The organism is Azospira sp. (assembly GCF_030247495.1).
GTDB classification, from domain to species: Bacteria; Pseudomonadota; Gammaproteobacteria; order Burkholderiales; family Rhodocyclaceae; genus Azospira; species Azospira oryzae.
The window spans coordinates 677,231-734,265 of sequence record NZ_JAOTRW010000002.1; the positions used below are offsets into that span (position 1 = coordinate 677,231).

The 57,035-nt window shown below is 60.7% G+C and carries 53 protein-coding genes and 1 tRNA gene (2 of these 54 running past the window's edge); 8 read left to right on the top strand and 46 right to left on the bottom strand.

The features are described 5' to 3' along the window. The 33 genes from OEL49_RS03105 to OEL49_RS03265 form a co-directional block, all read right to left on the bottom strand. Positions 1-1,007, bottom strand: partial view of a glycosyltransferase family 4 protein gene (locus OEL49_RS03105; protein ID WP_287873977.1) — the 5' portion only. Its footprint begins 184 nt before the window's first position; 1,007 of the gene's 1,191 nt are visible here — the first part of the coding sequence; its start codon is at positions 1,005-1,007; its stop codon lies beyond the left edge, outside the window. A 7-nt stretch (positions 1,008-1,014) separates the two neighbouring features. Continuing rightward, entirely contained in the window at positions 1,015-1,896 is an 882-nt protein-coding gene (locus OEL49_RS03110) for an alpha-1,2-fucosyltransferase (protein ID WP_287873978.1), read from the bottom strand. After that, positions 1,889-2,623, bottom strand: a complete 735-nt coding sequence (locus OEL49_RS03115; RefSeq protein ID WP_287873979.1) for a glycosyltransferase family 2 protein — start codon at positions 2,621-2,623, stop codon at positions 1,889-1,891. The genes OEL49_RS03110 and OEL49_RS03115 overlap by 8 nt, the downstream gene beginning before the upstream one ends. A gap of 3 nt (positions 2,624-2,626) precedes the next feature. Next, positions 2,627-3,601, bottom strand: coding sequence for a GDP-mannose 4,6-dehydratase (locus OEL49_RS03120; protein ID WP_287873980.1), 975 nt, complete (start codon positions 3,599-3,601; stop codon positions 2,627-2,629). After that, positions 3,598-4,701 carry a glycosyltransferase family 4 protein gene (locus OEL49_RS03125; protein ID WP_287873981.1) on the bottom strand — a complete coding sequence of 368 codons (1,104 nt, stop codon included), beginning with the start codon at positions 4,699-4,701 and terminating at the stop codon, positions 3,598-3,600. Before OEL49_RS03125 ends, OEL49_RS03120 begins: the two co-directional genes overlap by 4 nt. A gap of 372 nt (positions 4,702-5,073) precedes the next feature. Next, complete coding sequence (locus OEL49_RS03130) at positions 5,074-6,816, bottom strand: DUF6311 domain-containing protein (RefSeq protein ID WP_287873982.1); 1,743 nt, start codon at positions 6,814-6,816, stop codon at positions 5,074-5,076. Positions 6,817-7,083: 267 nt separating this feature from the next. Next, entirely contained in the window at positions 7,084-7,533 is a 450-nt protein-coding gene (locus tag OEL49_RS03135) for a GtrA family protein (RefSeq protein ID WP_287873983.1), read from the bottom strand. Beyond that, entirely contained in the window at positions 7,530-8,246 is a 717-nt protein-coding gene (locus OEL49_RS03140; protein WP_287873984.1) for a class I SAM-dependent methyltransferase, read from the bottom strand. Before OEL49_RS03140 ends, OEL49_RS03135 begins: the two co-directional genes overlap by 4 nt. A gap of 2 nt (positions 8,247-8,248) precedes the next feature. Beyond that, positions 8,249-9,286, bottom strand: coding sequence for a glycosyltransferase family 2 protein (locus tag OEL49_RS03145; protein WP_287873985.1), 1,038 nt, complete (start codon positions 9,284-9,286; stop codon positions 8,249-8,251). Positions 9,287-9,445: 159 nt separating this feature from the next. Further along, positions 9,446-10,048 carry a class I SAM-dependent methyltransferase gene (locus OEL49_RS03150; RefSeq protein WP_287873986.1) on the bottom strand — a complete coding sequence of 201 codons (603 nt, stop codon included), beginning with the start codon at positions 10,046-10,048 and terminating at the stop codon, positions 9,446-9,448. Positions 10,049-10,076: 28 nt separating this feature from the next. Next, positions 10,077-11,261 (bottom strand): glycosyltransferase family 4 protein, encoded by a 1,185-nt coding sequence (locus tag OEL49_RS03155; RefSeq protein WP_287873987.1) that lies wholly within the window; start codon positions 11,259-11,261, stop codon positions 10,077-10,079. A 181-nt stretch (positions 11,262-11,442) separates the two neighbouring features. Next, positions 11,443-12,534 (bottom strand): FkbM family methyltransferase, encoded by a 1,092-nt coding sequence (locus tag OEL49_RS03160; RefSeq protein ID WP_287873988.1) that lies wholly within the window; start codon positions 12,532-12,534, stop codon positions 11,443-11,445. A 9-nt stretch (positions 12,535-12,543) separates the two neighbouring features. Beyond that, complete coding sequence (locus tag OEL49_RS03165) at positions 12,544-14,175, bottom strand: hypothetical protein (protein WP_287873989.1); 1,632 nt, start codon at positions 14,173-14,175, stop codon at positions 12,544-12,546. A 1,002-nt stretch (positions 14,176-15,177) separates the two neighbouring features. Further along, complete coding sequence (locus OEL49_RS03170; RefSeq protein ID WP_287873990.1) at positions 15,178-16,074, bottom strand: CatB-related O-acetyltransferase; 897 nt, start codon at positions 16,072-16,074, stop codon at positions 15,178-15,180. Positions 16,075-16,219: 145 nt separating this feature from the next. Next, positions 16,220-17,275, bottom strand: coding sequence for a pseudaminic acid synthase (gene pseI, locus OEL49_RS03175; protein ID WP_287873991.1), 1,056 nt, complete (start codon positions 17,273-17,275; stop codon positions 16,220-16,222). After that, a complete protein-coding gene (gene pseH, locus OEL49_RS03180; protein WP_308806122.1) occupies positions 17,268-17,798 on the bottom strand; it encodes a UDP-4-amino-4,6-dideoxy-N-acetyl-beta-L-altrosamine N-acetyltransferase in 531 nt (176 codons plus the stop codon). Before pseH ends, pseI begins: the two co-directional genes overlap by 8 nt. Continuing rightward, entirely contained in the window at positions 17,791-18,930 is a 1,140-nt protein-coding gene (pseG, locus tag OEL49_RS03185; RefSeq protein ID WP_287873992.1) for a UDP-2,4-diacetamido-2,4,6-trideoxy-beta-L-altropyranose hydrolase, read from the bottom strand. Before pseG ends, pseH begins: the two co-directional genes overlap by 8 nt. Further along, entirely contained in the window at positions 18,891-19,589 is a 699-nt protein-coding gene (gene pseF / locus OEL49_RS03190; protein ID WP_287873993.1) for a pseudaminic acid cytidylyltransferase, read from the bottom strand. The genes pseG and pseF overlap by 40 nt, the downstream gene beginning before the upstream one ends. Before the next feature lie 52 nt (positions 19,590-19,641). Then, positions 19,642-20,802, bottom strand: a complete 1,161-nt coding sequence (gene pseC / locus OEL49_RS03195) for a UDP-4-amino-4,6-dideoxy-N-acetyl-beta-L-altrosamine transaminase (protein ID WP_287873994.1) — start codon at positions 20,800-20,802, stop codon at positions 19,642-19,644. Between the two features lie 2 nt (positions 20,803-20,804). Next, positions 20,805-21,803: a UDP-N-acetylglucosamine 4,6-dehydratase (inverting) gene (gene pseB, locus OEL49_RS03200; RefSeq protein WP_287873995.1), complete on the bottom strand. Its 999-nt coding sequence runs from the start codon at positions 21,801-21,803 to the stop codon at positions 20,805-20,807. Between the two features lie 10 nt (positions 21,804-21,813). Continuing rightward, positions 21,814-23,589, bottom strand: coding sequence for an ABC transporter ATP-binding protein (locus OEL49_RS03205; RefSeq protein WP_287873996.1), 1,776 nt, complete (start codon positions 23,587-23,589; stop codon positions 21,814-21,816). Positions 23,590-23,653: 64 nt separating this feature from the next. Then, a complete protein-coding gene (locus OEL49_RS03210) occupies positions 23,654-24,625 on the bottom strand; it encodes a UDP-glucuronic acid decarboxylase family protein (RefSeq protein WP_130459311.1) in 972 nt (323 codons plus the stop codon). 218 nt (positions 24,626-24,843) lie between these two features. Further along, positions 24,844-25,935: a GDP-mannose 4,6-dehydratase gene (gmd, locus tag OEL49_RS03215; RefSeq protein ID WP_287873997.1), complete on the bottom strand. Its 1,092-nt coding sequence runs from the start codon at positions 25,933-25,935 to the stop codon at positions 24,844-24,846. A gap of 14 nt (positions 25,936-25,949) precedes the next feature. Then, positions 25,950-26,921 (bottom strand): GDP-L-fucose synthase, encoded by a 972-nt coding sequence (gene fcl / locus OEL49_RS03220; RefSeq protein WP_287873998.1) that lies wholly within the window; start codon positions 26,919-26,921, stop codon positions 25,950-25,952. Continuing rightward, positions 26,918-28,354: a mannose-1-phosphate guanylyltransferase/mannose-6-phosphate isomerase gene (locus tag OEL49_RS03225; RefSeq protein ID WP_287873999.1), complete on the bottom strand. Its 1,437-nt coding sequence runs from the start codon at positions 28,352-28,354 to the stop codon at positions 26,918-26,920. The genes fcl and OEL49_RS03225 overlap by 4 nt, the downstream gene beginning before the upstream one ends. A 178-nt stretch (positions 28,355-28,532) precedes the next feature. Further along, positions 28,533-28,608: transfer RNA gene (locus OEL49_RS03230), tRNA-Ala, on the bottom strand. Positions 28,609-28,663: 55 nt separating this feature from the next. Beyond that, on the bottom strand, positions 28,664-30,298 hold the full coding sequence (locus tag OEL49_RS03235) for a methyl-accepting chemotaxis protein (protein ID WP_014235214.1): 1,635 nt from the start codon (positions 30,296-30,298) through the stop codon (positions 28,664-28,666). A gap of 132 nt (positions 30,299-30,430) precedes the next feature. Then, positions 30,431-31,441, bottom strand: coding sequence for an L-threonylcarbamoyladenylate synthase (locus OEL49_RS03240; RefSeq protein ID WP_014235215.1), 1,011 nt, complete (start codon positions 31,439-31,441; stop codon positions 30,431-30,433). Positions 31,442-31,460: 19 nt separating this feature from the next. Beyond that, positions 31,461-32,615 carry a 5-(carboxyamino)imidazole ribonucleotide synthase gene (locus OEL49_RS03245; protein WP_287874000.1) on the bottom strand — a complete coding sequence of 385 codons (1,155 nt, stop codon included), beginning with the start codon at positions 32,613-32,615 and terminating at the stop codon, positions 31,461-31,463. Between the two features lie 23 nt (positions 32,616-32,638). Next, a complete protein-coding gene (gene purE, locus OEL49_RS03250; RefSeq protein ID WP_014235217.1) occupies positions 32,639-33,139 on the bottom strand; it encodes a 5-(carboxyamino)imidazole ribonucleotide mutase in 501 nt (166 codons plus the stop codon). Further along, complete coding sequence (gene folD / locus OEL49_RS03255) at positions 33,136-33,990, bottom strand: bifunctional methylenetetrahydrofolate dehydrogenase/methenyltetrahydrofolate cyclohydrolase FolD (protein WP_014235218.1); 855 nt, start codon at positions 33,988-33,990, stop codon at positions 33,136-33,138. The genes purE and folD overlap by 4 nt, the downstream gene beginning before the upstream one ends. Before the next feature lie 122 nt (positions 33,991-34,112). After that, entirely contained in the window at positions 34,113-34,730 is a 618-nt protein-coding gene (locus tag OEL49_RS03260; RefSeq protein WP_014235219.1) for an indolepyruvate oxidoreductase subunit beta, read from the bottom strand. A gap of 9 nt (positions 34,731-34,739) precedes the next feature. Further along, the gene (locus OEL49_RS03265) at positions 34,740-36,605 is read right to left on the bottom strand and encodes a thiamine pyrophosphate-dependent enzyme (RefSeq protein WP_014235220.1); all 1,866 of its coding nucleotides are present in this window, start codon (positions 36,603-36,605) and stop codon (positions 34,740-34,742) included. 267 nt (positions 36,606-36,872) lie between these two features. Between OEL49_RS03265 and OEL49_RS03270 the strand changes: the two genes are divergently transcribed. Next, complete coding sequence (locus OEL49_RS03270) at positions 36,873-38,690, top strand: methyl-accepting chemotaxis protein (protein WP_014235221.1); 1,818 nt, start codon at positions 36,873-36,875, stop codon at positions 38,688-38,690. Positions 38,691-38,809: 119 nt separating this feature from the next. Further along, the gene (locus tag OEL49_RS03275; protein WP_014235222.1) at positions 38,810-39,250 is read left to right on the top strand and encodes a DUF411 domain-containing protein; all 441 of its coding nucleotides are present in this window, start codon (positions 38,810-38,812) and stop codon (positions 39,248-39,250) included. A gap of 88 nt (positions 39,251-39,338) precedes the next feature. Here the strand turns inward: OEL49_RS03275 and OEL49_RS03280 are convergent, their stop codons facing one another. The 3 genes from OEL49_RS03280 to OEL49_RS03290 are packed head-to-tail and all read right to left on the bottom strand — an operon-like array spanning position 39,339 to position 40,786. Beyond that, positions 39,339-39,533, bottom strand: a complete 195-nt coding sequence (locus OEL49_RS03280; RefSeq protein ID WP_014235223.1) for a YqaE/Pmp3 family membrane protein — start codon at positions 39,531-39,533, stop codon at positions 39,339-39,341. 3 nt (positions 39,534-39,536) lie between these two features. Next, the gene (locus tag OEL49_RS03285; RefSeq protein ID WP_014235224.1) at positions 39,537-40,196 is read right to left on the bottom strand and encodes a BON domain-containing protein; all 660 of its coding nucleotides are present in this window, start codon (positions 40,194-40,196) and stop codon (positions 39,537-39,539) included. Continuing rightward, the gene (locus tag OEL49_RS03290) at positions 40,193-40,786 is read right to left on the bottom strand and encodes a phosphoheptose isomerase (RefSeq protein ID WP_014235225.1); all 594 of its coding nucleotides are present in this window, start codon (positions 40,784-40,786) and stop codon (positions 40,193-40,195) included. The genes OEL49_RS03285 and OEL49_RS03290 overlap by 4 nt, the downstream gene beginning before the upstream one ends. 166 nt (positions 40,787-40,952) lie before the next feature. Here OEL49_RS03290 and OEL49_RS03295 point away from each other — a divergent pair, with 166 nt between their 5' ends. Then, positions 40,953-42,419, top strand: a complete 1,467-nt coding sequence (locus tag OEL49_RS03295; RefSeq protein WP_152089776.1) for a 3'-5' exonuclease family protein — start codon at positions 40,953-40,955, stop codon at positions 42,417-42,419. 45 nt (positions 42,420-42,464) lie between these two features. Here the strand turns inward: OEL49_RS03295 and OEL49_RS03300 are convergent, their stop codons facing one another. Together OEL49_RS03300 and OEL49_RS03305 are read right to left on the bottom strand one after the other, a co-directional pair. Then, positions 42,465-42,914: a GreA/GreB family elongation factor gene (locus OEL49_RS03300; protein WP_014235227.1), complete on the bottom strand. Its 450-nt coding sequence runs from the start codon at positions 42,912-42,914 to the stop codon at positions 42,465-42,467. A 359-nt stretch (positions 42,915-43,273) separates the two neighbouring features. Further along, positions 43,274-43,864, bottom strand: coding sequence for a TetR/AcrR family transcriptional regulator (locus OEL49_RS03305; protein ID WP_014235228.1), 591 nt, complete (start codon positions 43,862-43,864; stop codon positions 43,274-43,276). Positions 43,865-43,971: 107 nt separating this feature from the next. On the opposite strand from OEL49_RS03305, the gene OEL49_RS03310 reads away from it, so the two are divergent. Continuing rightward, positions 43,972-44,466, top strand: coding sequence for an HPP family protein (locus tag OEL49_RS03310; RefSeq protein WP_014235229.1), 495 nt, complete (start codon positions 43,972-43,974; stop codon positions 44,464-44,466). Between the two features lie 64 nt (positions 44,467-44,530). Here OEL49_RS03310 and OEL49_RS03315 read toward each other — a convergent pair whose 3' ends face one another. Together OEL49_RS03315 and OEL49_RS03320 are read right to left on the bottom strand one after the other, a co-directional pair. Then, positions 44,531-45,961 (bottom strand): aldehyde dehydrogenase family protein, encoded by a 1,431-nt coding sequence (locus OEL49_RS03315; protein WP_014235230.1) that lies wholly within the window; start codon positions 45,959-45,961, stop codon positions 44,531-44,533. Positions 45,962-46,213: 252 nt separating this feature from the next. Then, on the bottom strand, positions 46,214-46,990 hold the full coding sequence (locus OEL49_RS03320; RefSeq protein ID WP_014235231.1) for a ferritin-like domain-containing protein: 777 nt from the start codon (positions 46,988-46,990) through the stop codon (positions 46,214-46,216). 149 nt (positions 46,991-47,139) lie between these two features. Here OEL49_RS03320 and OEL49_RS03325 point away from each other — a divergent pair, with 149 nt between their 5' ends. After that, positions 47,140-48,216 carry a M48 family metallopeptidase gene (locus OEL49_RS03325; protein WP_014235232.1) on the top strand — a complete coding sequence of 359 codons (1,077 nt, stop codon included), beginning with the start codon at positions 47,140-47,142 and terminating at the stop codon, positions 48,214-48,216. A 551-nt stretch (positions 48,217-48,767) separates the two neighbouring features. On the opposite strand, the gene OEL49_RS03330 is transcribed toward OEL49_RS03325, so the two are convergent. Next, entirely contained in the window at positions 48,768-49,553 is a 786-nt protein-coding gene (locus tag OEL49_RS03330; protein WP_014235234.1) for a LytR/AlgR family response regulator transcription factor, read from the bottom strand. Beyond that, positions 49,550-50,569 carry a sensor histidine kinase gene (locus tag OEL49_RS03335; protein WP_235832420.1) on the bottom strand — a complete coding sequence of 340 codons (1,020 nt, stop codon included), beginning with the start codon at positions 50,567-50,569 and terminating at the stop codon, positions 49,550-49,552. Before OEL49_RS03335 ends, OEL49_RS03330 begins: the two co-directional genes overlap by 4 nt. Positions 50,570-50,688: 119 nt before the next feature. Between OEL49_RS03335 and argH the strand changes: the two genes are divergently transcribed. Next, positions 50,689-52,074: an argininosuccinate lyase gene (gene argH / locus OEL49_RS03340; RefSeq protein ID WP_014235236.1), complete on the top strand. Its 1,386-nt coding sequence runs from the start codon at positions 50,689-50,691 to the stop codon at positions 52,072-52,074. A gap of 127 nt (positions 52,075-52,201) precedes the next feature. Further along, a complete protein-coding gene (locus tag OEL49_RS03345; protein ID WP_202945983.1) occupies positions 52,202-53,512 on the top strand; it encodes a protein kinase domain-containing protein in 1,311 nt (436 codons plus the stop codon). A 21-nt stretch (positions 53,513-53,533) separates the two neighbouring features. Here OEL49_RS03345 and OEL49_RS03350 read toward each other — a convergent pair whose 3' ends face one another. From OEL49_RS03350 to OEL49_RS03360, 3 genes are all read right to left on the bottom strand, one after another. Further along, positions 53,534-53,797 (bottom strand): hypothetical protein, encoded by a 264-nt coding sequence (locus tag OEL49_RS03350; protein ID WP_014235238.1) that lies wholly within the window; start codon positions 53,795-53,797, stop codon positions 53,534-53,536. A 13-nt stretch (positions 53,798-53,810) separates the two neighbouring features. Next, complete coding sequence (locus tag OEL49_RS03355) at positions 53,811-55,250, bottom strand: ammonium transporter (protein ID WP_287874001.1); 1,440 nt, start codon at positions 55,248-55,250, stop codon at positions 53,811-53,813. Positions 55,251-55,453: 203 nt separating this feature from the next. Next, positions 55,454-55,948, bottom strand: a complete 495-nt coding sequence (locus OEL49_RS03360; protein WP_014235240.1) for a hypothetical protein — start codon at positions 55,946-55,948, stop codon at positions 55,454-55,456. A gap of 116 nt (positions 55,949-56,064) precedes the next feature. Here OEL49_RS03360 and OEL49_RS03365 point away from each other — a divergent pair, with 116 nt between their 5' ends. Continuing rightward, a complete protein-coding gene (locus OEL49_RS03365) occupies positions 56,065-56,424 on the top strand; it encodes a carboxymuconolactone decarboxylase family protein (RefSeq protein ID WP_014235241.1) in 360 nt (119 codons plus the stop codon). Positions 56,425-56,466: 42 nt separating this feature from the next. On the opposite strand, the gene OEL49_RS03370 is transcribed toward OEL49_RS03365, so the two are convergent. Beyond that, a protein-coding gene (locus OEL49_RS03370; protein WP_287874002.1) for a methyl-accepting chemotaxis protein crosses the window boundary here: on the bottom strand, positions 56,467-57,035 show its final stretch. Its footprint extends 1,075 nt past the window's final position; 569 of the gene's 1,644 nt are visible here — the last part of the coding sequence; its start codon lies beyond the right edge, outside the window; it ends in the stop codon at positions 56,467-56,469.

Consider the following 57,035-nt stretch of genomic DNA (forward strand, 5'->3'; position numbering starts at 1 on the left):
GCCATTTCGCGCCAGTCGGTGACCGCCATGCCGCCAGGCATGCCGGCAATGCAGCCGGTGCTGCGGGCGACGAAGGGCGTGCCAAGGGCGCTGGCATCGAGCAGCACCAGGGGCTGGCATTCGGTATGGGAACCGGAGAGCAGCAGCCGGGCCCGGCCATATTCCGCCACCAGGGCATCACCGGACACCCCTTCGTGAAAGACCACGCAGCCGGGGTCGAGTCCCAACTCCCGGACCAGGCTGTGCAACGTCTCGCTGTAGGCCGAGTGCTGCTGACCGAAGAGATGGAGGGGAATCCGGTTGCGGGCCCCGGATGCGGCGTAGGCCCGCAGGACGAAATCAAAGCCCTTCTGCCATTGGTAGGAGCCCACCGCCAGCAGGCGGTCCCGCTGTTCCAGAGCGGCCGGCTCCACCGCCAGCGCTTTCACCGCCGCGGGAGAGAGGCTGTTGGGCACGACCCGCAGCGGCACACCGCAACGCCGGGCCAGCCCCAGGTCGTCGAAGCGGGAATCCGTACCGCCGCCGGCCAGGAACAGGACGCCATCCAGCCGCCGCATAAAGCGCGACAGACGCCACCAGTAGGGCCGCCAGGCCAGATAGCGGAGCAAAGAGCGCAGGGGCTGGTGTGCAAAGAAGACGTTGGTGGAAATGCAATGGCTATAGACGAACTTGCGCCCGGCGATCCGGTCGAGGTGGCGCAGGGCCAGATCGGTCGCCCAGTTCTGCCAGGCGTTTAGCAGCACCACATCCCAACCGGGCTGCTGCAGGAAATCCACATAGCTCTCCACATCGCCGCGGATCGGCTGCAGCCAGGAGGAGGCGCCGGTGACGGCAAAGGCCTCGACGCGGACGCCCCATTCGTCCCGGCGGCTGCCACGGACATCGCCGCCGGTTGCCACCACCACCTCATGGCCGGCCCTGGCCAGGGCAGCCGCCTGCTGGGCCGTGGCATTACCCAGGCCGCTGTTGAAGGGTGGATAGGTGGGGCTGGTCAGGAGAATGCGCATGGGACGGTCACCGACGCTCCCAGCTTGGCGGCAGCAGGTCCCGGGCATCCTTGTCGGAAGTCAGGAACCAGCGCGACGGAGCGATGACCCGCTTATCCGCCGCCTGGCCCAGCCAGGCGCCCCACCAGCTGAGGGAACTGTTGGCAATGACGAAATGCTGGCAGGCAGCCATCAGGGCCAGGTCGAAATGGGCCTCGGCGGGACCATTCACATCCACCACGGTCATCGGACAGGGGAAGGCCAGGGAGCCTCTCACCCACTCGGGATCGTCGGAGAAGACAAAGCAGTGGGGACGGGCCAGGGATGCACTCAACTCCGCCACGCCCTGCTGGTAGTAATCCACCGGGCAGACGCCATGCACCTTGGCCGCCACGGGATTGCTCAGGTAGTCGCCGCGACGAACGTGCACACAGATGGCATCGCTATTGCCGATGGCCGCCAGGATCGGCTGGCAGGAGGCGGGCAAGGGCTGGCGCAGGGAAAAGTCCTGCAACAGCGGCTCCCGCAGTTCCCGGAAGTAGCGCTCGCTCTGCCAGTAGCCCTCCAGGAAAACCGGGGCAGCCAAGGCAGCAAAGGCCGGCACGTAATGAAAATGGGGTTCCCGGAAAACCGGCGCCCCCATGATCCGGGGCGCCCAGCGACGGCTCAGGCGGGACAACTGGGCCTGCATGGCCGGAGGCAATCGGGGCCAGGCCCGCTCCAGGCTGGCGGCGATGTGGAAAGGCGCCAGGGCAAAGTGCCGGTCGCCACGCCCCTGGAACCAGGACAAGTCCAGGGACAGGGGGTGCCCGAGGCGATGGGCCAGGGCCCGGCCGGCCGCATACTGGAACATCTGGTTGCCCAGGCCACCGGAGAGGCCGACCACCACCGGCTGCATTGCCTCAGCCATGCCGTAGCCCACCCACCAGGCCCTTGCCCCAGCGATACATGCCGGCGACTGCATTGAGCGCGAAATAACGCCACCCCAGACGCTGCCGTCGCACCTGATCCAGTTCTGCCTGGGAGCGGGCCACGTTGCCGGAAGCTCCACCGCGTTGGTGCATGGCCGTGACGACGGGCAGCACATGGAACTTCTGTCCCGCCAGATGGGCCCGCAGGAAGAAATCGTAATCGGAGACGATGCGCAGGTCTTCACGGAACGGCCAGCGCAGCAACAGGTCCCGTGCCACGAAGGAAGACGGGTGGGGGATGGTGTTGAAAAAGGGCAGCCGGCGCGGGACAGCCACCAGCACTTCGCTGGGTGAGCGGGCATCTCCCACCAGGGTGGTGGCGCAGACAATGCCGTGCCGCCCTTCCGCCAGCGCTGCCATGACAGCGGGGAAGCCGTCGGCCACCAGCTCGTCGTCACCGTTGATGAAGAGGATGTACTTGCCCCTGGCCAGGGCCACGCCCTTGTTCATGGCGTTGTAAATGCCGCTATCGGGCTCGCTCAGGCAACGGTCCACCAGGGCGCCGTGCTGACGGACTGCCTCCAGCGTCCCGTCGCTGGAAACCCCGTCCACCACCACATACTCGATACCGTCGCGTTTGACTGCCTGGACCGAGTCCAGGGTACGGCCAATGGTGCCGGCACAATTCTTCGTCACCGTGACGATGGTCAGCAGAATTTCAGACATGACTCAGGACTTTGCCGCAATGATGTCCTGCTCGGCCCGCACCAGATTGCCGATCAGTTGCGGGAACGCCACCGTAGCCTGCCACCCCAGTCCGTTCAAGGCCTTGGCGGGGTCTCCGGCGCTGTGAGCGATTTCCGAGGGACGGAAGAGGGATGGGTCGATATCCACATGGTCGTGCCAATCCAAACCCAGTTGGGCGAAGGCACTGGCGACAAAGGATTCAAGGGTATGGGGCTCGCCGGTGGCGATGACGTAGTCTTCCGGCTGCTCCTGCTGCAGCATGCGCCACATGGCATCAACGAAATCCGGCGACCACCCCCAGTCCCTGGCGATATCAAGGCGACCAAGGGAAAGCTTTTCATCGGAACCGGCGGCGATGCGGCAAGCAGCCGCAACGATCTTGCGTGTGACGAAGCGGGCCGGCCGCAACGGAGATTCGTGGTTGAAAAGAATGCCGTTGCAGCAATAAAGGCCGTAGGCCTCCCGATAGTTGGCGATCAGCCAGTGGGCGGAGGCCTTGGCGACGCCGTAGGGACTGCGGGGACGGAAGGGGGTCATTTCATTGGCCCTCTCCCCCGGCAGAACATCACCGAAGCATTCGCTCGAACTGGCATGATAGATACGCACCGGGCGCCCCAGGAAGCGCACTGCTTCCAGCAGGTTGAGGGTGCCGAAGGCGATGCTCTCGATGCTCTCTGCCGGCTGATCAAAGGACAGGCCCACCGAACTCTGGCCGGACAGAAAATAGATCTCGTCCGGCTCGGAGCGGGAAAGGGTATTGAGCACACTGCGGAAGTCGCTCTGGGCCATGGAAAGCACCTGAACCTGCTGCCGGATGCCGAGACGCTCGAGATTGGAAAAACTCGACATCTGGGCATCCCGGGAAGTCCCCCAGACCCGATATCCCTTGCCCAGGAGCAGTTGGGCCAGATAGGCGCCATCCTGACCGGAGACGCCGCAGATCAAGGCTTTTTTCATAGTAGCTTCCGGTAGATTGCCTCGGTTTCACGGGCGCACTTCTCCCAGGTGAACTGCTGATAGCGGGTCCGCCCTGCGGCAACCAGGGCACTACGCCGGCTGGGAGACTCCAGCACCGCCTCCATGGCGGCGAGCATGGCCTCCTGGTCCAGCGGATCAAAACTTTCCGCCGCATCGCCGACCACTTCCGGCAGGGAACTGCTGTTACTGCAGATGACCGGGCAGCCGACCGCCATTGCCTCCAGGGGAGGAATGCCGAACCCCTCATAGAGGGAGGGATAAACAAAGGCGGCAGCCTGCTGATAAAGCGCCGCCAAGATTTCATCGCCGCCGCCCATCTGCACCACCTGGTCGGGGCCCAGCCCGGCATCGGCGATCATCTGGCGCTCGGCAGTCTGCAACGGGCCACCGCCAAAGCAAAGCAGGTCGAACTCCTGGCGCAACCGCTGAGAAAGGGCAAAGGCCCGGACGAAACGCTCAAAGTTCTTGTATCCGCCACGAGCCCCCACATAGAGGAGGAAGGGGCGGGCATGGTACTGCCGGCTGGGGGTGACGGCTTGCACGAAATCCACGTCTACACCGAGATAGACCACGGAAGTCCTCTCCTCGGGAACACCACAATAGCTCACCAGATCACGGCGCGTGCTCTCCGATATACAGATCACATGATCGGCACGGTTGGCGGCTGCGCGCTTGGGCCGAGTGGTTCCTTCGCTATTGACGAAGAGATCCGGGTAGCGCTCATGAATGAGATCGTAAACCGTCAACACACGCCGTGCCCCATTGGGCCGGAAATCGTCTTCACAATAATAGGTTTCATGGACGACATCGGGCTTGAACCGCACCATCTCGCGCCGGGCCATGAGCTTGCTGGCGAACATGACCGGCCGCAGCAACTTCGACGGTAGCCGGGACAATGCCCGCCCCCGGGACAGTTCATTCCCCAGTCCGGCCAGATTGCGATTGACATGGAGGGGCGCAAACACCTGGGCCGTTACTGCCGGCATGGCCGCCAGCTCGCGCACGAGACTGCACAAATAGCGAGAAATGCCGCCATATTCCTGCAGCAGAAAAACCTGCTGGTCAAATGCAATCTTCATCGGAACAATTCAAAACAAGGCATGTTGAACAAACCCAAGAGGCTAACCGAAACAAGTAAAACTCCCAAACCAATTTCAACGCCCCGAATTGACTCTCGTCAGGTACGACCGTCATACAGTTCATGGAAAAACTAGAACAATCGAAACTCGAGAAGGCTTATTCTTAGGCCACGCTGAGCAAGACTTGCTGGGATCAGCCCTAAAACAGGAGTCCCGATGTAAGAACAGACTGCGACTTGCCTGAGAGGGAGTCACAGGTACAGGACACCGGTTCGCCCTGACTCAGAGGCTCCTCATGGTCACAGACCTGATTCCGCCGGGGATGCGACGATAGCATTACCTTGGGGGGACCAGCGTATATGCCGCGCGAGGTCACTGTTCTTTTCCGACAACGGTGTCCAACTCATGAAGAGACGATACGGTCGGCAGGGACACACTCAAGCCCTTGGAGATAAATTCTGGCGAGTAAATGAAGACTTCACTGGAAAGAACAAACATTCGATCCTCTTCACTCATGGACGGAATCACGCGGATGGCAAAATCCCTATTCAGGAAATAAATGCTGTCTCCCGCCAAACGCCCACCACTCTGCAGGAGTTCATCCGCTTCCTTGGCTCTAGCGGCATAAACAGCATCATTACCCCGAGCCAGATAGACAACATCTGTAGGCGTGTTTGTAGAGATCGCCAAGTTGCCGAGATGATCCCAATCCTTCATGGCATTTTTAGCCGGAAGGGCGCGCAGTTTGGAATAGGCCGAAACCAAAGACACCACCTGTCTATCCGAATAGATCGACTGCGGCCACTCTGACGAACTCAAGGAAAAGTTCTCACGGAACTGTCTCCATCCTGCATGGGTATCTGCAACCTGAAGTACGGCAGACAGCGCCAAGAAAGAAACCCCCACCGCACGTGGATAGAATCTAAGTATCAGTCCAACACTGGTCAGCAAAAGAACATAGAAGACTGGCCAGAAAAATCTGCCTGAGGCCCGCATAACATTAGCAATTTTGATTAAGAACTTCGGCAACCATACATCCACGCTAAAACTACCAAAACCAATGTGGTTAGTGACAGCAAAAACCGTAAGCAATAAGCAGGCAACGACCAATGGCTTAAACGTATTTCTCAATAGGAGATGCCTGTGCTTGACTGCTGGGGCAAGCGCTAGCAAAAAGATCAGTATTCCGCCGAGCCCAAGATAGTTGAAACCTTCATAATCTCCAGCCCCTTGAGGCATAGGGGGGATTACATAAGACCATTGATCAGAAGCAACCGAGGCAACTCCGTGAGGATTAAACAGGCCGAGCAGGTTAAGTCTATGAATACCGTATCCACCACTAAGATAACTGCTACGTAGTGGGAAAAATCCGGCCAACCAAAGCACCCCTAAAGCAGAACCAAAAACAATCAGAATTTCTGGATAAAACCTCCTCAACCGGACGCCGTCCGCATGCGCACGCTTATAAATATTGCCCCCCCAAATCGGCAGGATCATTGCAAAGAGATAGGTATGAATCATTGCTGAACAAGCGATTAGGAGTGCCCATTTAAAAGCCTGAACCCAACCCCGGCCAGTCGAACTAAAATACATGCAAAGGGCAATTAGGACCAACCAATGAGCAACTAGTGCAAAATGCCCCCATAACCGAAACAACATGGGCGGGGCAAAAACAAAAATAATTGCACCTAAATAAATAGCCAAAAGGTCATCTGAGATAACGCGGAGAAGCCTGATGGAAAAATAAGCCTGCAATAAAAAACAGGCGAAAATCCACCATCCTGAATACTGAAAAATTGGCGGAAGCACTCCGGCAAACAGCTTCAGGCAGATCGCCACCAAAGGCACGGAGTCGGAAAAAATTATCGAGCTTGAATACTCCAGCCCATAATTTGGATTCAACCCGGGAGGCCAGTGCCACCCATCACTCCGGTAGAAAACCCAGCCCAAATAATGGGTGGTTGGATCCCCTCCCGTCGCCAGCCAACGAATGTTTGCAGTATCCAGAACGTCAAAACCGGCAACCAACCAGAAAGCAGTCACACCGAAGATAACGGCAACAATCGTGTCAAACCAGTGACAGTTGTTGATTCCACTTTTTGTATTCATAGTCATACTCAATGCTCTCCAGCCTGCCATGCTTGCTGCAAGCCAGATAAAAGACCAGCCGTCTTTCGGGCGGAGCGAAACAGTCCCTATGGTTGCAAAAACTACGCCATCTTGTTCATCTTCGCCTCAAACAGCACGCTCAAGGGCCTCATTTCTCGACTACGGTGCCAAGCCTAATGCTGCTCGACAGCAGCACGCCCTTCGCATATCGCTTTCAAATAGCACGGCGTGACAGCCTCGTACACGGACGTTGCGAAAATTGCCTCTCCGCCATCACACCGACTGCTCCGACTGGTTAACGCGGAATCCCCAAAGCCGGCTCGCTAGGAAAGTGACCACGGGAATGACTAGCGCAGCAACAATTGCCGAAACCGAAGGTGGCAGCCAACCGGTTTTCAAAAATCCGGCCAACAAGAGTGTGTTCAGGACAAAGGCCACAGCAGAAATCACAAAATAACGACGCATAGCCTGCCCGGGGTGGCCTGGTTTTTGAAACGTCCAGCGGTAATGCCCACAGAATGCAAACCCAAAGGCCGAAAGAAATGCTATCAAGTTAGCCTCGAGAGGGGGGAAAAGAACCCTTTCGATCAGCACCCAAACGACAGCGATATGGATGATTGCCGCGACGGCGCCAACGATCGAAAAACGGATCGCTAGAAACAGTTCGCACAGCAGGCTGGCAGGCAGTCTCCGCGGAGGAACTCTTTCCAACGCCACCTTCATGGCCGTTCGGCCATACAAAACACTGTAAGACCCGCAAGCCGATTGATCGCCATCAGTGGCAATTCCGCCTTGCACACCAATGCCAAGGTACCGTTGGCAAATGCACTATGCCGCTTCAATTGAGAACTCGCAGTACCAACACCAGTTCCCAAGCAACGACTAGCGAGCCTCATTGCTGCTGCCATGGGAAACACGAGGCCAAAGTAATAGGCACTTTTCGTTGGCAATAGTCCAGCACGCTTAACTACGTCATCCAATTGGGCCAGCGTATACCGCCGCTTATGCTCGAGAAACTCGTCGTGTCCGCTCCACAAAAATTGAAACGCAGGCACCGATATCAGAAAGCGAGCGCCACTTGATACTTTTCCGACGTATTCGGCCAGCAACCCAACATCATCATCAACATGCTCAAGCACATCCATAAGCAACACTGTATCTGCATTACCCCTCTCAATAGAGCGACGGTAATGGATTGGTTTCCCCTGCTCATCGCCATCGTGCTCAACTGAATATCCGATATCAACGCACCAAGCTTCTTGAGCGCCACCGTGGGCGAGGAGGTACCGAGAAAAAAAACCGGACCCTGCACCGACGTCGAGAACTACCGAAGGGGGCTCATCTCCCAGGAGGCGCATGGCTGCCAAGGCCTTGGATTTGTAATACCAGTGTTTTCCAATGCCATCTCCAAGGATCTCTGTTTCTTTAAGGTCCATCTTCAATCCTTAGGCTCATAGATTTGACGCACAAGAAAAACTGGGCGGCGCTTTGACTCGACGTACGTTCGACCGACGTATTCGCCAATCACACCAATACCGATGAGTTGCAATCCACCAAGAAAGGTCACTGCCACAAAAGCAGACGCATATCCGGGAGTATCAACACCGAAAAACAGGACCCTGGTGGCGATATAGATCCCATATAGAAACGAAACTAAGGCGACGGTAACACCAAGGTAGGTCCAAATTCGCAATGGAACAGTACTAAAACTGGTGATTCCTTCCAGTGCAAAGTTCCACAACCGCCAGCCACTGAACTTCCCATCTCCTGCTACCCGCTCTGGCCGCACATAATCGACGAATGCCTTACGAAATCCAACCCAGGCAAACAAGCCTTTCATAAAACGCCTGGATTCTGGCAGTGCTTTTAGGGCATCAACTACGCTACGATCCATTAACCTGAAGTCACCAACATTCTCAGGAATTTCAGGCTCGGAGATCCAATTGTGAATCCGATAAAACCACTTGGCTGTCACACGCTTGGCCAATGAATCCGACGCCCTATCAATCCGACGTCCGAGAACGACATCGTATCCACTTCTCCATTTTTCCAGCATGTCTCGAATCAACGCAGGAGGATCCTGCAGGTCTACGTCGATCGGAACAACCACACGACCAGTCGACATTTGCAGGCCAGCAGAAAGCGCGGCCTCTTTGCCGAAATTACGGCTAAGGTCGACGACACGAATTCGCTCATCTTCTGCTTGGCACTGCAACAATCGCTCAAGCGTGCCATCTACGCTGCCATCATTAACGAAAATAATCTCCAGCCGAACGGACTCGCCCTCAAACACTTCATTTACTTTCGCGAGGAATAGGCCGACTGTTTCATCCTCGTTATAAACGGGAACGATCAGAGACAGATCTACGATAGGGCAAGCCGAAACACTCCGATTTAATGCATCTTCTGACATCAAATGATTAGTTCCATGCATAACTACAAACTCTTTCACCGAAAGTTGGAGAACAGCACTCAAGTTTTCTTTGCGTAGAAAGACTTGACATTAAACGCCAAGAGAGTCAAGCGCATCCAACTTCCAAACGTTGAGTCTCCGGTTGTTTCCGGGCTGCCGCAAAAAATGCGAATGGGCTCACAGAGCACGGATCATCAGGATTTCTCAGATGCAAAAACATCTTCATCGCCAAGCGACGAGCAAAACGTGCCCCACGTGACAAAAACTTCGAGGTTGTTCTCTCAGCACAGTATCTGCCACAAATATTGCAGAGCCCATCGGCTGAACCTCCTGGACATCGAAACCACACTTTGCTAGCACATACTTGAGCCCTGTAGGAGTGTAACGACGGTAATCATGAGGAATTTCATGAAATCGATACATGAACGGCACAGAGAGCAATAGCAGCCCACCATCTTTCAGTATTCGACGAAGCTCAGCCAACAACGCCAAATCATCTTCGACATGCTCAAGCACATCGAATAGGCATACCACATCGAAAGTCCCTGACTCGAAGGGCAACTTACTCGCTTCACGAGTCAAAACAACATCAACGGTACCAAATCGATTTTGTTGTAGATCACAGGCAACTGTTTGTGCGGAAAATCTAGAAAAAAACGACTCAAATGGTCGCTCACCACACCCAAAGTCCAGCACCTTAGTCCCACGTAAACACTCACCGTATCTATTCAGGTGCCCGGTTAGTGCTTGGTTTAGCTCCCGGTAGGGATCATCAAGGTACGGTTCATAGCGCCGTGCCTGTCGCTGCATGACGGGATTGTTCATCATAGTCTCCTGTATGGCAGGCAACGGTTTAGGCAATGCTTCCGGTACAGTCAGTACTTAACACCTGTCGAAGATGGCTTTCGAGTGCAGCCTGATGGTGCACCAAGCTGTGATGTTGCATAACGGTCTGTCGCGCCTGGACTCCTAAAGCAGGAGCCATTTCCTCATAGTGCGTTAGAAGTTCGTGCAACACATGATTGAGATTCTGTTGGCTGTCATATTGATACAGGAGAAGGTTATGTCCATTGGAGACCTCACCTGCCCCCCCGCGTCCCGTGGATATTACGGGGAGACCTGCCAGCATCATCTCGATCTGAGCTATACCAAAGGGCTCTTCCCAAATCGACGGGAAAAATCCAACGTCATACTCCGAAAGGCCGCGCAACAAGGAAGACCTTTCCACATTTGTCATAACCGATACAAAATCGCCAAACTGCTCGCGCAACGAAATATCTTTTCCTGTTCGACTGAGTCCGAAAACGTCTAGCCTGACATCGCGTCCCGAGGAAAGGCGGTAAGCACGGAGCGCTTCGCATAGGAAGAAAATTCCCTTATGTGGCTCTATCTGTCCAATGAACACTGTTTTTATTTTCTCCCCCAAGCGGTAATCTCGCTTTTCAGGGATATCATCAGCCCGCAAGTATGGATAAATTACACTTGAACAGGTTGGTGACAAATTCAATTGCTGGCGAGTGAAACGAGAAATAAATACTGCGTTTCGAACCTTTGGCCTTACGTTACTCCACATCGATGGCACTAGTCTCCGAAATGAAGTGAGAGTCCTTTTAACAGTGCGTTGATATGCCATAACAGACCAATCCATAAAATGGAAGGTCGCAGGCGGTGCATCTACGCAGTCCAGCACTTGGAGCAATTTCCAGCCCAACCCATAGAGGTTCCAGAGATAAACCACTTGCGGGCGAATCCTAGTGATAGCTTCCCCCAACCGCTCAAGGTTATGCTGCTGGACTGTATCAAACGGTGACACGATATGCGGGCTTCCCCAATTATGATGCAGTTGCATCACACGCTCGATCGGGTAGGACGCGGCCTTGTCACTAACTTTGATGCTCGGCTGAATACCGAAATCAGACGTCAGGACGTGACACTCATGCCCGGCGGCAATCAACATATCTACCGTATCTCGACAAGCCAGTTCATAGCCACCAATATGCGCGGGCGGAAATAAATTAGAAACAAACAGGATCTTCATGCTTATGACATTGCCCTTCACGCAAGACAGGCCCACCGATAGTATCTAGTAAGCGCGTGATTACTGAACCGCATCTACACTGACTCTGCTACTGCCAAGTTAAATCAACGAATAGCCACTTGGTGAAAAGTCAGTACCAAAATCCACAAGTGCGCCGCTCCCATCCCATGGATGGCACGCATTATCTAATGCCCTTACGCTCGTCGTTGTCGTAATAGTTCTGGTTAAGATGGCGATAATGGGCATCGTCAGACATCCTAGAAACCCGACTAGCAATGGCGCGACGCACCTTAGCCAAGGCCCGTGCCCAAATTGAATGCGCAGACTGAGATAGGGGAGCAAAATCACGGCGACGAACATACTTGGCACTCAGCGCCTCGAATGACTTGTCGTCAATGAGTGCTGTTTTGTTGAAGTAATCAAGCAGGGCCAAGGCGAAGTCCGAATACCCAAGCACACTGGAGAGTGCAACGACCCGCTCGATGCCACTGGGACTACTCCGCAACTTTCCCCAGTACGAACAGGAGGAGGACAACGCGGGATCGCGAAAATAAATTGCATCAGCAAAAATCACCTGCCCACGGCTTTCAACAGGTTGTTCAGAGGCTCGCTTCCACCAATGACGATTCAGGTCGAAGAGCGAAAACCCCTTGCTTCTAAGATAGGCATCGATATCACCAAACAAGGGTTGATCCGCATAAATGGGAGAAAATTCAACTTCAACGGCGACACCGAAAACACCATCAAGAGTCTTATCGCCACCACGCAAAATCTCCAGTTCAGATCCCTGAGTATCAAGCTTGATGAAATCCACCGTGTCAACCCTCTCCTGCTGGCAGAAATCGTCCAAGGGAATGCAGTCCAGATGAACTTTGGCCTCGACAGAGAAAGCCTCCTCACTCAATAACCGCGAAACGGGGAACTGGGAGAGTAGGTCTTTGTTGGGCAGATAGAAAGAACTGAGGCGACGATCCTTGTATAGGTACAGAGCTCTTTTTTCTCGACGTTCAGCCAAGGCCGTTGGGTAGTACCGTGCGGTCACTGCGGCACCATTTTCCGCACTTCGCTGATTCAGGACATCGCACTCATCCTGATCAGGTTCGAAGCCAACTACTAGAACCGGATAGCGAGCTTCACGCCAAACACTTTGAACACCATTTCTTGCTCCGACATCAAGCACTACAATCGGAGTAAGGGAACTAGGCAAATTCATCAAACGACCTTTCTCTTTGACAGTAGCCTCACCCAAGCGCTGGGAGATGAAACAACGCAAATAAATTCATTAACTTTCACTATCAGATAAGATCCCAAATTCGCAACCGTAATGGGTATAGTCCATACGAAAATCACCGGAAGTCACAAAGGCTCGCAACCCAGAAATGATTTTGTCGTGCTTTGCAGGGGACCATTCAGCCAACCACTCTCCATAAACAGGAGGAGAAAACTGTTGCCGATAACCGCCCAGTTTTTTGAGCATCAAGTCGAAATGGTCAAAAAACAGATTATTTGTATTAAACACATGGCGCATAAAATAATACTGAAAAACCTCATCTTTATTGATAGACAAATGCAAAGAATCGAGATTCATCAGCACCCGCCGATATTCATCGACGCTACAAGTGTGAATATTGAACCTGTAGGCAATATGGGGATTATTTGGAGAGTTATTGACAACCGGAATACCTAAGGCCGCATATTCAAAGCCGATTGTGCCATAAACAGTCAGAGCAACATCAATGCCTTCTGCAATGATCTGCAGATGGGAAGCATCTGATGGCAACAAAGAGAAACGAGGAAAACGCCGAATGAAATCCTCGATTATCTGGCGAGTTCCCGGCAAATAATCTGGATGAGTCTTGATATACCAATCATAATCAGTTTTCTCTGATATCTCGCCGAGAAAACTTAGCCATTCATAGAAATCGGGAAAGACATTCTTGCCATAAGTGTGAGGACTGTCGAAAAAGCAGTGCGTCGCAATCAGAACTTTCTTGCGCGAAGACTCCTTGAGTAGCCGACCATGGCGTGCATTACCGTAGGCCGACTTGGTGGAATAGGACATATCCACCCCCACCTCTCCGGCAAAACGGCGCTCGATCCTGCGCCTAGCCTCTGCCAAACCCCATTGCCTGACATTGCTCGGCAATTTCTCGAAACGTTCAGGGAAATAGTGAAAGTCATTGAAGGCAAAGTAGTTGTCTGGCCGCAACCGATACAAATGCGTGGAATTTGCCTGAAAGCTAGGCACGCCCTGCTGCACAGCTATCCGCAGAGGCATTGCAAGGTTGTAGACACAATGGCTAACGTTCAGCCCACGAATCTTCTTTTGTTTAAAGAAATCCTGCCAGTAGACGAACAACTCGACCGACTCGCGGAAGAAGGCAATAAATTCGGGGTTATAGAGGTCGACGGTCGGCCGACTAAAACGGCGCAGGTAAGTGTCGTAGATTAGATCACCGACCCAGACACCATTAATATGCAGGTCTTCCAGGTCAGACTTGCTGACCAACCGGGGCAACACTTCCCGAACGACCTCCCCTGCTCGCCTGCGTTGCGCAACATCTGGATGAATGGCAACAAACCGCACAACTCCGAATGAGGCATAGATTCCGAAATGCCCACTGCCAAGCCAGGCACGCAGGCGGAATAGCAAGCGCTGCGGCCAACTGTTGAGGGGCCTTGGGTTATAGGCCCAAATTTCGGCATCACTGTCTTGCGATAACACATTAGCCAAGTAGGAATAGGGGACATGGCAAGATGCCATATCGTTAAGCTCCACTAGGACAATGCCGCCCGCCCCACCTCGATTGGGAAATACCCGGCGGTTATGGCGAATAAATTCCTTCCCGTAGACACTTTGACCCATGCTCCGGAAAAACCGGATTCCTCGTTCATACCATTGCTGCAAATTCATAACTCGTTAACTTTCCCTGCCATATCCGCTACATACGTGATTTTATAAAGAGATGGCACAATACAGAAGCCTCACGGCAAGCCACCCACAGCATAGAAAAAAGCCCCCCACAACCACATCAGTCGCTATTATCTACTGAAACAGCCCTAACGTTCTGTCCAAGTGAGCCACACCTCCTCAGAGGCCGCCGCGAGGGGAAGTTTCCAGAAGCGCCACGAAATCGAGAAAAATCACTAGAAAGCAATCTATTTCTGAGAAAAGACAACAAACCAAGAGGAAGTACAAAACATCAAATGCGGCATCAACCGCACAGCAAGCTATCAAAGGACATTTATCGTATGCTCACTGAACATCTCTCAGACAAACAACAATAGCAAGCCATTGGCGATAGCAGGCGCATTATTGACGTAGCGCACGACCTACTCGAAGGATCGTAAAAACTACGGAGCCCCCCTAACAAAACACTAGTTTCGACGATTCGCTATGAAACAGTTGGGGTTAGGCTTTTTTGCCCCACAGTACCCCGCATCACGGTCTCGATGACATGTGATCCGAAAAGCAGCGCATTCACGGACATCGTGCAGCACCTATTTTTAGCCAGATCCGAGCAGCAAAACCAACTGCATGATGTGAATGCGCAACATCGCGCTCAACGGTACGATGAGCACCCGTATCCCATCTTCAGGCAAAAATCTCATTAAGCCCTCCGGACAGGGCACAGCAAAACCGTTCCAACCTCACCGGATGTCGCGTTAGCGATCTACTAGCTGATGTCGCCTCCTCGCATCTCGACAAGTTCGATTGTTTCGTCGACTTTAACCGTTCCATCACCCTCATAACGATTGCACTGCCAATTTCTCAATCCCGCTACTTAATACTCACTTATGCAGACATCCTGAACGAGCATCTGCACCGAAGACATGACCTCGGATCGTTAGGTTGCCTTGCAAGAGTCAAGTCAGACCGAGCCACTCCGGATATCAAATCGACGGGGATTTGACGCTAAGGAACCAAAAGATCAGCAGGATCTCCGTTGAATGTAGCCAAATTTGTTGAAAACAGTTTTTTGTTTCGCTGCAGACGTTCGTTGTTCCAATTCCACCACTTCATATCGAGTAATGAAGCAATAACCTTGTCTGGGAAACGGAATTTTTTCAGCTTGGCCGGGACTCCTGCATAAACACCGTAAGGTTCAGTATCCCCCCGAACCAGTGAGCGCTCAGCAACAACACAACCATCAGCTACTCGTGCGCCAGAAAATATACGGACATCTCGTCCGATCCAAACATCGCTACCTATCGAAATCCCGGTCTTCTGTGACTCAATTTGGTCAAATGAAATATCCATAGACAAACCATCACCCTTACACCGCCTTTCTGATGCAAAGTTGGTCATCGATGCGTATTCATAGGGATGAAGGTCAGCAGACGTATTCAAGTAAAGGCCTTCCGCAATCGAGGTAAACGCCCCGATTTTCAGGAAATCCTTACCACGTAACAAGGAGTGGCCAGAAAGATAAGTCTGTCTTCCTATTTCAATAGGAAGATCATCTGGAACCTCCACCTTTCCAAGGTATGCTTTGCAGTTATCTGCAGAAAGCACCCAACCGAATCTCGAATCAAAACTCACAGCAGCTATAGAACGCACCTCATTGAATGCGGAGAAACTTACGCGAGACAAATAATACTGAGTCACCTTCTTGTACAAATTTCTAAATTCATTTAATTGCGCCACGCTCCAACAATGCGAATTTTCAAACCCCCCAAACCGATAAATCCATTCTTTCCCTGCCAAGGTACGGACCCACGTATCGTTCACGAAATTCAAAAACGAAATATCATCTCTCTCATAACCTTGAGGAACAACTGCGCTTGTCTCTACCAGATGATTATTTAACACCACTGCAGTCCGATTTAATTAAGGGGTTAATCGCAAAATTTATGACCGACACACATCTCCGAACAACGAGGAACACCTTCCGATCCAATTTCAAAATCTGGCGCTGCTACGGAATGCGAAGCATGGATTTCCACCCTTGCCGGAGTTACTCAAAAGAGTCAGGAGTTACAGGCGTATTTCTCAAAACTTGACGCGTGACTCGACGACCAATGATGTCATCAAGAAATTTTGGCGCCAGCCCGAAGCCGGGGCGAACGCTGCGAACAGCATCCGCGCCAATTATCTCGCCAACATCAAGATCCCTGACATAGTACAAGGAGCGGCGAAACTGGGCATTGCCCTGCTCGCTGGACTTACGCCCGTAATCCACCCGCCCCAGGGCCTCCCATGCTGTACGCGCGCCCTGGCACAGCGCCGCCAATTCCGGCGGCTCCAGGGAAAAGCTGTCATCTGGACCGCCACCAAGGCGGTCCAGAGTGAAGTGTTTCTCGATGATGCAGGCCCCCAGCGCCACGCTGGCAATGGCGGTCGTGTTATCCAGTGTGTGATCCGAAAGCCCCGTCACCAGACCGAAACGCTCCATCATGTCGGGGATGGTCCGCAGGTTATAGTCCGCCGCCGGCGCGGGATAGCCGCTGACGCAATGCAGGATTGCCAGTTGCTGGCAGCCCCCTTCGCGGGCGGCCGCAATGGCCTCGGCGATTTCTTCCGCATCGGCCATGCCGGTGGAAATGATCATCGGCTTGCCGGTCGACGCCACATAGCGGATCAAGGGCAGGTCGACGGCTTCGAAAGAGGCGATCTTGTAGGCAGGTGCGTTCAAGTCTTCCAGCAGATCCACCGCAGTGGGGTCGAAAGGAGTACTGAACACGGTGATGCCCAGCTCCCTGCCACGCTTGAACAGGGGCGCATGCCATTCCCAGGGCATATGGGCCTCTTGGTACAGGTCATACAGGCGACGCCCATCCCACAACCCGCCCTGAATGACGAAGCCCTCGCTGCTGCTGTCTAGGGTAATGGTGTCAGGCCTGTAGGTCTGCAGCTTGACGGCGTCGGCCCCAGCCTTCTGCGCTTCCTCCAGGATACGCAATGCCGTTTCAAGGCGGCCATTGTGATTGGCGGAAAGCTCGGCAATCACATAAGGGGGAAACGTGTCACCGATGGCACGACCATCGATACGAATGACTTCCTTACTATTCATCCTCTGCACTCTCTGTTCTGCAACACCACTCCTGCTCCAAGAGACCAAAGCAGATCAGGTCATGGTATTTGCCGTCAATCTGATACTGCTGCCGCAACACTCCCTCCTGCTGGAAGCCAAGGGATAGGTGAAAGCGGATGGAAGCCGTATTAAAGCCCAGCGCCTGACCACACACCTTATGCAAAGCCAGGGAGTGAAAGGCGTACTCAAGCGCAGCAGCCCCCAACTGCCTGCCGGAACCACGGACGGCCTCCGGTGCAGTATAAAATCCCCAGTCGGCCGCCCCTGCCTTTGAGACACCGGAAAAGCCGACGAAACCAAAAGGACCGCCCTCGTCTTCAGCAATCAGCAGGGCACGGGATGCATCGGCATGAACTTTCTCAAACCATGCGCGATGCTCGGCAAGAGTTATTTCATGCTGGGTCAGCATAAATGTCCGCACCTCCGGAGAGTTCCGCCATACCAGGACCCGTTCCAGATCACCCTCATCCATGGGGCGGACAGTGCACTTCGATTTAGACATCGTTATCGGCAATTATTCTGGCCATCCTATCGGCGCCGCTACCATCGGTTATCTGCAGGCACGCTTCCCGCATTGCCGCATGCTGCTCAGGGCATAGAATCTGCGAGAGCTTCCCGGCGAAGTCACCATCGGAAAAGTCATTATCCAACAATAGGGCCGCACCTGCCTTAACCAAGGCAGAGGCGCCATCCCGTTGATTGTCGGCAAGAACCATCATCAAGGTCGGCAGACCAAGGCAACAGCGCTCCCAAGCACTACCTCCTGCGGCGCCGATAGCGATATCACTGTCAGCCACTAAGTCAGCCATATTGGACACTCCGACCAGAACCCGGGTGGCACAGGGCATTTTTGCGGCCATTTCCTCAACGATCCGGCTCCATGGAGCATGGACTCCCAGCACCACGGAGATGGTAGAGCCCTCGGGCAAACCACGATGAGCCAAAGCGTTAAGCATGCGGGTCGTGATGTTGTCCCGATCCACCCCCCCCATAGCAATCAGTATCCGGGGAGCCTCTCCGCCATATCGACGCACGACACCGAGAGCCCTCCTAGCGGCGAAATCCGGCCGAAGCAGGGCAAACTGCGGACCAACGAGCAGCCGACATGACGCAGGCACCAGGGAAGAATAATCCTGCGGCGAACGACCAAGGTTCTGGTCAAGCAGTACGGTGCAAGAATGAGGACGATCAGCCAGATCATCAACCACCATCAAGTGACGGCATGAGGACTGAAGCTGCGATTCCCACCGGGCGTCCAGTCCATAATGGTCGACCACCAGCCAATCTACAGAACCGGCCCCCAACGCGACTTGGGTTTGTTGTGCATCAAGAGCCCAGTCCGCCCCCAACCAGGAGAGGTGGGACGTAGAGGGATGAGGCAAGGGAGGCTCTTCCCGGTGACAACCTGGCAAAATCCGGACAGGGAAACCTGCGGCGCGCACAATTTCGGTCAAATTACCCGGATGCTCCCGGGAAATAAAGAAAACGTCGCATCCGAGAGCGCGCAGAGAGCCGGCCAATGTCAGGCAGCGCATGACATGGCCGGTCCCGATGATTAGGGAGGCATCGACGCGAAAAGCGACCCTCGCTGCGCTCATGCAGCCATAGCTTGTTGTTGCGCCCTGAACATCCATTCGGCACGCTCCCAATCCTCAGGCGTGTCGATGTCTTGGACGCGGTGGCGCGGCAGAATCACTGGCGCCGCGTCCTGGGAAAAAATTGGTTTTCCGGCCAGCCAAGCATCGGCCCTCCCCCAATAGAATTGACCAGCATCATGAAATGCTTCTTCCAGATCCTGGGAGCGGGTGTGGAAATGCTCAGGATGGAACATTTCCACTCTGTGTTCCTTGGTGATGCGAATGGCCCGCTGAATTGGAAAGGCAAAACTGGTAACAGAGAAAGCGTAATCCGCCCCGGTATTCAGCAGTGTCTGAAAACCTGTTTGCAAATCCTGCGCATGCACGAACGGTGCCGTCGCGTAGATGCAGCAAACCTGGTCCGCCGCTTTCCCGTTGGCCTGCTGCCACTGAACAGCGTGGGCAATCACAGGAATAGTGCCTGCATGGTCCCCCGAAAGCTCGGCTGGCCGAAAGAAAGGCACTTCCGCTCCCCAATCCCGTGCAACGGCGGCAATTTCTTCGTCGTCGGTGGAAACGATGATGCGGTCAAAACAGGTGCTCGCCAATGCCGCCTCGATGGACCAGGCAATCATCGGTTTGCCACAAAAGGTCTTGATGTTTTTCCGCGGGATGCGCTTGCTGCCCCCACGGGCGGGGATGACGGCGAGTCTCATAGATATTCCAGGTTCATGTACAGCAAATGACTGACAGCTTGCCCCTTCCCGGTCAGCTAGCCAGGGCCTCACTCAAGGCTTGAACAACCGCATCCTGGTCGTCCAGACTCATTCCCGGGTAGAGAGGAAGGCTGATGGCTTGCCGATAGTAGTCTTCAGCATGGGGGAAATCCCCCTCCCGAAACCCCATGTCCCGATAGAACGGCTGGGTATGCACGGGAATGTAATGGACATTGACACCGATTCCGCGACTGCGCAAAGCCTCGAAGACCTGCCGATGCCGCTCCGGCGACACTTCTCCCTGCAAGCATGCGATATAGAGGTGGAATCCGGAATAGCCGTCCGGATGCTGCCACGGGATGGAAACCGGCAGAGGGGCGAGAAGCGCATCATAGCGCCGGGCCAGTTCATGGCGACGAGCCACATAGGCATCCAACCGCTCCAGCTGGCTCACCCCAAGGGCCGCCTGCAGTTCGGTCATCCGATAATTGAAACCGAGGGCCACCTGTTGGTAATACCAAGGACCGTCAGGCTCGTGGGTCATTCGTGCCGGGTCCCGGGTGATCCCATGGCTGCGCAGCAAAGCCATCTGCTCGGCCAGGGAGGAGTCGTTGGTGAGGGACATCCCGCCTTCGGCCGTGGTAATGATCTTGACCGGATGGAAGCTGAATACCGTCACATCGCTAAAACGGCAGTTACCGATGTACTCATCCCGATATTTCCCGCCGATAGCGTGAGAGGCATCCTCAATGATCCTGATGCCGTAACGGCTCGCCAGCTCATGAATCGCCGCCATATCGCAAGGCTGTCCACACATGTGGACGGGCACCAATATCTTGGGCAGACGCCCGGCCTTTTCCGCCGCCGCCAGCTTCGCTTCCAGTGCCCGGGGGCACATGTTGAAGGTGCGGGGATCGATATCGACAAAATCGACCTGGGCGCCGCAATACAAACCACAGTTGGCAGAAGCGACAAAAGTTATGGGGCTGGTCCACAACCAATCGCCAGGCCCCAGCCCCAACGCCAAACAGGCAATATGCAAGGCCGAGGTAGCGCTGTTCACTGCAACGCCGTGGGCAGCTCCGACATGAGCGGCTACCCGCTCCTCGAAGCGGGGGACTACGGGCCCCTGGGTCAGGAAATCGGAGCGGAGAACCTGAAGCACCGCCTCGACGTCCCGGTCGGTGATTTCCTGGCGTCCATAGGGAATCATGGTCAGATGTTCCCGATCTTTTCCTGGTTGATGGCAATCCAGCGCTGCAGTTCCTCGATTCCCATCCACTCCGAATTATTGTCGCTGGTGTAGCTGAAGCCTTCCGGCACCTTCTTGCCATCCTTGATCCGGCCTGCACTCAAATGCCAGTTATGGATTGCCGGGAGTATCTTGAAATGCTCAGGGTATTCATAGGAATACAGGGCATCTTCTTCGCTGATCATCTGTTCGTGGAGCTTTTCCCCCGGACGGATGCCGACATATTCGAGACTGGCATTGGGAGCGATGGCCCGGGCCAAATCAGTCACCTTCATGGACGGAATCTTCTTGACGTAGATCTCGCCGCCCTCCATATCGCCGAAGGCGTGCCAGACCAGTTCCACCCCTTGCTCCAGGGAGATCATGAACCGGGTCATACGTTCGTCGGTGATAGGCAACACGCCCTTGTCCTTGATGGACATAAAGAAAGGGATGACCGAGCCGCGGGAGCCCATGACGTTGCCGTAGCGAACGACGGCGAAACGGGTGTCATGGCCACCGGCATAGGAATTCCCGGCAACGAACAGCTTGTCGGAGGCCAGCTTGGTAGCGCCATACAGGTTAACCGGACTGCTGGCCTTGTCGGTGGACAAGGCCACCACCCGTTTCACCCCCTTGTCGATGCAGGCATCGATGAGGTTCATGGCGCCATTGATATTGGTTTTCACGCACTCGAACGGGTTGTACTCGGCTGTCGGCACGATCTTGGTCGCCGCTGCGTGAACCACATAATCGATGCCATCGAGAGCCCGGTACAAACGCTCCCGGTCACGTACATCGCCGATGAAGAACCGGACCCGCTCGTCTCCGCCAAATTTCTTGGCCATTTCCCACTGTTTCATTTCATCCCGGGAAAAGATGACGATCTTCTTGGGGTTGAACTTGGCCAACGTCATCGGCACGAAAGTGTTACCAAACGAACCGGTGCCCCCAGTAATCAGGATCGAAGTATTTGTCAGCATGGTGCTTCTTCTAGGAATTGGAGAGGATGTCTCGATAGGAGCCTACGCGGGCTACCTGCCCCTTGCGGAGCTCGACGATGATATTGCAACTATTAAGCGTATTCAGGCGATGTGCAATGATGAGCACGGTCGTATCGGCACCCAAGGCCTGAATCGATTCCATTACAGCCCGTTCGGTCTCATTGTCCAGCGCGCTGGTGGCCTCATCGAAAACGAGGACATCGGCACGCTTGTACAGGGCGCGGGCAATGCCGATGCGCTGCCGCTGGCCGCCGCTTAAACGCACTCCGCGCTCCCCGACCCGGGTATCAAATTGCTCCGGCCACGACTGGATGGTATCCAGCAGTTGGGCCCGCAAAGCCGCCTCCCGGACACGTTCCATGTCTATCTCATCGACAGGGACGCCAAACGCTATATTGCTGGCGATGGAACTGTCTGCCAGGAAAACGCTCTGGGGCACATGGGCGATATGGGCTTGCCAGCCATTCCCGTTTTCCGCTCCAATGACCACCCCATCCACTGCCAGCGAACCTGAGGTTGGGGACAACAGTCCCATCACGATGTCCAGCATGGTGCTCTTGCCGCAGCCGGTTTCCCCCATCACCCCGACCCTGCTGCCCTTGGGTATTTCGAGCGACACTCCCCGGAGTACCCAGTCCGATTCGGGGGAATAGCGGAAGTACACGTCATCAAGCCTGATGTTCCGCTCGAATACCAGGGGGGGCACATCACCTTGCCGCGCATGTTCGGGCATGGGCTGCTCAAGCAGATCCAGCGTGTCCGCCAGGGATGCCTGATTGCTTCGAATGGACGACCAGGCCTGGAAACACTGCTGCAGCAGAGGCAACAGACGTTGCGCTCCAAGCGCCAGGGCACCCAGGACCGGCATGGCCGAGACAATCCCTCCATCGCCCTGCGCCAGGTTGTACGCCAGGGTTGCAATCAGCAGCATCCCCAATGCCTCCATGGCAAAACGGGGGCTTTGGGCAATGAAGGTGCTGTTGATCTGGGCCGCGCGCATGGACAAATCCGCTTTCCTGAAGGCGCCGCAGTACACATCCTGGGTCCTGTCGATCAGGACATCGCGAATCCCCCCAAGCCCCTCCTGCAGCGACTTGATCACCCTTCCTGCCTCGTCCGCCACCAGGCGGCTGTTACGGAACAACCGGCGATGGGTCAGCTTGATCACGCCACCGTAGATGACGCCGAATCCTGCCAGTGCCAGCAAAGAGGTAAACGGGTCCACTCCGATCAGGGTGACCAGTATCGCGGCAACCAGCGTGGCGGTACTGACGATGGTGACCAGGGGCAGGATCACGTAGCTGCTGATTCCGCTCGCCTTGCTATAGACGCCGTTGATGATTTCGCTGCTGTTGCGGCTGGTATGAACGGCGTAAGGCTGGTACAGGGTCCGCCGGTAGACATCCAGAGCCAAATCTGAACCGATAGCATAGGAAATGTTGGTCTGCACCCAAACCAGCAACAGCCGCATACAGCCAGCCAGCACAATCGCCACAGCGAACAGGAGCGTAATGGGCAACAGCAACTGCCGGGGCTCCACCAATCCGAACAGGGAGGCGAAATACTGCCCCAGAGGATGATTGAAGACTCTTTCAGGCCCTGTCAGAACCGCCAGAAACGGGAAAATCGCGCCGATACTGACCATCTCGGCCAGGGCAACAACCATCATCAGCAGGATGAGAAGGAACAGCTGTCGCCGCTGGCCCTGGCCGATATGGGCCCACAGACGGGACAACAGGGGAAAGAGGGAATTGGCTGCGGCCATAGGCTAACGGAATCTGAGACTGCAACGGGACGGTTCAGGCATTGAACCTCCGCGTTGAGTAATATCAGCCGGCATCTTCAGTCGAGAGAAATTTGTCGAAATAATCGATCGTCTTGCGCAACCCCACTTCCACTTCAGTTTTGGGCGCCCAATCCAGCAGTTCACGCGCCCGGCTGATATTTGGCTGACGCTGCTTCGGATCATCCTTCGGTAGAGGGCAATTGATCAAGCGGGATTTGGCACCGGTCATTTCGATCACCATCTCTGCCAACTGACGAATCGTGAACTCTCGGGGATTGCCAATATTCACAGGCCCCGGACAAACCCTTCCCGGTACATCCATGTACCGCAGGAAGCCCTCTACCATATCGTCTACAAAACAGAAGCTGCGGGTCTGGGAGCCGTCCCCGTAAATCGTGATGTCTTCCCCACGCAATGCCTGTACGATGAAATTGCTGATCACCCGACCATCGTTAGGATGCATGCGCGGGCCATAGGTATTGAAAATCCGGGCAATCCGGATATCGATACCGTACTGGCGGTGGTAATCGAAGAACAGGGTTTCGGCGCAACGCTTCCCCTCGTCGTAACAGCTGCGGGGGCCAATGGGATTGACATTCCCCCAATACTCTTCTGACTGGGGATGCACCACCGGGTCCCCGTACACTTCACTTGTGCTAGCCTGAAATACACGCACATTGAGGCGGCGGGCCAGCTCCAGCACATTGATTGCGCCATGCACCGAGGTCTTGATCGTTTGTACCGGATCATGCTGGTAGTGCACCGGGCTGGCAGGGCATGCCAGGTTGTAGATTTCATCAACCTCCAGGCTGATGGGATTGGTTACGTCGTGGCGGATGAATTCAAAGCGAGGATGGCCGAGCAAATGCTCGATGTTCTGCTTGATTCCCGTAAATAGGTTGTCCAGACAGACAACTTCATCGCCACGGGCAATCAGGCGCTCAACCAGGTGTGACCCCAGGAACCCTGCTCCTCCAGTCACCAGAACCCGCTTCCGAATACTATAGCCACGCATACAACATTCCTTTAACAATTCTTTGAGCAGACACTGTCGTTTGACCTGTCGCTGAACGACATTGAGCTTCGACGTCGACAACATGGGACGCGACCAGCGAAGGACTTCGCTTCCAACCCCCATCCAATGGGCGATCGCGCTCCGACAACAACAGTGCTGCGCAATAGCTCTGCAACGAAGCGGGCGTTCCAGCCATCATGGCTGCAACACGGTCAACATCACTCGTGATAGTCCATGGCTTTGAAGCCATGCTTCTTGACCAGTTCGTCGCGCTCGGCACTCTTCAGGTCTTCGCGCACCATCTCGGCCACCAGTTCGGCGAAACTGGTCCTGGGGGTCCAGCCAAGTTTTTCCTTGGCCTTGCTGGGATCACCCAACAGGGTTTCGACTTCCGTCGGACGGAAATAGGCAGGATCGACGGCGACGATGCACTTACCGTGGGCGTCGTAACCCTTTTCATCCACCCCGCTGCCCTCCCAGCGGATCTGCATGCCCAGTTCCTGGGCGGCCGCATTGACGAAGTCCCGCACGCTGTACTGCACACCGGTGGCGATGACGAAATCTTCGGGCCTTTCCTGTTGCAACATCAGCCACTGCATTTCCACATAATCCTTGGCGTGGCCCCAGTCCCGCTTGGCATCCATGTTGCCGAGGAACAGGCAGTCCTGCAGCCCCAGCTTGATACGGGCGAGGGCCCGGGTGATCTTGCGGGTCACAAAGGTTTCGCCGCGAATCGGGCTTTCATGGTTGAACAGGATGCCGTTACAGGCATAGATACCGTAGGCTTCACGATAATTGACGACAATCCAGTAACCATAAAGCTTGGCTACCGCGTAAGGACTGCGGGGATAGAAGGGCGTGGTTTCCTTCTGAGGAATTTCCTGGACCAGACCATAAAGTTCTGACGTGCTCGCCTGATAGAAGCGGGTCTTCTTCTCCAACCCTAGAATACGGATAGCCTCAAGAATCCGCAGCACCCCAAGTGCATCGGAATTGGCGGTGTATTCCGGCTCCTCGAAGCTGACGGCGACATGGCTCTGGGCCGCCAGGTTGTAGATTTCATCGGGCTGGGTTTGCTGAATGATGCGGATCAGGCTGGAACTGTCCGTCATGTCGCCGTGGTGCAGGAAAAAGCGAACGCTCTCTTCGTGCCGATCCTGGTAAAGGTGATCGATACGGTCCGTATTGAACAGGGAAGTGCGGCGTTTCAGTCCGTGGACGATGTAGCCCTTGCTCAGCAATAGTTCAGCAAGATAGGCGCCATCCTGGCCGGTAACGCCCGTGATGAGGGCGACTTTGGGTTTAGACATACGGTTTATTCCCTCTATGAGCGGGGTAATTGAATTTCTACGAAATCCCTGTAGGCAGCAGACAACCCCTCTTCCAGGGATACTTTGGCCTGCCAGCCGAGAGCGTTGAGCCGGGAGCTGTCCATCAGCTTGCGCGGCGTGCCATCCGGCTTGGAGGCATCAAACTCGATCTTTCCCGAATAACCGGTTACCCGGGCAACGGTCTCCGCCAACTCGCGGATTGTAATGTCATAACCGCAGCCGACATTGATATGGCTCAGCATGGGCTGGGTATGCTGGTCATAGCGGGCCTTGTCCAGATTCATCACATGCACGCTGGCAGCCGCCATGTCGTCCACATAGAGGAACTCCCGCATCGGCGTACCGCTGCCCCATACCGTCACCACCGGTACATTGGCGCTTTTCGCCTCATGGAAACGCCGGATCAGGGCCGGGATCACATGGGAATTTTCGGGATGGTAATTGTCGCCGGGACCATACAGATTGGTTGGCATGACACTGCGATAGTCCACACCATATTGCCGGTTGTAGCTTTCGCACAGTTTGATCCCGGCAATCTTGGCCACCGCATAGGGTTCGTTGGTCGGCTCCAAGGTTCCTGTCAGCAACGCCCCTTCCGCGATCGGCTGGGGTGCCAGCTTGGGATAGATGCAGCTGGAGCCGAGGAACAACAGCTTCCGGACACCTGCACGAAAAGCCGCATCGACAACATTGGCCTCGATCATCAGGTTGTCGTAGATAAACTCGGCCGGGTAGGTGTTGTTGGCATGAATACCGCCGACCCTGGCGGCTGCCAGATAGACCTGCTCCGGACGCTCGGCCGCAAAGAAGGCGCGTACCTCCGCCTGGTTTGTCAGGTCCAGTTCCGCATGAGTGCGGGTAATGATGTCCTGGGAACGAACACCTTGCCCGAGTAAGGTCCGGACGATGGCGGAACCGACCATCCCGCGATGGCCTGCTACATAAATTTTGGGCATGGGACTCATTGTTGCTGGGGGGCTCTACCGTAGGTGTCGTGCAGGCGCACGATGTCATCCTCGCCCAGATAACTGCCGGACTGGATTTCCACAATCTCGAGTTCAACCACGCCCGGATTCCGAAGGCGATGCACTTCGCCGATGGGGATATAGGTGGACTGATTTTCGCTGAGGAGGAAGGTGTTTTCGCCACAGGTGACTTCCGCCGTACCCTTGACCACCACCCAATGTTCGGCCCGGTGGTGATGCTTTTGCAGGCTGAGGCTGGCGCCCGGCTTGACACCGATGCGCTTGACCTGGAAACGCTCGCCCCGGTCTATGCTGTCATACCAGCCCCAGGGACGAGCCACCTTGCGATGGGTAACCGCCTGGGTGCACTGGGCCTGCTCAAGGCGGGTCACCACGTCCTTGACCTGCTCGGCCTTGTCCCGGTGGGCCACCAGCACCGCATCGGGCGTATCGATAATCAGCAGATTATCGGTCCCCAATGCCACCACCGGACGATGGGGAGCATGAATGAAGGTATTGCTGGAGTGGTGAACCATACCCTGGCCTGCCACCCGATTGCCGTCCCCATCCGAAACCTGAAGATCGGCAACTGCATTCCAGCTGCCTACATCGCTCCACTGCCCCTCGAAAGGGACCACCGCCACATTGTCATGCTGTTCCATGACGGCGTAGTCGATGCTCTGGGAGCGGCAGGTACCAAAACTTCGGGCTTCAGGCCGAACAAAGGCATGACCGCTGGGAGACACCTCGACCTGCGCATCAGCCATGGCCTGACGGCACGTCAGCAGGATATCCGGAGCATGAGCCTCAAGCGCTTCCAGCAAAATGACTGCCCGACAGAGGAAAATACCGGCATTCCACAGGTTATCCCCGGCCAGCAGTAACTCCTGGGCCCTGGCCAGGTCTGGCTTTTCGATGAAACGCCCGGCATGGAAACTGCCATCGGCACGAGAATCGCCGCGCTGGATGTAGCCGTAAGCGGTACTGGGAAAAGAAGGAACAACCCCGAAGGTCACCAGCGCACCGGCCTGGGCTGCCGGCACACCCTGACGGATGGTCCGGAGGAAGCCTTCCACATCAGGGACATGATGATCTGCGGGGCAGAAGAGCAGCAGATCGAGGCCATCCTGGATCGCCTGCAAGGCCGCCAGGGCCATGGCAGCAGCTGTATTACGCGCAGCCGGCTCCAGAATGACGGCGCCCGCCACACGGGCTGCCAGCATGTCGTCCGTCACCATGAAGCGATGATCTTCCGCCGCCACGGCCAAGACCCGCTCTCCCAGTCCGCTGGTACGTTCAAAAGTCAGCTGCAGCAGGCTTTTGTCACCCAGGAGGGGCACAAACTGTTTGGGAAAACTCTTGCGGGACAGAGGCCAGAGCCGGGTCCCGGATCCACCACAAAGGATGACCGCTGTAATGGTGGGATTCTTCATGAAATGACTGCATCCTCTTGGTCTAGGAAACACCGCGCACCGACATGTACCCCCGTCGAGCTGGGTCTTGCCCTCCTCTGCCGCTTCCGGACCACCTTGCCAGACTCGGCAGCCGGAACGTCCAACCCTTGAGAGGAAAGATTGCAGGCCTGCCCCCGAAAGGGCTGCCTTGAAATGGTGGTGGAGAGGAGGAGGATCGAACTCCCGACCTTCGCATTGCGAACGCGACGCTCTCCCAACTGAGCTACCCCCCCACGAAGAGGAAAGAATTATAGCAACAAGGTCTTAGCTGTCAAAAAGACAACGTCTTCACGACACCCGGAAATAGCTGACGGTCTGACGCAACTGGTCGGCCAAACCTTCGAGTTGCTCGGCCTCGGCGGCATTGTTCTGCATGGTGGCGTTGGTTTCCTCGGCCATGGAGGCAATGTGCTCCACATGTTTGGCAATGTCGGTGGCGGTAGTGGCCTGCTCGGTGGTGGCCAGGGCCACATCCCGCACCTTGCCGAGGGAATCCAGGGCCTGACGATGGATTTCGTCGAGCATGGCGGTGGCCTGGGTCGCCAGTTCCAGCCCCTTGTCCACCTGGGGAGCGGCCGTCGCCATGGCCTGCACGGCGGTCTGGGTCTCCTCCTGGATGGAGTCGATCATCTGGGCGATTTCCGTGGTGGCCTTGGCGGTTCGCTCAGCCAGCTTGCGCACCTCATCGGCGACGACGGCGAAACCCCGGCCCTGTTCGCCGGCCCGGGCTGCCTCGATGGCGGCGTTCAGCGCCAGCAGGTTGGTCTGGTCGGCAATTTCCTTGATCACATTGGCGATGCCGCCGATCTCCTGGGAGCGCTGCTGCAGCAACTGGATCTGCTCCGACGAAGTGGCCACGGTGCGGGAAATGAGCTCGATTTCCTGGGCCGCGTTCTTCACCAGACCGGCCCCCTCCTCCGCCAGGGCGGCAGTCTGGGAGGAGTTTGCTTCGGTCTGGGTGGCGATTTCGGAAACTTCGCTGATGCTCACCGTCATCTGCTCGATGGAGGCGGCCGAGGCCGAGGTGGACTGGGCCTGGTTATGGGCCGCGACGCTGGTTTCCCGGGCCGCCACCGACACATGCTCGGCGCCGGAAGAGAGGCGGGAAGCCATGCCGTTGATGTCGCCGAAAATGTTGGCCAGCTTCTGTTGCATGGTCTGCATGGCAGCCAGAAGACTGTCGGGGGAACTGTACTCCACCGGCCGTACCAGATCGCCTTCGGCGATGTGGCGGACCACTTCCACCGCGTAGGCCGGCTCACCTCCCAGCTGGCGCAGGATGCTGCTGTTGATCAGCCAGGAGATGACAGAAAGGATAGCCAGGGTAATGACCACCATGATGCTGAACAGCAGGGCCTGCTGGCGGAATACGGCATTGACGTCATCGACGTAGATACCCGATCCCACCACCCAGCCCCAGGCCGGAAATTCGGCCACGTAGGAAATTTTCGGCGCCGGCTGGTCGAAACCCGGTTTCGGCCACAAATAGTCCACAAAGCCCTTGCCGCTGGCCTTGACCACGTTTTCCATTTCCTGGAAGAACAGCTTGCCGTTAGGGTCCTTCAGGGCGGCCTGGGACTTGCCTTCCATATCCGGCTTGATGGGATGCATGAGCATGACCAGGTTGCGGTCCTGAACCCAGAAGTATTCCTTGCCGTCGTAGCGGACGTTGCGCAGGGAATCCATGGCCTGGCGCTTGGCCTCTTCCTCGCTCAGCTTGCCGGCCTGCTGCTGCTTGTGGAAATAGTCCACCACCCCCAGCACCGACTCCACCACATTGCGGGTCTTGAGGCGGCGGTCTTCCATCAGGTTGTCCCGCAGGACGTAAAGGGAAAATATCCCGACCGCGAGCAGGCCAAGCACCACCCCGGCGAAGAAAATCATCAGGCGCGTACGCACCTTGATCCGTTCGAAATTAAACATTCGACCCCCTGACTAGAAGCCCCTCTGCGGGGGCCGCAACACGAACCGTTGAACCACCATCGGCGCTCCGGCGCCTTTTTTTCATGGTGGCAGAAAAAGTAAAAGGGGCCAACAAGTGCCGGCCCCCAGGAATCACTCGCCCGAACCGAAGGCGGCCCGCCGCAGACGGTCGGCAACCGCCGCCCAGGCCGGGCCTTCCGGCAACGCCTCGACCACGATGGTGTCGGCACCGGCGCCATCCAACTCCCGCAGGGCCCCATAGAAGCCGTGGGCATAGCCCGCCGGATCGGCCGGCAGCATCTTCCACACATGGGGCATGCCCGCATGGGGTGGCTGACTGTGGCAGATGACACCGCAGAAGCCGCCGCGGTGGCGCACCACGTTGAGAAAATCGAGAAGACGCTCCCGGGCCACCACTTTGAGCCGGGTGCGGGGGGCGTAATGGGCTTCCAGGGTGCCGGAGGCCCGGGGCACGGCGCCCAGGGGCTTTTCCGGCCGGACACCGATGACGGTCTCGATCTGCTCCGGGGTGATGTGGCCGGGCCGCAGCAGCCGGGGGACACCGGAAGAAAAATCGATGATGGTGGATTCGATCCCCACCGGGCAGGCTCCGCCGTCCAGGATAAAGGGCACCCGCTCGCCCAGTTCGTCGGCCACATGCTGGGCGGCGGTGGGGCTGATACGGCCGAAACGGTTGGCCGAAGGGGCTGCCACACCGCCGCTGCCACCGGCCTGGGCAAAGGCCCGCAACAGCGCCAGGGCCACCGGATGGCCGGGCACCCGCAGCCCCACCGTGTCCTGGCCGCCGGTCACGGCATCGGGCACCCAGGGCTGCTTTTTCAGAATCAGGGTCAGAGGACCGGGCCAGAAGGACTCAGCCAGCTCCCAGACGGCATCGGGAATATCTGCGGCCCAGCGTTCGATCCAGTCGTGTCCGGGCAGATGGACGATGAGGGGATGATCCGCCGGACGCCCCTTGGCGGCGAAGATCTTGGCCACCGCCTCCGCATTGGAGGCATCCGCCCCCAGACCGTACACCGTCTCGGTGGGAATGCCCACCAGCTCGCCGGCCTGGAGCAGTTGCACCGCCCGGTCGATATCGGCCGGGCTGGGCGGGCAGGCGGAAATGGCGGCGGCTTGCATCAGGATTCCGGTGCCCCTTTTACTCGTCCTGGATGCCGATGGCGGCGCGGGCCGCCATCGCGGCCTGCTGCACCTGCACCGGGTCTTCGCCGATGACGGTGAAGTGGCCCATCTTGCGGCCCGGGCGGGCGTGGTGCTTGCCGTAGAGATGCAGCTTCAGATTGGGTACCGCATAGAGCTTGGACCAGTCCGGCTCCCGGTAATGCTCGACCCCATCCTTCTCTTCGTACCAGATGTCGCCCAGGATATTCACCATGACGGCGGCGCTGTGGGCCCGGGCTTCACCGAGGGGCAGGCCGCAGAGAGCCCGCACCTGCTGTTCGAACTGGTCGGTGACGCAGGCATCCAGGGTGTAGTGGCCGCTGTTGTGGGGCCGGGGCGCCATTTCATTGACCACCAGCCGGCCGCGGGAGATGAAGAACTCCACCCCCAGAGTGCCGATGTAGCCCAGCTTCTCGGCGATGCGCTCGGCGATTTCCTGGGCACTGTCGGCGGTGCAGGCGGAGGCCCGGGCAGGGACGATGGAGACATCCAGGATGCCCTTGCGGTGCTGGTTCTCGCCCACGGGGAAGCAGGCCACCTTGCCGTTTTCATCCCGGGCCAGGACCACGGAGACTTCGTAATCCAGGGGCAGCTTCTGCTCCAGCACGCAAGCCTCGCCCTTGAAGCCGCGGAAGGCGGCCAGGGCCTCCTCCCGGCTGTTCACCACGGCCTGGCCCTTGCCGTCGTAGCCGAAGCGGGCCACCTTGAGGATGCCCGGGAACAGGCCGGCACTGGCCGCTTCCAGGTCGGCCTCGCTGCGGATGGCGGCGAAGGGGCCGTGGGGCAGGCCGTTATCCTGGAGGAAGGTCTTCTCGACGATGCGGTTCTGGCAGACGGAAACAGCCGCCGCAGCGGGACGCACCGGCAGGAACTTGGCCAGGTAGTCCAGGGTGTCGGCAGGAACGTTCTCGAATTCGGTGGTGATGGCGGCACAGCCCTGGGCCAGTTCGTCCAGGGCGGCATAGTCGTCGTAGGCGGCCGCCAGATGGCGCTCGGCGATCTGACCGGCGGGACTGTGGGGATCCGGGTCCAGGACCCAGACCTTGTAGCCCATTTCGTGGGCGGCAGAAACGAAGAAGCGGCCGAGTTGGCCGCCGCCGAGCATGCCCAGGGTGGCGGGAGGCAGGATCATGGCCATGGTTTCCGGGTCTCCGCTCACACTTCCGGCAGCTTCATGGCCAGAACCTTCTCGCTCTGGGCCTGACGGAAATTGGCCAGCTTCTCGGCCAGCTCCGCATCATGGGTGGCCAGCTGGGCCACGGCGAAGAGGGCGGCGTTGGCGGCACCGGCTTCGCCGATGGCGAAGGTGGCGACGGGAATGCCCTTGGGCATCTGCACGATGGAATAGAGGGAGTCCTGGCCGGAAAGGTGCTTGGAGGGCACGGGCACGCCCAGCACCGGCACGATGGTCTTGGAGGCCAGCATGCCCGGCAGGTGGGCGGCACCGCCGGCACCGGCGATGATGGCCTTGAGGCCCCGTTCGGCAGCAACGGCGGCATAGTCGAAGAGCAGGTCCGGCGTGCGGTGGGCGGAAACGACGCGGGCCTCGAAGGGCACGCCGAATTCCTTGAGCATGACGGCGGCCGCCTGCATCACGGGCCAGTCGGAATCGGAACCCATGACGATGCCGATCACGGGGTGCTTGGGCTGGTTCATTGCGCTGCCTTTCGCTCGGCGGCCTCGATGGTGTTGGCCAGGAGCATGGTGATGGTCATGGGGCCGACGCCGCCGGGCACCGGAGTGATGAGGGAAGCCACTTCCTTGCAGGAATCGAAATCCACGTCGCCGCACAGCTTACCGTCGGGCAGACGGTTGATGCCCACGTCGATGACCACGGCGCCGGGCTTGATCATGTCGCCGGTGATCATGCGCGGACGGCCCACGGCAGCCACCACGATATCGGCGCGGGAGGTGTGGAACAGCAAATCCTTGGTCTTGGAATGGCAGATGGTGACGGTGGCGCCCGCATTGGTCAGCAGCAGGCCCATGGGCTTGCCGACGATGTTGGAGCGGCCCACCACCACGGCTTCCTTGCCGGCCAGGTCCACGCCGCCCTTTTCGAACATCTTCATGACGCCGTAGGGAGTGCAGGGGATGAAGCGGGGATTGCCCTGGGCCAGGGCACCCACGTTCTCGGCGTGGAAGCCGTCCACGTCCTTCTCGGCGGAAATGGCCTCGAGCACGGCTTCTTCGTCGAAATGCTTGGGCAGGGGCAGTTGCACCAGGATGCCGTGCACCTTGGGATCGGCGTTCAGTTCGGCGATCTTGTCCAGCACCACCTGGGGATTCACATCCTTGTCGTAGGTGATCTTCTCGGAATACAGGCCCACCTTCTCGCAGGCATTGACCTTGTTGCGCACGTACACCTGGGAAGCGGGGTCTTCACCCACCAGAATGACCACCAGGCCGGGGCGGTGGCCCTTGGCCGTCAGGGCTGCGACGCGGGACTGGAAGCTTTCGCGCAGCTCCTGGGCCAGCGCGTTGCCGTCGAGAATTTGTGCCGTCATGGATTTCTCTGCCAACAAAAAAGAAAAGGGGAAAGGCGAATGCCTTTCCCTTTGAATTGCCGCAATTTTATCAGAACCCCGGGGAGAATGGACCCTCCCCCGGATCGCGGCCTGCCCGAGGCTCAGGCCAGAGCCGCTTCGGCAGTGGCGGCCACCGCGGCCCGACCGGCGGCAAAGGCCTTGCGGTTCTGCTCCACCACCTTCTCGCCCTTACGGGCGAAGCGCTGCAGGATGCAGTTAAGCAGGATGTCGGCGGAGAAGGGCAGATGGTCGGCCACCGCCCCCAACATGACCGTGTTGCCGAGACGGATGTCCCCCAGATCCTTGGCGATGGCCATGGCGTCGAAGGCCACCACGCGGCAGCCGGAATCCTTCATGGAACCGACGGGATCCGCGGGGTAGTCGTAGAGCCCCAGGTCCACCACCGGCGGGGTCAGCTGGGCGGTGTTCATCAGGGCGATACCCTCGGGTACCAGCATGTGGCGCCAGCGCATGGCCTCGGCCGCCTCGAAACCCAGCAGCACATGGGCGGTGCCCGGGGTGATCTGGGGCGACAGCACCTTGGGGCCGAAACGCAGATGGGACGAGACCACGCCGCCGCGCTGGGCCATGCCGGCCACTTCGGTCTTCTTCACGTCGTGGCCCAGGGCGATGGCTGCCTCGGCCAGGATTTCCGTGGCCGTCATGACCCCCTGGCCGCCGATGCCGACAACAAGAATATTGGTCGTTGCAATGCTCATGGCGCGCTCTCAGTGCTTCTTGAGGATGTTGATGGGCACCACCGTCTCCGCATGGACGATGGCATCGGGGGCGCAGGGCTGGACGCAGAGGCCGCAGCCGGTACAGGCAGCAGTCTCGATGCGCACGAAATTGAGGTCCACTTCCCGGCCGTTGGGCTTGATGGCCTTTTCCCGCCGGGTGACGTGGATCGCCGGGCAGCCCACTTCGACGCAGTTGCCGCAGCCGGTGCATTTGTCGTCCATGACCGTGAAGGGCTTGAGCTTGTGGTAGGCCTCGGTCAGCACGCAGGGCTGGTCGGTGATGATGACGGAAGGCTCGGCCACCTTGACCTCCTCGCGGATGGCCTTGAACAGCACCGGCAGCTCGTAGGGGTTCACCTTGTGCACCCGCTCCGGCTTGACGCCCAGGGCCTGCACCAGCTTGACGAAATCCACCCGCGGCGCTTCGTTGCCGTGGATGTCCAGGCCGTTGCCCGGGTTGTTCTGGCCGCCGGTCATGCCCACGGCCCGGTTGTCCAGCAGCAGCACGGTGACGTTGCCCTGGTTGTAGACGATGTCCAGCAGGCCCTGCATACCCATGTGCAGGAAGGTGGAATCACCGATCACCGCCAGGATGCGCTTGTCCTTGTCCGACTCGCCCCGGCCCTTGTCCAGGCCCAGCGCCACTCCCATGGATGCCCCCATGGAAATGCACGTATCCAGGGCATTCCAGGGGTGGCCGGCCCCCAGGGTATAGCAGCCGATGTCGCCGGCGATGGTGATGTTGCGCACCTGAGACAGGGTGTAATAGACGCCCAGGTGGGGGCAGGCCACGCACATGGTGGGCGGCCGCGGGAACACCTGCATCGGCGCCACCGCGGTGACGGCCGGCACCGGTTCGCCGCGCAGCTTGGCGATGGCGGCCTTGAGCACGGGCGGCGCCAGCTCGCCGATGCGGGGCAGGATGTCCTTGCCGTGCAGGGCGATGCCCTGGGCCTTCAGCTCGGTTTCCAGCAGGGGCTCCACCTCTTCCACCACCACCACTTCGTCGCACAGGACCGCCAGTTCGCGGCACTTGTCGATGGGTGCCGGGCAGGAGAAGCCGAGCTTGAGCACCGGTGCCTCGGGGAAGGCTTCCTTGACGTGCATGTAGGCGGGGCCGGAGGTGATGAAGCCGAGGCGGCGGTCGCTGCCGGCCTCGATCACGTTCAAGGGAGAAACCTCGGCCTCGGCCTTGAGAGCGGCTTCCCGCTCGAACATCAGGGGCAGGCGGCGGGCGGCGCCGGAGGGGGTCATCACCCAGCGGGCCGGCTCCTTCTTGAAACCGGCACCCACATGCTCCTGACGTTCGCCCACGGTGACCAGGGCCTTGACGTGGCAGATGCGGGTGGTGAGGCGCAGGATCACCGGCACCTGGAAGCGCTCGGACAGCTCGTAGCCGAGCTTGGTCATCTCGTAGGCTTCCTGGGAGTCGGCGGGCTCCAGCACCGGCAGGTGGGCGAAGCGGCCCCAGTAGCGGGAATCCTGCTCGTTCTGGGAGGAGGAGAGGCCCACGTCGTCAGCCACGGCGATCACCAGACCGCCGGCGACGCCGGTCAGGGTCAGGGTCATGAGGGCGTCGGAGGCCACGTTCATGCCCACGTGCTTCATGCAGCAGAAGGAGCGGGAACCGGCGTAGGCCGCGCCCACCGCCACTTCCAGGGAAACTTTTTCATTCACCGACCACTCTGCGTAGAGGTCCGGATAGGTCGAAATGACTTCCAGCATTTCCGTCGCCGGCGTGCCCGGATAGGCCGCGGCAACCTTGACACCGGCCTCCCAGACGGCGCGGGCAACGGCTTCGTTGCCGGACATGAGCAACCGGCTCTGGGCCGGCACGGGCGCAATAGCGGCCATGTTGTCTCCCCCTGCTTTGTTTCAGGTGTTGATAAAGCGGGGGATGTTAACAGGCTCCATACGGTGGCGTCTTGACACAAGTCAACGACACGGAGGGGATAGATGCCTGAAAACAATGACTTCTGGCCATGAAAAAGGCATGCATTGCAGTCGCTTTGAAAATGCATCGCATTACCCGGTAAACCCCCTAGTTTCGGCAACCGGATTTGCGTATTACCATTGGTCCCACCGCGAAAAACGTGAAATAGTTGGCACAGGAGACCCGGAATGAATAATGCACCGCAGCAAAAGAGTGCGTTCTGGCAGTTGTACGAAAATATAGAAAAAACCTTCTTCAATTCACTTTCGAAGAAACTGTCCAGTTTTCTGCTGCTTTTCTGCGTAGACCTGGGTTATCTGGGCGTCTATTTCTACCAGCAAAACACCATCCAGCAATTGCTGCATAGCGGCAATGCCAGCCCCGAACTGCTCGCCCGCATCGGCGCCAGCCTGGATAGCGGCCTCTACATCATGGGCGGGCTGACCCTGTTGGCCCTGGTCATGAACATCGGCCAGATCCTCTACCTGCGCCATCTCATCGTGCGGCCGGTGAAGGTCATCACCGGCATCTTCAACGAGATCGCCCGGGGCGAAGGGGATTTCTCCCGGGACCTGCCCCTCATCACCCAGGACGAATTGCGGGAGCTTTCCGCCGGTTACAACCGCTTTGCCGAAAAGATGCGGCAGATCATCGGCGAAGTGCGCAAGATGTCCGTCAGCATCGCCCGGGAGGCGGTGCTGGTGAAGGCCCGGGTCGAGGACACGGTAAAGAGCGCCCGGGAACAGGTACGCCTGACGGAGACCGTGTTCACCGCCAGCAGCGAAAGCACCCGGGCCATCCAGGACGTTTCCGGCAGCACCCACGCCATTTCCGACTCGACCCACGGCAACCTGGACATCGCCCGGCAATCCCTGGGCGAGATGCAGGACATCGCCGGCAAGATCAACGCCGTCAGCGACAAGGTGACCCGTTTCAACCAGACGGTGGACGACCTTTCCCACCGCTCCGAGAGCGTCAAGCAGATCGCCGCCCTGATCCGGGACGTGGCCGACCAGACCAACCTGCTGGCCTTGAACGCCGCCATCGAGGCGGCCCGTGCCGGCGAGGCGGGCCGCGGCTTCGCCGTGGTGGCCGACGAGGTGCGCAAGCTGGCGGAGCGGGTGAACAAGGCCACCGCCGAAATCGCCGGCAACATCAACGGCGTCATCACCCTGGTGGAAAACACCCGCAGCGAAAACGACGAGATCAACGCCGACGTGCTGCAGACCCGGGAGGTGGTGAGCCGCTCCGCCGAGCAGTTCCAGCGCATGGTGGGGGATTTCGAAGGCACCAGCGAAAAGCTGCTGCAGATCGCCGCCGCCATGGAGGAACTGTCCGCCACCAACGAGCAGGTACATGAGAACGTGGACGGCATCCACCGCCTCTCCGGCAGCGTCGCCCAGCACATGGAGGAATCGGAACAACGCACCCTGGAGCTGGCCCAGGCCACCGAAGCAGTGCAGGAGCTGGTGTCCCGCTTCAAGATCGGCGCCGGCGCCTTCGACCAGGCGGTGGACCGCACCCGCCGCTTCCGCGACGACCTGCAGGCCGAACTGGAAGCCATGGCCAAGCGGGGCATCAACATCTTCGACCGCAGCTACCAGCCCATTCCCGACACCAACCCGCAGAAATACAAGGTCAGCTGGGGCGACACCTATGCCCAGACCTGCCAGGGCCTGCTGGAAAGCTGTCTCAAGGACATCCCAGGCTGCGCCTTCGCCGTGGGCATGACCAGCGACAGCTACCTCTCGGCCCATAACCTGAAGTACTCCAAGCCCCTCACCGGCGATTACGAGACCGACCTGGTGGGCAACCGGGTCTGCCGCAAGTTCGAGCGCCCCTCGGAACTGCGCTCCGCCGCCAACACGGAACCCATGCTGCTGCAGACCTACCAGCGGGATACCGGCGAAGTGCTGTGCGACATCGCCATGCCCATCTACGTCGGCGGCCGCCATTGGGGCAACGTGCGGGTCGGGGTGCCGGCCGACGCCCTGCTTGCCACGTGAGAAGCCGGAGCCGCCCCGGGTTCGCGCCCGGGGCGCCCAATTCCCCGAACCTGATCCAGGACAAAGCCGGGCGAACTTAGTCCGGCGACAATGTGCCACCGACCTGCCGAAGGAAAGCCATGACCAAGACTCCCCTCCTCGCCGCCGCCCTGCTGGCCCTGGGCGCCCAACTGGCCCACGCCGCCCAGCCCCTGCCCGCGGTGGATGTTTACAAGAGCCCCTACTGCGGCTGTTGCGGCCAGTGGGTGGAACACATGCAGGCCGCCGGGTTCACCGTGCGCAGCCACAACGTGGACGACGTGCCCGCCGCCCGCAAGCAGCTGGGCATGCCGGACAGCCTGGGTTCCTGCCACACCGCCCGCATCGGCAACTACGTCATTGAGGGCCATGTGCCCGCCGCCGACGTCCAGCGCCTGCTCAAGGAAAAGCCCAAGGCCGTGGGCCTGGCGGTGCCGGGCATGCCCCAGGGCGCCCCGGGCATGGAAACGGCCCGACCCCAACCCTACGACACCCTGCTGGTGAGCAACGACGGCCAGACCCGGGTCTTCGCCCGGCACTGAGCCGAGCCCGCCGGGAAATAGCAGAAAACAGCAGCAAACAAAAAAGGGGCCGATGGCCCCTTTTTCAATGGTGATGCTCCGGCAGGAGCTAGTCCGGCCGCCCCATGGCGTCGCGGATGGCCTGCTTCGTGTTCTCCTGGTGGATGATGAAGAAGGCGACGATGGTGGCCGGCAGCCAGCCGATCAGGGTCACCTGCAACACCAGGAGGACGATACCCACCATGACGCGGCCCTTCAGCATGACCGCCAAGAAGGGCAGGAACAGGGCCAGGATGTAGGACATGGCTCAGCCGCCGGCGCGGGGTGAGGTGCTCTGCTTGGGATCCTGCTGCTGGCGCAGGTCCAGATCCTTGGCCTGGGCATCGCTGATGATCTCCAGCACATTCACCACCTTGCGCACGCCGGCGGTGGTGCGAGCCACCTCGATGGCGGCCTTGGCCTCGCGCTCGGTGACCATGCCCAGCAGGTACACCACGCTGGCTTCGGTCACCACCTTGACGTGGTTGGCGGAGAAGCGCTGGGCATCGATGAAGCGGGCCTTCACCTTGGAGGTGATGTAGGCATCGTTGCTGCGGGCGGACAGGGAACTGATGCCCGCCACCTGCAGGTCGTTGGTGACGCCGGCCACATTGGGCACGGCGGCGACGATCTGCTCGGCCTGGGCCTTGGCCTCCTCGCTGATCGCTTCGCCCGTCAGCAGCACCTTGCGGTTGTAGCTGGTGACATTGACGTGGAGCTTGTCCTTCAGCTGGTCGGAGAGACGGCTGGCAGCCTTCACCTCGATGCCCTCGTCTTCCACATAGGTGCCGGAAGAGCGGCGGTCGGTGGCCATCAGCACGCCGGCGGTGACGCCGCCGGCAACCACGGGGAAGCAGCCCTGCAGGGTCGGCACCAGGGCCGCCAGCAGCAGGGGCAGGGCGATACGGGATTTCAGGGACTTCATCATTCTTCAACTCCCAGCAAGAGACAGTCGATGCCGTCGCAGATGCAGTGGATGGACAGGAGATGGACTTCCTGAATGCGGGCGGTACGGTCGGCCGGCACGCACAGGTGCACATCGCCCTCCCGCAGCATTTCGCCGATCTTGCCGCCGCCCTTGCCGGTCAGGGCCACCACCCGCATGTCGGCATCGTGGGCAGCCTGGATGGCTTCCATGACGTTGCCCGAATTGCCGGAGGTGGAGATGGCCAGCAGCACGTCGCCGGAGCGGCCCAGGGCCCGCACCTGCTTGGCAAAGATGACGTTGTAGGCGTAATCATTGGCGATGGCGGTAAGGATGGAGCTGTCGGTGGTCAGGGCGATGGCCGCCAGTTCCTGGCGCTCGGCCTCGAAACGCCCCACCAGCTCGGCCGCGAAGTGCTGGGCGTCGGCGGCGGAACCGCCGTTGCCGCAGGCCAGGATCTTGCCGTCGTTCACCAGGCAATTGACCATGGTTTCCACCGCTTCGGCGATGGGGGCGGCCAGCAGTTCGACGGCGTCCAGCTTGGTCTGGGCGCTGTCCTGGAATTGCTGGCTGATGCGGGAAATCAAATCCATAGTGGTTTGAGGCAGTTGCGTTGGAAAAGTGAGGGCCATTCTAACATGGGGCCTTCGCCGCCCCGGGGTAACGGCTTGTAACGGGTGGGGGCGCAGCGGCGGCACGTATTGTCGCCCCCGGGCGAGAGGGCTAGACTTCACCCCCCGCTCAGCCCCGGTGCCCTGCATGGCCGACCAGCCCCTCGCCTCTCCCCCCGCCCCAGCCCCTTTCCGCGAACCTTTGGTGTTCGTGGACCTGGAGACCACCGGCGCCAACCCGGTGCGGGACCGCATCACCGAAATCGGCATCGTCGAGGTCTCGGCCGCCGGCGTGACCCAGTGGAGCAGCCTGGTCAATCCGGGCATTCCCATCCCGCCCTTCATCCAGGGCCTGACCAACATCAGCGACGAGATGGTGGCCGACGCGCCGCCCTTCGCCGACCTGGCCGAAGAGGTGCTGGGGCGCCTCAAGGGACGCCTTTTCGTGGCCCACAACGCCCGCTTCGACTACGGCTTCCTCAAAAACGAATTCCGCCGCCTGGGCCTCAAGTTCCACGCCACCGTGCTGTGCACCGTCAAACTGTCGCGCAAGCTGGAGCCCCAGCACCACCGCCACAGCCTGGACGCCCTGGTGGAACGCCACGGCCTCTACGACGAGCACCGGCACCGGGCCCTCTCCGACGCCCGCCTGATCCACCAGTTCTGGGACCGCCTGCACGGCAAGTACGCCCCCGAACCCATCTGGGCCGCCGTGGAGACCCTGACCCAGCGCCCCAAGCTGCCACCCCACCTGCCGCCGGAAGCCCTGGACGACCTGCCGGAACTGCCCGGTGTCTATCTGCTGTACGGCCAGGAGGCGGACGGCGAGCCTCTCTACATCGGCAAGAGCAGCAACCTGCGGCAGCGGGTCTTCTCCCACTTCTCCGGCGACCAGAAGGACGCCCGGGATACGGCCATGGCCGCCCAGGTATACCGGGTGGAATGGCGGGAGACCGCCGGCGAACTGGGCGCCATGCTGCTGGAGGCCAAGCTGCTGCAGGCCCACCGCCCCAGCCTCAACCGGCACCAGAAGAAGGGCGGCGAGCTGTGCGCCTGGCAGCTGGTGCAGGAGGCTCCCGGCGACTTCCGTCCCCGCCTGGTGCTGGCCGACGAACTGGACTTCGGCCGCAGCCCGGACCTCTACGGCCTCTTCAACTCGGCCAAGGAAGCCCGCAACAGCCTGAAGAAGATCGGCGACGCCCACCACCTGTGCCACGTCCTCCTGGGCCTGGAGAAGCAGCGCCCGGGCAAGCCCTGTTTCGGCCACCAGATGCACAACTGCAAGGGCGCCTGCTGCGGCAAGGAAAGCCTCAGCCAGCACAGCGCCCGCCTGATGGCGGCCCTGGCCAAGCTCAAGGTGAAGGAATGGCCTTACGCCGGCCCCATCGGCCTGGTGGAAAAGGACGACTTCAGTTCCACCACCGACCTGCACGTGGTGGACCATTGGGCCTACCTGGGTACCGCCCAGCGGGAAGAGCAGGTGTGGGAAATCCTGCAGCAGCAGGGCAGCCGCCCCGCCGCCTTCGACCAGGAGACCTACCGCCTGATCAACAAGGCCATCGCCCAGGGGGCGGTGGAGGTCCGGGAACTGACGCCGCCCGTGCAGCCGGCATGAAAAAAGGCGCCCGCGGGCGCCTTTTCTACGACTGGGCCGCAGGCCTCACATGGTCAGCCAGCCCCGGGCTTCCGGCTGGAAGGGCAGGTCGGCAATGATCCAGCGGCCTTCGCTCCAGCCTTCCATCTCCAGGCGCACCGGGTCGCCGACGCGCAGGCCGAAAATGGCCGAACCGAGGGGGCACAGCACCGACCAGCAGCCCTCGTCCGGATCGTGGTCTTCCGGATAGACCAGGGTCACTTCCCGGCGGCGGCCGCTGTCGGCGTCGCTCAGCACCACGGTGGAATTCATGGTCACCAGGTTGGGCGGGATGGCTTCCGGCGGCACCGGGTTGGCGGCCCGCAGACGGCGCAGCACGGTGCCGGCGGAAACGTGGATGCTCTGGTCCCGCAGGTAGAGGCGTTCGATCAGCCCCACCAGGCGCTCCTGGTCCAGGGCGGAAATGATCAGGGCTCCCGGGGCGGGGGAAATCTGGGCGGTTTGGGATTGGGGCATGGCAGCTCCTCACGACAGGCCGTCCGGCTCGAGGGTCGGCGCGGCAACAAACAGTAAAAATCGGGGAATGGGGTACAGGGTGAAACCGGCAACACGCCCGGCAGCGGCCGTCTCGGCAGCGCTACCGGGCCGGCGGGAGACAGGCCGGGAAACGCCGGCCGCCCCACCCGGACTGCACCGCCGGCTGCCGCGCAGCCGCCATCCGGGCCTCGCCACGGCGGGCGCCCCGGAAGAAAATGGCGGCAAAAAAAGCTGACGGCATGATGGCTGCACCAATATGGGGCACAAAGATGATGGCGCCAGTCTAGCCCAACCCCTGGCCGGGGGTAGTCGGCCAAGCACTTACGTCGATATACGGACTATTCGGTGCCAAACTCCGCTTCAACACGCTGCAACAGCCAGCGCCCGTCGTTGGCCAGCAGTTCGCCTTCGCCCATCTGGCTGCGCACGATCAACCCTTCCACCACCACCATGGCGCAGCGGGCCGCCATGGGGGCCCGCTCGCCCAGGCGGGGGGCCAGCCACTCGGCCAGGAGGCGCTGCAGGTCATCCTTGTGGGCCCGGGCAATGGCGGCGACACCGGCGATGCCCTCCCCCACTTCCGCCACCGCGTTGATGAAGGCGCAGCCCCGGTAGTCCGGCTCCGCCGCCCAGGCCAGCAGGATGTCGACAACGGCGGCCAGTTCCGGCGGCCGGGCCGCCAGACGGGCCTGGAAGCCGGCCAGCCAGCGCCGGTGACGCCCTTCCAGGTAAGCCCGGATGAGGTCGTCCTTGGCCGGGAAGTGGCGGTAGAAGCTCATCTTTGCCACGCCAGACTCGGCAATGATGCGGTCGATGCCGACGCCCCGCAGGCCGTGCTGGTAGAAGAGCCGGGAAGCGGTTTCCAGGATGCGGGCCCGGGCCCCTTCCGGGTTGGGATCGTCGGACGGGGCCAGCAGTGTGTCGGACATGGGCACTCCAGGAAGCGGTGGCTGAAAAACGGAATGGTGCCACATTGACAGACAGATCTGTCTTGCACAATATACAGACCTGTCTACATCAATCCCCGAGGAATGCCATGCTCCCGTTGTCCGCCGCCAAGGCGCCGCCCGCGCCACCCCTGGCCTATATCGCCATTTCCATGCTCGGTGCCGCCGTGGCCATCGGCAGCATCGCCGGACTCAGCCTGTGGAGCGGCACTCCCTGGCTCATGGCGCCCTTCGGCGCCACCTGCGTGCTGGCCTTCGGCCTGCCCGACAGCCCCCTGGCCCAGCCGCGCAACATCGTCGGCGGCCATCTTCTGGCCACCGCCGTCGGCCTGGCGGTGCTGCATACCCTGGGGGACGGCTGGCTGGCCTCGGCCCTGGCGGTGGGGCTGGCCCTGGGCCTGATGCAATGGACGCGCACGGTGCACGCCCCCGCTGGCGCCAATCCGCTGCTGGTCCTGGCGACCAAGCCGGCCCTGGGCTTTCTCTTCAGCCCGGTACTGCTGGGCGCCCTGGTCATCGTCGCCTGCGCCCTGGCGGTCAACAACGCCCGGCAGCGGGGCAGCTATCCCAAGTACTGGTATTGAGGCCGGAGGCGGCCAGGGCCGGGGCACCTGCCCCGCGCCTGGCCGGCCCGCGGCGACAGAGGCCCTATTGCCGCTGGGGCAGCTGGATGGACTGGGTTTCCAGGAAGTCCTCCACCCCGTGGCGCCCCAGCTCCCGGCCGTAGCCGGACTGCTTGAAGCCGCCGAAGGGCGCCAGCAGGTTGAAGAAGGCGCCATTGATGTCCACCTGGCCGGCCCGCAGGCGGCGGGCGAAGGCCAGGGCCCGGGCTTCCTCGGCGGACCACACGGCAGCCGCCAGGCCGTAGTCGGTGCCGTTGGCGATGGCCTCGGCCTCCGCCTCGTCCCGGTAGGTGAGGATGGCCAGCACCGGGCCGAACACCTCCTCCCGGGCCAGGGCGGCATCGGGCCGCACCCGGCCGAACACCGTGGGCCGCACGTAGTAGCCGGTGGGCAAGCCTTCCGGCGCGGCGCTGCCGCCGCACAGCAGCTCGGCGCCGTCGGCCACGGCCTGCTCGATCATGGCCCGCACCCGCTGCCGCTGCAGGCCGGAAACCAGGGGACCGAGACGGCTGCCCTCCGCCAAGGGATCGCCCAGGGTGTAGGCCGCCGCGGCCTGCACCGCCAGGGCAGCAGCCTCGGCGTAACGCTCTTGCGGCACCAGCAGCCGGGTCAGGGCCGAGCAGGCCTGGCCGGAATTGAGGAAGCAGCCGGCCACCGTGCCCTTCACCGCCGCCGCCAGATCCGCATCCGGCAGCACCACGGAGGCGGACTTGCCGCCCAGCTCCAGGGACACCCGCTTCACCGTGGCCGCCGCCACCGCCGCCACCCGTTTGCCGGCGGCCGTACTGCCGGTGAAGGAGACGGCCGCCAGGGCCGGATGGGCGGCCAGGGCCTCGCCCACCACCGGGCCGTAGCCGGTGACCAGATTGAAGACGCCGGCAGGCAGGCCCGCCGCCTCGATCACCTCGGCCAGGAGAAAGGCGTTGAGGGGCGCCACTTCCGAGGGCTTCAAGACCACCGTGCAGCCGGCGGCCAGGGCGGCGCCGACCTTGGCGGCGATCTGGTGCAGGGGGAAGTTCCAGGGCGTGATGCAGGCCACCGGACCGGTGGGCACCTTCAGCACCAGGGACTGACCGATGCGCTCCTCGGCGAAACCCTCGGCGGCGATGCGGGCGCAGGCGGCGAAGGTGAAGATGGGATTGCCGGCCTGAACCCGGGTGGCCAGTTTCACCGGCATGCCCACCTCGCTGGCGATGAGGCGGCCCAGCTCATCCTGTCGGGCCTTGAGGCCATCGGCGATCTTCTGCAGGAAGGCGCCCCGCTCCGCCCCGGAGAGGGCGGCCCAGGCGGGAAAGGCGGCCGCCGCGGCCCGGGCTGCCCGGTCGGCGTCGGTGGCCGTGCCTTCCGGCACCCGGGCGATGACCGTCTCGGTGGCCGGATTCTCCACGTCGATGAAGGCGTTGCCGTCGGGGGCGACCCACTGGCCGCCGATGTAGAAACGGGAATGCTGCTGCATGGGGAAGTCTCCTCTTCTGGTTTTCTGGCGTGGGCCCGACGGGGCCGATCGGGGCAGACGCGCGCCGGACCCACTCCCGGATTCTAAGGCAGGGCGGAGCCGGTGCAGGAAGTGGCAAGGGCAGCAGCGAAGCATGCCGCCAGGAGGCAGGAAGGACGGCCATCCCGGGCATGGCATGGCGGAGATGGCCGCCGTTGCTGGCTCCCAGGCCATCGCCTGCGGCAGGCCGGCCCGGGCTTCAGCAAGGCCAGATCAGCGCGCGACCAGGGCCGCCAGTTCCGCCGCATCGAAGCCGGCCGCCCGCCGCGCCTCCAGGTTGAAGGGCCCCCGCACCTTGGGGGCGCCGTAGCGGGCCGCCAGTTCAGCCTCCGCCGCCAGGGGCTCCAGGCCCCGCTCGCGGCAGACGTGGCGATACCAGCGGTTGCCCGCCGCCACATGGCCGATCTCGTCCCGCAGGATGACATCCAGGATCGGGCCGGCGGCGACCTCCCCAGCCTGCACCAGCTTGTCGCGGATGCCCCGGTTCACATCCAGCCCCCGGGCTTCCATGGCCCGGGGCACCAGGGCCAGGCGGGCCAGCACGTCGTCCGCCGTCTTCTCCGCCATGTCCCACAGGCCCCGGTGGGCCGCAAAGTCGCCGTAGGCGTAGCCCAGGGTGCGCAGGTGATCGTCCACCAGGGTGAAGTGCTGGGCCTCCTCCCGGGCGATGCGCAGCCAGTCCCGGTAAAAGTCCTCGGGCAGATCGGGGAAGCGCCAGACGATGTCCAGGGCCAGGTCGATGGCGTTGAACTCGATATGGGCGATGGCGTGCAGCAGGGCGGCCCGTCCCTCCGCCGTGTGCAGGGAACGGCGCGGCACTTCGGCCGGCGGCACCAGCGCGGGCCGCGGTGGCCGCCCCGGCAGGGGCGCGGAAGGCACAAGCCGCAGGCCCGGCGCCACCGGCCCCGCCGGATCGAGGGCCAGCACCGCCGCCACCTTGGCGGGCACGGTATCGAGCATCAGGGCGGCGAGGGCTTGCTGGCGGAGCATGGGAAAAAAGGGTTAAGGAAAGACCGGAATTCTCTCATCAATTGGAAAAGCGCACTTGGCAGTTCCCCCTGCAGTTCTGCGATACAAGCTAGCCGAACAAAAAACCAAAAGGCATAATTCACCGCACACAAAACCAAAGGGAATCAGTCATGCGTCATTTCATCACGGTTTTATTTGTCTGCCTGTGCGTTTCCGCATGTGCCCCTGTCACGCGTCGCCCAGCCGTCGACGATCAAAAGACATCGGCTGAAAAAGAGCTGCAACGGGACATGGCTTTCAAGGAACGTCTGAAGCGTCAGGAACGGGCAGATGCCGTGGCTTTCCGGATCCTCACGGGAGCAGCAGATCTCTGCGAGAAGCAAGTCAAACCCAGTACAGGCATGCGTCTGATCCACAACGGCATGTACAAGGATGAATGGTCACGCTCGGCCACCAAGATCATAGGCAAAGGCCCTGCACCTCTGGTCACCAATGTAGCCCCCCAATCTCCCGCCCAATTAGCTGGCGTACAACCCGGGGATCGAATTCTCTCTATTGAAAACCGTACTTTTAGCCAATCCGACTCGGTGCAGGAAGCACTTGATGCAGCGATGAGGTCCCTGGAAGCAGGTGAAGCAACAGCCATCAGGATTCAACGTGGAGAGAAGGAAATCGAAGCTCAGCTGACGCCGGTCAAGGCTTGCGCCTATCCGGTTACGGTCGTGGATAACGATGCCGTCAATGCCTATGCAGACGGCAAACAGATCATCCTGACCAGCGGCATGATGCGCTTTGCCCAGGACGACAACGAACTGGGCCTCGTACTGGGACACGAGTTGGCCCACAACACCATGGGGCACCTCGACAAAAAGCGAAACAACAGTCTACTGGGCGCCCTACTCGGGGCAGTTATTTCTGTTGGCACAGGGGTAGATGTCACCCGGCTCGCCGGTGATCTTGGCTCCATGGCCTTTAGCCAAGGCTTTGAGTCGGAAGCGGATTATGTCGGTCTTTATTATGCGGCCCGAGCCGGCTTCGACGTTGATAACGCCCCGAATTTCTGGCGCCGTATGGCAGTAGAGCATCCGCAAGCCATTGGCCACGGCACCTCCCATCCGGATACCGCCAGTCGATTCCTGGCACTGGAAGCCACCAGCAAGGAAATAGCCGCGAAACGCACCAACGGCAACCCGCTACACCCGGAACGGGAAACCCTCACCGAGACGCCGCTTCCGTCCGGCAACTGATACCTGCAGCACTTTCTACTTCCTGAGACAAAAGGTAAGCGCTGCATACCATCTCGGAACAGGCGTATGTAGTCAAAGCCGTCCATGCACAGCAACGGTGCATGGACGGCTTTGATTTCCAAGACAACCTGGCACTTAAATCACCTGCCAACTGACCACTACATGGATATGGACATGAATGCGGGCAAGGAAACAGAACCACTCCAGCCTTTGGTTTGCCGAGAAACCAAAATATGCGTCCCCCAGGCATGCCCCTTGCTAAACCCTCTGTGCCCGCTGATTACTTGGAGTTAGGCATGAACGGCAACGAGATCGACACGATCCTGAAAAAGCTGAAAGCACACCGCAACTACACCCAGGCGTTGCTGCTGGCGGTACTGGCCTTCTGTGCCGGCGCCGTGGCCTTCAGTTTTTAAGCGGCCGCAAGAAGTCCAGGCCCAGGGGCTAATCCAGGCCGGAGGGGCAGAACAGCCCCGGCAGCAGCAAAAGACCATGGCAGCCGGTCAGGTACAAAATCACCGGCGCGATTCGCCGCCCACGCCAAACACCGCCTACTTGGCGTACTGCTTCACCGTCGCCCACTGGCGGCGGCTCACCGGCAGTTTTTCCGGCACTTCCTTGAGCAGGGCCAGCCACTGTTCACCGCCCTCTTCCCCGTCCCCCTGGCCCCGCTCGAAGCCGGCCAGGGCGTCCTTGGCCACCAGCACGCTGCGGTGCAGGCGGATGAAGCGCTCGGCGAACTCCTGTTCCAGATGGGTGAGGGCCTCGTCCAGCAGGTATTCCCGCTCCCGGGTGCGGGCGGTGACGTATTTGAGATCGGCCTTGAGATAGAGCACCTCCTGCACCGGCACCAGCAGGATGCGGCCCCGTTCGTGGCAGGAGAAATGGCGGCGGGCGCCCTGGCCGGACTCCTGGCGCACCTTGGCCAGACGTTCGGCGGTGAGGGGACCCACCAGCCGGGCCTTTTCCAGGGCGGCCTGGAGGCGGGCCAGACGCACCGGCTTGAGCAGGTAATCCACCGCATTGAGGTCGAAGGCCTGGACGGCATGGCTGTCGTAGGCGGTGGCGAAGATCACCGCCGGCGGCCGCGGCAGGCCGGCCAGGTGGCGGGCCAGCTCCAGGCCGTCCATCTTGGGCATGCGGATGTCCACCAGCACCACGTCGGGCTGCACCTGCTGGATCAGTTCCAGGGCCGCTTCGCCGTCGCCGGCCTCCCCCACCACCCGGGTCGGCAGTTCCAGGGCCAGGTCCTCCAGCAGGGTGCCCATGCGCCGGCGGGCCGGCGCTTCGTCGTCCACCAGGACGATGCTGAGAGGGGCGGGCGTGGGCTCGGTCATGGCAACGGTCTCCGCAGGGGAAGGGTGATGCGCACCCGGTAGGTGCCGTTCTGTTCGCTGCTTTCCAGGCGCGCCTCCAGGTCGTAGTAGAGGTCCAGGCGCTCCCGGATGTTGGCCAGTGCCATGCGGTTGCCGGCATGGTGACCCTGGCCCGGGGGACAGGGATTGGTCAGTTCCGCCACCATGGCGTCGCCCTGACGGGAAAAACCGATATGGATGGTGCCGCTGCCCTCCCCGGGCTCGATGCCGTGGTAGACGGCGTTCTCCAGCAGGGGCTGCAGCATCAGGGGCGGCACCAGGGCGTCGTCGGGCACGTCCACAATGTCCCACTCCACCTTGAGCCGCTCGCCCAGGCGCAGCTTTTCCAGCCCCAGGTACTGGCGGCAGAGGGCAATTTCGTCGGACAGGGGCGAGAGATTGCGGGCATCCCGCATCAGGGCGCGAAACAGGTCGGCCAGCTCCTCCAGGGCCGTCTCGGCCCGCCGCGGGTCCTGGCGGATGAGGGAGAGCACGGCGTTGAGGCTGTTGAAGAGGAAGTGGGGACGGATGCGGGCGGTCAGGGCCTGCAGGCGGGCCTCGGCCACGGCGGGGGAGAAGGCCCGGGCCCGCAGGCTGAAATAGAGGAGCAGGGGCAGGGTCGCCGCCGCCGCCAGCAGGGCCGCCCGCAGGGCAGCGCCCCAGCCGCCCTCGATGAGGCCCATGAAACGCCAGAAGTCGAAGAACAGCAGGGCCTGGGCCATCACCAGCAACAGCACCAGGGCCTGGCCGGCCCGGGGCTTGAGGCGCCACAGCCAGTCCCGGCCCAGGGCCAGCAGGCCCAGGGTGGACAGCAGCAGGGGCTCGCACCAGGTGGCCAGCTCCACCAGGCGCTGGGGCCAGTCCTCCAGACGGGGCGCCAGCAGCAGGGCAGCGGCGGCCACCAGCAGGTTGGCCCCCAGCAGGATGCGCAGCATGACGCCCAGATTGCGGCAGTCCGGCAGGGGATGGGCAGCGGGGTTTTGCTTTATACTTGCCAACTTATTTGCGCTTTCCGTGCAGTTTTCAGCGGCTTTTCCTGGCAAATGGCGGCGAAATTCCAGCTTTGCGCCACTTTGCTCCGGTTTGCCTCAAATTCGTCCCAAGTTTCCCACATATCATGACCCAACAGAACTCCTCCTACACCTGGGCCGGCCGTTTCTCCGAGCCCATGTCTGACCTGGTCAAGCGCTACACCGCCTCCGTCGATTTCGACCAGCGCCTGTGGCGCCAGGACATCAACGGCTCCCTGGCCCACGCCCGCATGCTGGCCAAGCAGGGCATCATCGCCGCCGCCGACCTGGCCGACATCGAGAAGGGCATGGCCCAGATCGTGGAGGAGATCGAATCCGGCAAGTTCGAATGGTCCCTGGACCTGGAGGACGTGCACCTCAATATCGAAAAGCGCCTCACCACCCTGGTGGGCGACGCCGGCAAGCGCCTGCACACCGGCCGCTCCCGCAACGACCAGGTGGCCACCGACATCCGCCTCTGGCTGCGCGACACCATCGACTCCATCGTCGAACTGATCAAGGCTTTCCAGACCGCCCTGCTGGTCCTGGCCGAGAAGGAAGCCGCCACCCCCATGCCCGGTTCCACCCACCTGCAGGTGGCCCAGCCGGTGACCTTCGGCCACCATCTGCTGGCCTACTTCGAGATGACCCAGCGGGACAAGGAGCGCTTCCTCGACTGTCGCAAGCGGGTGAACCGCCTGCCCCTGGGCGCCGCCGCCCTGGCCGGCACCACCTACCCCATCGACCGGGAATTCGTCGCCGCCCAGCTGGGCTTCGACGGCGTCTGCGAAAATTCCCTGGATGCCGTTTCCGACCGGGACTTCGGCATTGAATTCTGTGCCGCCGCCTCCCTGCTGATGACCCACTTCTCCCGCCTCTCGGAAGAACTGGTGCTGTGGATGAACCCCCGTTTCGGCTACGTCAAGATCGCCGACCGCTTCTGCACCGGCTCTTCCATCATGCCCCAGAAGAAGAACCCGGACGTGCCGGAACTGGCCCGGGGCAAGACCGGCCGGGTGAACGGCAGCCTCATCTCCATGCTGACCCTGATGAAGGGCCAGCCCCTGGCCTACAACAAGGACAACCAGGAAGACAAGGAACCCCTGTTCGACGCCGCCGATACGGTCATCGACACCCTGCGCATCTTCGCCGACATGATGGGCGGCATCGAGGCCCGGCCCGAGCGCATGCGCGGCGCCCTGGCCGAAGGTTTTGCCACCGCCACCGACCTGGCCGACTACCTGGTGAAGAAGGGCCTGCCCTTCCGCGAAGCCCACGAAGTCGTCGGCGCCGCCGTCAAGGCCGCCGAGACCCAAGGCAAGGACCTGGCCGACCTCACCCTGGCCGAGCTGCAGGCCTTCTCTCCCCTGGTGCAGAGCGACGTGGCCACCTGTCTGACCATCGAAGGCTCCCTGGCCGCCCGCAACCACATCGGCGGCACCGCCCCCGAACAGGTCAAGGCCGCCATCGCCCGGGCCAAGGCCCGGGTGTAAGCTAGCGACAATAGCAACACAGCGCTGCTCCGCCGCCCCGGCGGAGCAGCGGGGCAAGCAGTCCCCGCCCGCATTCCGCCTCACCTGCCTCATCCCGCTTCAGCTGTCGCCGCCTGCAATAACAAACATGGAGCCTGACCGTCCCATGGAAAAGATCGGCAAGTACGACGTCATCCGGGAACTGGGCCGCGGTGCCACCAGCACCGTGTTCCTCGCCCACGATTCCTTCGCCGACCGCGACGTGGCGGTCAAGCTGGCCTTTCCCGAAGTCCTCAAGGACCCGGAACGGGGCAAGCTCTACTCCCACCTCTTCCTCAACGAGGCCTCCCTCGCCGGCAAGCTCAACCATCCCCACATCGTGCAGATCTATGATGCGGTGGTGGAGGAGAACCTGGCCTACATCGTCATGGAGTACGTGCCCGGCGGCACCCTGGAGGATTTCTGCGACCCCGCCAAGCTGCTGCCGGTGGAGCGGGTGGTGGAGATCATCTTCAAATGCACCCGGGCCCTGGATTTCGCCTTCCGCCTCGGCATCACCCACCGGGACATCAAGCCGGCCAACATCCTCCTGGCCGAATCGGACGCCCGGGGCTTCTCCGGCGACATCAAGATTTCCGACTTCGGCGCCGCCCTCACCGCCGGCACCGACCGCACCCAGGTCTCGGGCATCGGCTCCCCGGCCTACATGTCGCCCCAGCAGGTCAAGGAACAGCCCCTGGACCACCGCACCGACATCTATTCCCTGGGCGTGGTGATGTACCAGATGCTCACCGGCCAGCTGCCCTTCCAGGCCAGCACCAACTACAACATGGTGTACCAGATCATCCATCTGGCACCGACGCCACCCGGCCAGTTGCGCCACGACCTGCCGCCGGCCCTGGAGGCCATCGTGCAGAAGGCCATGGCCAAGGACCTGGACGACCGCTACGCCACCTGGGAGGAATTCGCCCACGACCTGGCCCAGGCGGTGCGCAACAAGCAGCTGCAGGCCCGGCAGGACGAGTTCGCCGACACGGAGAAATTCGACACCCTGCGCGCCCTGCCCTTCTTCGCCGGCTTCTCCGACGTGGAGATCTGGGAAGTGCTGCGCTTCTCCCGCTGGGACAAGGTGACGCCGGGAGACGTCATCATGCGCGATGGCGAAAAGGGCGACTTCTTCTGCTTCCTGGCAGAAGGGGAACTGAAGGTGACCAAGGGCGGCAAGATCCTCAACCTGCTTACCGCCGGCGACTGCTTCGGCGAGATGGCGGTCATCGCCGGCGGCCACAAGACCCGGGGCGCCGACGTGGTGGCCCTGACCCAGGCCAAGATCGTCACGGTCAAGGGCGAAGCCCTGCACAAGGCGTCGGAAACCTGCCGCATGCACTTCTACCAGTCCTTCCTGGAAGTGCTGGCCAGCCGCCTGGCCCTGGCCAACGCCCGCCTCGCCGCCTTCTAGGCGCCTTCCGGTCGCCCCGCCCTAACGCAGGGTGAACAGGTACTTGGCCTTGGGCTCCGGGGCCGCAGCCACAGGCTCGGCCGGGTCCAGCGCCATGGCCTGGCGCAGCTTGCCCGCCAGCTGGGCCAGTTCCTCCTGGCCCGAGCCTTCGGCCAGGGCCACGATGGCCCGGGCGTATTCCTTGTTTTCCTTCATGTAATCCACATCGGTGATGCGGTTGAGGCTGCGCCGCATCAGTACGTGGATGCGCCCGATCAGGGCGAATATTTCACTGTCGCTGCTCATGGCCGTTGCGTCCTCATTCCAGATGCTCGCCGTGCTGGGAAATGTCGAGGCCGTCACGCTCCTCATCCTCCTCCACCCGCAGGCCCACCAGCAGGCTCACCACCACCAGCACGGCGGCCGTGGCCACGGCGCTGAAGAGGGCGGTGGCGCTGACACCCAGCAGCTGCTTCAGCACCGAACCGTGAGCGCCGCCGATGGCCGGACTGGCGAAGACGCCGGTCATCAGGGCGCCGACGATGCCGCCCACGGCGTGGATACCGAACACGTCGAGGGAGTCGTCGTAGCCGAAGACCCGCTTCAGGGCCGTGGCCCCCACATAGCAGGTGAGGCCGCCGGCAATGCCGATGAAGAAAGCGCCGCTGGGCTCGACGAAACCGGAAGCCGGAGTCACCGCCACCAGGCCGCCGACGGCGCCGGAAATGATGCCCAGGGCGCTGGGCCGGCCCCGCACCACCCACTCCACCACCATCCAGGACATGGCGGCGGCAGCCGAGGCCACCTGGGTCACCAGCATGGCCATGCCGGCCCGGGAATCGGCCGCCAGGGCCGAACCGGCGTTGAAGCCGAACCAGCCGACCCACAACAGGGCCGCCCCCACCACGGAGAAGGCCAGGCTATGGGGCATCATGGGTTCGCTGCCGTAGCCCAGGCGCTTGCCGATGAGGATGGCTGCCACCAGGCCGGCCACCCCCGCATTGACGTGCACCACCGTGCCGCCGGCGTAATCCAGCCCCCCCATCCGGGCCAGCCAGCCATCCGGCTCCCACACCCAGTGGGCCACCGGGGCATAGACGGCGAGGGACCACAGGGCGGCAAACAGCAGCAGGGCGGAAAAGCGCATGCGCTCGGCAAAAGCCCCCACCACCAGGGCCGTGGTGATGATGGCGAAGGTCAGCTGGAACATGAAATAGACGGTTTCCGGGATGGGCGCCTCGCTGACGCCGGCCAGGCCGTCCAGGCTGAGACCATGCAGCAGCAGCCGGTCCATGCCGCCGACGAAAGCGCTGCCGGGACGCAGGGCCAGGGTGTAGCCGAGGGCCATCCAGGTCAGGGTGACCACGGCGGCCACGGCAAAGACCTGGGTCATGGTGGACAGCACGTTCTTCTTGCGCACCATGCCGGCGTAGAACAGGGCCACCCCGGGCAGGGTCATGAGCAGCACCAGGGTCGAGGAGGTCAGCATCCAGGCCGTGTTGGCCCCGTCGGCATGGACCGGCAGGGGCACCTTCTCAGCCACCACGGCCAGTGCCGGGGGGGCCGGCTCGGCGGGCGGCACTTCGCTGGCCTGGGCAATCATGGCCCCGGGCGCCAGGCCCACGGTATCCGAATACTGGGCCAAGGCCGGCGTGCCGACGGAAAGGAAGAGGGACAGGGAAACGAGCCAGCGCAGCAGAAACAGAGGCGGCAGCTTGCTCAGGACGGTCAACAGCGGGGAAAACGCGGGCGGTCGCATGTGCTCTCCATTCATTTAATTTTTCGAATGGATGCACTCCTGCAAACCTTATGCCAATTCAATCACCCGGCCATGCCAAAACAATTTATTGCGTCGCATCAGACACTTACCCAACCACCTCCAAATCACTCCGGGAACAGGGGCTGCCCAAGGCTGGTGCAGCGCCGCAGGCGGGCGCACCGGGATAGCCGCCCCGGCTGCCGTCAGCGGCTGCAATAGCTGGGCAGGCGCCAGGTATCCTCGCGCACGGTCAGGGTACTGCGCACGATACCGGTGGAACCATCAAACAGCACGTTGAAGCGGGCCGGCATGGCCCACACGTCGCAGTAGCGCCATTCCCACACCAGCTCATTGCGCCACTCGAAGAACTGCACCCAGGTCGGCGGTCCGAAGCGGCGCAGGATTTCCTCCTTGCCGTCCTCGCCGGCCCGCACCTTGGCGAACTCTTCCTCCACCAGGGCATTGTGCAGGGAGCGCAACTTGCCGTCCGGAGCGAAGACCAGCACCCGGGTGACGAAACCCAGGGGGGCGGTGGCGTAGAGCAGGCGCTCGCCGCCGTCGGCCTCGGGGAAGCGCACGGTGGGCGCCCCCCAGGCGGCCACCACCTGATCGCGGGAGGTTTCGCCGGGGCGCAGGGGCTGGCCGCCGCAGGCAGCCAGGAACAGGGGCAGCAGAAGGATGAGGAGGATTGGACGCATGAATCGAAGCATGAACCAGTCGGCCCGGCAGGGCAAGGTGACCCAGGTCACATACAGGGCGCCCGGCCCTGCCCATACTTGGAATATCAGAAAAACCTCATATATCAGGAGCAGCCATGAGCAAGTCCTTCACCACCATCACCGGCGACGTTTCCAAGGCTCTCGCCACCCTGCGCAAGGAAATCCCGGACACCATGCAGGGCTTCAACGCCATGGCCAAGGGCGCCCTCCAGGGCGGGGCCATCGACGAGCTGCACAAGGAGCTGATCGCCCTGGCCATCGGCGTCGCCAGCCGCTGCGACGCCTGTATCGGCTTCCACGTGAAGGCCCTGATCCGCCTCGGCGTGACCAAGGAACAGCTGATGGAAACCCTGGGCATCTGTGCCTACATGGGCGGCGGCCCCACCCTGATGTATGCCGCCGAGGCGGTACGGGCCTACGAGGAACTGACGGCCAAGCTGCAACCCGCCGCCTGAGCCTCCGGAGGAGCTTCCGGCCGCCTCGGACGGCACTCAGGCCTAGGCGGAGTGCGCTTCCAGGCGGAAGCGCCGCAAGGTCTGGTGCAGGGCCTGGGCCAGGGCTTCCAGGCGCCGCGCCGTATCGGCCGCTTCGTGGGTGGCGGCGCTGTTTTCCTCCACCATCTGGGCCACCTTTTCCACATTGGCGGAAATATCGCCGCCGGCATGCTTCTGCTCCCGCAGGGCGTCGGCGATGGTATTGACCGCCGCCACCACTTCCTGGGAACTGCTGCGGATGGCCTGCATGGAGTCGCTGGCCTGCTCGGCCATGGCGACGCCCTGCTCGACCCGGGCCGTGGCCCCGCCCATGGCGTCCACCGCCTCCCGGGCGGCATCCTGGACGCCGGCGATCATGTCGCTGATTTCCGTGGTGGCCAGGGCGGTCCGTTCCGCCAGCTTGCGCACCTCGTCCGCCACCACGGCGAAGCCCCGCCCTGCCTCCCCGGCCCGGGCTGCCTCGATGGCCGCATTGAGGGCCAGCAGATTGGTCTGCTCGGCCACCATGCGGATCACCTGGACCACGCTGGAAATCTGCTCGGAGCGGCTGCCCATGGCCTCGATGGAGCGGG

What these genes read in the sequence shown, in the direction of transcription:
- OEL49_RS03110 (WP_287873978.1), bottom strand. Translation starts at nt 1,896, where the DNA reads ATGGCTGAGGCAATGCAGCCGGTGGTGGTCGGCCTCTCCGGTGGCCTG.
- OEL49_RS03115 (WP_287873979.1), bottom strand. Translation starts at nt 2,623, where the DNA reads ATGTCTGAAATTCTGCTGACCATCGTCACGGTGACGAAGAATTGTGCC.
- OEL49_RS03120 (WP_287873980.1), bottom strand. Translation starts at nt 3,601, where the DNA reads ATGAAAAAAGCCTTGATCTGCGGCGTCTCCGGTCAGGATGGCGCCTAT.
- OEL49_RS03125 (WP_287873981.1), bottom strand. Translation starts at nt 4,701, where the DNA reads ATGAAGATTGCATTTGACCAGCAGGTTTTTCTGCTGCAGGAATATGGC.
- OEL49_RS03130 (WP_287873982.1), bottom strand. Translation starts at nt 6,816, where the DNA reads ATGACTATGAATACAAAAAGTGGAATCAACAACTGTCACTGGTTTGAC.
- OEL49_RS03135 (WP_287873983.1), bottom strand. Translation starts at nt 7,533, where the DNA reads ATGAAGGTGGCGTTGGAAAGAGTTCCTCCGCGGAGACTGCCTGCCAGC.
- OEL49_RS03140 (WP_287873984.1), bottom strand. Translation starts at nt 8,246, where the DNA reads ATGGACCTTAAAGAAACAGAGATCCTTGGAGATGGCATTGGAAAACAC.
- OEL49_RS03150 (WP_287873986.1), bottom strand. Translation starts at nt 10,048, where the DNA reads ATGAACAATCCCGTCATGCAGCGACAGGCACGGCGCTATGAACCGTAC.
- OEL49_RS03155 (WP_287873987.1), bottom strand. Translation starts at nt 11,261, where the DNA reads ATGAAGATCCTGTTTGTTTCTAATTTATTTCCGCCCGCGCATATTGGT.
- OEL49_RS03165 (WP_287873989.1), bottom strand. Translation starts at nt 14,175, where the DNA reads ATGAATTTGCAGCAATGGTATGAACGAGGAATCCGGTTTTTCCGGAGC.
- pseI (WP_287873991.1), bottom strand. Translation starts at nt 17,275, where the DNA reads ATGAATAGTAAGGAAGTCATTCGTATCGATGGTCGTGCCATCGGTGAC.
- pseH (WP_308806122.1), bottom strand. Translation starts at nt 17,798, where the DNA reads ATGTCTAAATCGAAGTGCACTGTCCGCCCCATGGATGAGGGTGATCTG.
- pseG (WP_287873992.1), bottom strand. Translation starts at nt 18,930, where the DNA reads ATGGATGTTCAGGGCGCAACAACAAGCTATGGCTGCATGAGCGCAGCG.
- pseF (WP_287873993.1), bottom strand. Translation starts at nt 19,589, where the DNA reads ATGAGACTCGCCGTCATCCCCGCCCGTGGGGGCAGCAAGCGCATCCCG.
- pseC (WP_287873994.1), bottom strand. Translation starts at nt 20,802, where the DNA reads ATGATTCCCTATGGACGCCAGGAAATCACCGACCGGGACGTCGAGGCG.
- pseB (WP_287873995.1), bottom strand. Translation starts at nt 21,803, where the DNA reads ATGCTGACAAATACTTCGATCCTGATTACTGGGGGCACCGGTTCGTTT.
- OEL49_RS03205 (WP_287873996.1), bottom strand. Translation starts at nt 23,589, where the DNA reads ATGGCCGCAGCCAATTCCCTCTTTCCCCTGTTGTCCCGTCTGTGGGCC.
- OEL49_RS03210 (WP_130459311.1), bottom strand. Translation starts at nt 24,625, where the DNA reads ATGCGTGGCTATAGTATTCGGAAGCGGGTTCTGGTGACTGGAGGAGCA.
- gmd (WP_287873997.1), bottom strand. Translation starts at nt 25,935, where the DNA reads ATGTCTAAACCCAAAGTCGCCCTCATCACGGGCGTTACCGGCCAGGAT.
- fcl (WP_287873998.1), bottom strand. Translation starts at nt 26,921, where the DNA reads ATGAGTCCCATGCCCAAAATTTATGTAGCAGGCCATCGCGGGATGGTC.
- OEL49_RS03225 (WP_287873999.1), bottom strand. Translation starts at nt 28,354, where the DNA reads ATGAAGAATCCCACCATTACAGCGGTCATCCTTTGTGGTGGATCCGGG.
- OEL49_RS03235 (WP_014235214.1), bottom strand. Translation starts at nt 30,298, where the DNA reads ATGTTTAATTTCGAACGGATCAAGGTGCGTACGCGCCTGATGATTTTC.
- OEL49_RS03240 (WP_014235215.1), bottom strand. Translation starts at nt 31,441, where the DNA reads ATGCAAGCCGCCGCCATTTCCGCCTGCCCGCCCAGCCCGGCCGATATC.
- OEL49_RS03245 (WP_287874000.1), bottom strand. Translation starts at nt 32,615, where the DNA reads ATGATCCTGCCTCCCGCCACCCTGGGCATGCTCGGCGGCGGCCAACTC.
- purE (WP_014235217.1), bottom strand. Translation starts at nt 33,139, where the DNA reads ATGAACCAGCCCAAGCACCCCGTGATCGGCATCGTCATGGGTTCCGAT.
- folD (WP_014235218.1), bottom strand. Translation starts at nt 33,990, where the DNA reads ATGACGGCACAAATTCTCGACGGCAACGCGCTGGCCCAGGAGCTGCGC.
- OEL49_RS03260 (WP_014235219.1), bottom strand. Translation starts at nt 34,730, where the DNA reads ATGAGCATTGCAACGACCAATATTCTTGTTGTCGGCATCGGCGGCCAG.
- OEL49_RS03265 (WP_014235220.1), bottom strand. Translation starts at nt 36,605, where the DNA reads ATGGCCGCTATTGCGCCCGTGCCGGCCCAGAGCCGGTTGCTCATGTCC.
- OEL49_RS03270 (WP_014235221.1), top strand. Translation starts at nt 36,873, where the DNA reads ATGAATAATGCACCGCAGCAAAAGAGTGCGTTCTGGCAGTTGTACGAA.
- OEL49_RS03275 (WP_014235222.1), top strand. Translation starts at nt 38,810, where the DNA reads ATGACCAAGACTCCCCTCCTCGCCGCCGCCCTGCTGGCCCTGGGCGCC.
- OEL49_RS03280 (WP_014235223.1), bottom strand. Translation starts at nt 39,533, where the DNA reads ATGTCCTACATCCTGGCCCTGTTCCTGCCCTTCTTGGCGGTCATGCTG.
- OEL49_RS03285 (WP_014235224.1), bottom strand. Translation starts at nt 40,196, where the DNA reads ATGATGAAGTCCCTGAAATCCCGTATCGCCCTGCCCCTGCTGCTGGCG.
- OEL49_RS03290 (WP_014235225.1), bottom strand. Translation starts at nt 40,786, where the DNA reads ATGGATTTGATTTCCCGCATCAGCCAGCAATTCCAGGACAGCGCCCAG.
- OEL49_RS03295 (WP_152089776.1), top strand. Translation starts at nt 40,953, where the DNA reads ATGGCCGACCAGCCCCTCGCCTCTCCCCCCGCCCCAGCCCCTTTCCGC.
- OEL49_RS03300 (WP_014235227.1), bottom strand. Translation starts at nt 42,914, where the DNA reads ATGCCCCAATCCCAAACCGCCCAGATTTCCCCCGCCCCGGGAGCCCTG.
- OEL49_RS03305 (WP_014235228.1), bottom strand. Translation starts at nt 43,864, where the DNA reads ATGTCCGACACACTGCTGGCCCCGTCCGACGATCCCAACCCGGAAGGG.
- OEL49_RS03310 (WP_014235229.1), top strand. Translation starts at nt 43,972, where the DNA reads ATGCTCCCGTTGTCCGCCGCCAAGGCGCCGCCCGCGCCACCCCTGGCC.
- OEL49_RS03315 (WP_014235230.1), bottom strand. Translation starts at nt 45,961, where the DNA reads ATGCAGCAGCATTCCCGTTTCTACATCGGCGGCCAGTGGGTCGCCCCC.
- OEL49_RS03320 (WP_014235231.1), bottom strand. Translation starts at nt 46,990, where the DNA reads ATGCTCCGCCAGCAAGCCCTCGCCGCCCTGATGCTCGATACCGTGCCC.
- OEL49_RS03325 (WP_014235232.1), top strand. Translation starts at nt 47,140, where the DNA reads ATGCGTCATTTCATCACGGTTTTATTTGTCTGCCTGTGCGTTTCCGCA.
- OEL49_RS03330 (WP_014235234.1), bottom strand. Translation starts at nt 49,553, where the DNA reads ATGACCGAGCCCACGCCCGCCCCTCTCAGCATCGTCCTGGTGGACGAC.
- argH (WP_014235236.1), top strand. Translation starts at nt 50,689, where the DNA reads ATGACCCAACAGAACTCCTCCTACACCTGGGCCGGCCGTTTCTCCGAG.
- OEL49_RS03345 (WP_202945983.1), top strand. Translation starts at nt 52,202, where the DNA reads ATGGAGCCTGACCGTCCCATGGAAAAGATCGGCAAGTACGACGTCATC.
- OEL49_RS03350 (WP_014235238.1), bottom strand. Translation starts at nt 53,797, where the DNA reads ATGAGCAGCGACAGTGAAATATTCGCCCTGATCGGGCGCATCCACGTA.
- OEL49_RS03355 (WP_287874001.1), bottom strand. Translation starts at nt 55,250, where the DNA reads ATGCGACCGCCCGCGTTTTCCCCGCTGTTGACCGTCCTGAGCAAGCTG.
- OEL49_RS03360 (WP_014235240.1), bottom strand. Translation starts at nt 55,948, where the DNA reads ATGCGTCCAATCCTCCTCATCCTTCTGCTGCCCCTGTTCCTGGCTGCC.
- OEL49_RS03365 (WP_014235241.1), top strand. Translation starts at nt 56,065, where the DNA reads ATGAGCAAGTCCTTCACCACCATCACCGGCGACGTTTCCAAGGCTCTC.